Here is a 57671-nt window from a genome sequence, read left to right as displayed (position 1 = left end):
GGATGTACTTTTTGACCCATTCTGATTCTCCTTATTTGTTGCCAACAGTCACAGTGATGTGGCTTGTGCGTTTGAAGATGCGGTTACCGCGACCTTTTGCACGTGCTCTCATGCGCTTCATGATTGGACCTTCGTTTACAAAAGCCGCAGTCACTTTTAGCTCATCGATGTCAGCCCCTTCGTTGTGCTCAGCGTTAGCAATCGCTGAGTTCAAAACGGCTTTCATCAATTCAGCTGCTTTTTTATCACTGAAAGCAAGGATGTTAACAGCAGTCTCTACATCTTTACCGCGAATCATATCTGCTACCAAGCGAGCTTTTTGAGGAGAGATACGAGCAAATTTATGTGTTGCACTTACTTGCATGACAGTCTCCTATTAACGCTTCTTGGCTTTCTTATCCGCAGCATGGCCGCGGTAAGTACGAGTCATTGAAAATTCACCCAATTTATGGCCAACCATGTTCTCGGATACGAAAACCGGAATATGCTCTTTACCATTGTGAACGGCGATTGTTAGACCGATCATCTCAGGTAAAATCATAGAGCGACGTGACCATGTTTTAATTGGACGTTTATTACCAGATTCTTGCGCCTCAACCACTTTTTTGTACAAGTGGTGATCTACAAAAGGTCCTTTTTTAACTGAACGTGGCATCAGTGTCCTTCCTTATTATTTGTTACGACGACGTACGATCATTCCATCAGTACGCTTATTACTACGAGTCTTCTTACCTTTAGTCGGAACACCCCATGGCGTCACAGGATGACGACCACCAGAAGTACGACCTTCACCACCACCGTGTGGGTGATCAACAGGGTTCATAGCAACACCACGAACTGTAGGACGAACACCGCGCCAACGCATTGCACCCGCTTTACCGATCTTACGCAAGCTGTGCTCTGAGTTACCTACTTCGCCGATTGTCGCTTTACACTCAGCCAAAATCTTACGCATTTCGCCTGAACGCAGCTTGACCAGTACATAAGCACCGTCACGACCAGCGATTTGAACTGAAGCACCAGCAGAACGTGCAATTTGTGCACCTTTACCTGGACGCATTTCTACAGCGTGAACAACCGTACCTACAGGAATGTTACGCAGCGGCAAACAGTTACCTACTTTGATCGACACATGATCACCAGACTCAACGACATCACCCGCTACCAATTTTTTAGGCGCAATGATGTAAGCACGCTCGCCGTCAGCATATTTCAGCAAGGCAATGTGTGCAGTACGGTTAGGGTCATACTCCAAACGTTCAACAGTAGCTGGAATGCCTACTTTATTGCGTTTGAAATCGATCAAACGGTAGTGTTGCTTGTGACCGCCACCTTGATGACGAACAGTAATGCGACCTTTGTTGTTACGGCCACCGTTTTTTGATTTCTTTTCTAGCAAGGCTGCGTGAGGCTTACCTTTGTGCAAGCTTGGCTCAACGATGCTGACAACGAAACGGCGTCCTGGAGAAGTAGGCTTAGCCTTTTTAATAATTGCCATCTTTAGACTCCTTACTCAGCGCTTACAAAATCAATTTCTTGACCAGCAGCCAAACGTACGATTGCTTTACGCACGCCATTACGCTTACCTTTACGGCCTTTGAAAACTTTGTTCTTACCTTTGATGTTGATCATGTTCACTGACTGAACCTTAACATCAAACAAACTTTCAACCGCTTGTTTCACTTCTGTCTTTGTTGCAGAAGGAACAACCTTAAACACATACTGACCAACAGTATCCGCAAGAATCGCTGATTTTTCAGAAACGTGTGGTGCAAGCAATACTTTTAAAATTCTTTCTTGATTCATGCTAATTGCTCCTCTAGTCGCTTAACAGCACCTTGAGTCATCACAACATTTTCGAAACCAACCAGGCTTACCGGATCAATACTTGCAACATCGCATACATCTGCGCTGTACAAGTTACGGCAAGACAAATACAAGTATTCGTCAAATGATTCCGTGATAATCAACGCGTCTTTGATGTTCAAAGTAGCCATCTTAGCGTTGAACTCTTTAGTCTTAGGTGCGTCTACCTTGAAATCGTCAACTACGATCAAACGACCAGAACGATTCAACTCAGCGATAATAGAACGCATTGCACCGCGGTACATTTTGCGGTTAACTTTTTGGCTGAAGTCACGGTTATGACCAGGGAAAGCACGACCACCGCCAACCCATACCGGGCTGCGAGTTGTACCGGCACGCGCACGGCCAGTCCCTTTTTGACGCCATGGCTTAGCACCGCCGCCGCTTACTGCAGCACGGTTCTTTTGACCTTTGGTACCAGAACGACCAGCATTCATATACGCTGTAACTACCTGGTGAACCAAAGATTCATTAAAATCCACACCGAAAAGAGCATCAGAAACTGCAACAGTTCCGTTTTCTTTACCAGTGGCTAATTCAATTAATTTCAATTCCATCATGTCCACCTTACTTAACAGCTTTACGAATGATGACAGTACTGTTTTTAGCACCCGGAACTGCACCACGGATCAACAATAGACCGTTTTCAGCATCCACTTTCACCAAATCCAAGTTCTGTGTAGTTTGACGAACGTTACCCATATGGCCAGACATTTTCTTACCTTTGAAAACGCGACCTGGAGTTTGGTTCTGACCGATAGAACCGTTCGCACGGTGAGACAGAGAGTTACCGTGAGTCATGTCTTGCGTACGGAAGTTATGACGCTTAACACCACCTTGGAAACCTTTACCTTTAGTCGTTCCAGTCACATCTACTACAGCGATTTCATTGAAACGTTCAACAGTCAGTTCAGAACCAACTTCTAGACCTTCCAACTCGTCTGCAGAATCAACACGGAATTCCCACAAACCACGACCAGCTTCAACACCTGCTTTCGCAAAGTGACCTGCGTCAGGCTTGCTGATACGACCGGCATGAACTGAACCGGTTGTTACTTGAATCGCAACATAACCGTCATTTTCAAGAGTTTTTAACTGTGTTACACGGTTAGGAGCAACCTCAACCACAGTTACAGGTGTTGAAACACCGTCTTCATTGAAAACGCGAGTCATACCGATCTTTTTACCAATGAGACCAATACTCATATCAATACCTCATTATTATACTTGTCAGTCATTACGATTGATGACCAACCACACTTTACGCTTAACGTAATTCCAATTGAACGTCTACACCAGCAGCCAAATCTAGCTTCATCAATGCATCAACTGTTTTATCAGTTGGATCAACGATATCTAGCAGACGCTTGTGCGTACGCAATTCATACTGATCACGCGCATCTTTATTGACGTGCGGGGAGATCAGTACAGTAAAACGCTCTTTACGAGTAGGCATTGGGATTGGACCACGCACTTGCGCGCCTGTTCTCTTTGCTGTCTCAGTAATTTCGCGTGCAGACTGATCGATCAAACGATGATCAAACGCCTTCAAGCGAATACGAATATTTTGAGTCGCCATGTATGATTTCTCTTCTTGTAGAAAAAAGAAAAGCAGCGATTTTTTCAAATCACTGCTATTTAAGGTTGCGGATTATAAACAATACAAAATTATTTTACAACAACTTTGTCTTTTTTATTAATCACTTAGTTTTGAACAGGCCGGGTATCCGGCCTATGCATTACTCGATGATTTTCGCAACAACACCCGCACCAACAGTACGTCCACCTTCGCGGATCGCGAAACGTAGACCTTCTGACATGGCGATTGGGTTGATCAACTCTACAGTCATCTGTACGTTGTCACCTGGCATTACCATCTCGATACCTTCTGGCAACTGGCAAGCACCCGTTACGTCAGTAGTACGGAAGTAGAACTGTGGACGGTAACCGTTGAAGAATGGCGTGTGACGACCACCTTCATCTTTTGACAATACGTATACTTCAGCTTCGAATTTAGTGTGAGGCTTAACAGTACCTTTGTGAGCCAATACTTGACCACGTTCAACGTCTTCACGCTTAGTACCACGTAGCAGAACACCTACGTTGTCGCCCGCTTCACCTTGATCCAACAGCTTACGGAACATTTCTACACCAGTAACTGTTGTTTCTTGTGTATCACGGATACCGATGATCTGTACAGTTTCACCAACTTTGATTACACCTGTTTCGATACGACCCGTTACAACCGTACCACGACCTTGGATCGAGAATACGTCTTCTACTGGCATCAGGAATGGCTTGTCAGTTTCACGCATTGGTGTTGGGATGTAAGTGTCCAACGCTTCGATCAAACGACCGATAGCTGGTTCACCGATTTCAGACTGGTCGCCTTCGATCGCTTTCAGTGCAGAACCTTTGATAACTGGCGTGTCATCACCTGGGAAGTCGTAGTCAGATAGAAGTTCGCGAACTTCCATTTCTACCAGTTCCATCAACTCTTCGTCGTCAACCATGTCGGCTTTGTTCAGGAATACTACGATGTATGGTACACCTACCTGACGTGATAGCAGGATGTGCTCACGCGTCTGAGGCATTGGGCCATCAGCAGCTGAACATACTAGGATCGCGCCGTCCATCTGTGCCGCACCCGTGATCATGTTTTTAACATAGTCAGCGTGGCCTGGGCAGTCTACGTGTGCGTAGTGACGTGTTTCTGATTCGTACTCTACGTGTGCTGTAGAGATAGTGATACCACGCTCACGCTCTTCTGGGGCGTTGTCGATCTGGTCGTAAGCTTTAACTTCACCACCAAATTTCTTACCTTGTACAATTGTCAATGCCGCAGTCAGAGTTGTTTTGCCATGGTCAACGTGACCGATAGTTCCAACGTTTACGTGCGGTTTCGTTCTTTCAAACTTAGCTTTTGCCATTGTTTAAACACCTTTATTAAAAAAGCCTTCACCGAAGTGAAAGCTTTATTTGTCAAAATTAAGAACCTTTTTTCGCCTTGGCGATAATTTCTTCTTGGATGTTGTTAGGCGCATCCGCGTATTTTTCAAATGTCATACTATAGCTTGCACGACCTTGAGTCAATGAACGCAACTGTGTCGCATAACCAAACATCTCGGATAAAGGCACCAATGCTTTCAACAACTTAGCACCTTGGATGTCATCCATGCTCTGTACCAAACCACGACGACGGTTCAAGTCACCCATTACGTCACCCATGTAGTCTTCAGGTGTAGTAACTTCAACACTCATGATTGGCTCAAGAACAACTGGGCTAGCTTTTACTACACCGTTCTTGATACCCATAGAGGCTGCAACACGGAACGCCATTTCGTTCGAGTCAACATCATGGTATGAACCGTCAGTCAGGGTAACCTTAACGTCAACCATTGGGTAACCGGCGATAACACCGTTTTCCAACTGTTCTTTAGCACCCTTCTCAACCGCTGGAATGTACTCACGAGGAACCACACCACCAACGATCGCGTTAACGAATTCATAACCTGCACCAGGCTCTGAAGGTTCGATCTTCAGTACAACGTGACCGTATTGACCACGACCACCAGACTGACGAACAAACTTACCTTCGGCTTCAACCGCAGACTTGATCGTTTCACGGTAAGAAACCTGAGGCGCACCGACGTTAGCTTCAACGTTAAACTCACGCTTCATACGGTCAACCAGGATTTCCAAGTGAAGCTCACCCATACCAGACATAATTGTCTGACCGGTTTCTTCATCCGTATTAACACGGAATGATGGATCTTCTGCAGCCAATTTCTGCAGAGCGATACCCATCTTCTCTTGGTCGCTCTTAGTCTTAGGCTCAACCGCGATAGAGATTACCGGCTCAGGGAATTCCATACGCTCAAGAATAACTACATTGTTAGGATCACACAGCGTGTCGCCCGTTGTAGTATCTTTCAAACCGATCGCTGCAGCGATATCGCCGGCGCGAACTTCAGTCAATTCTTCACGGTTGTTAGCGTGCATCTGTACGATACGGCCGATACGCTCACGCTTACCTTTAACAGAGTTCAATACACCGCTACCAGAGTTAATAACACCTGAGTAAACACGGAAGAACGTCAAAGAACCAACGTAAGGGTCAGTCATCAGCTTGAACGCCAATGCAGAGAATGGTGCATCATCACTTGGAGGTACTGCTGAAGGGGTACCGTCTTCCAATTCACACGGAGTATCAGGAATTTCTACAGGAGAAGGCAGGTAGTCAACTACCGCATCCAACATAGCCTGCACACCTTTGTTTTTAAAGGCAGAACCACACATCATCGGAACGATTTCGCCGGCGATCGTACGCGCGCGCAGAGCCGCTTTGATTTCCGCTTCAGACAGCTCATCGCCACCCAAATACTTATCCATCAACTCTTCTGATGACTCCGCCGCCGCTTCGATCATGTTAGTGCGGTACTCTTCAGCCTTAGCAACCAAATCTGCCGGGATATCTTCATAAGTGAACGTCATACCCTGATCAGCTTCGTTCCAGTTGATTGCTTTCATTTTCAACAAATCAACCACGCCGGTAAAGGTGTCTTCAGCCCCGATCGGGATTTGAATTGGTACAGGGTTTGCACCAAGACGTGAACGCATTTGCTCTTCTACGTTATAGAAGTTTGCACCTGAACGGTCCATCTTGTTTACGAATGCAATACGAGGTACTTCATATTTGTTAGCCTGACGCCATACAGTTTCTGACTGAGGCTGAACCCCACCAACTGCACAATAAACCATACAAGCACCGTCCAATACACGCATTGAACGCTCTACTTCGATAGTGAAGTCAACGTGGCCTGGGGTATCGATAATGTTGATACGGTGTTGAGCAAATGAACGGTCCATCCCGCTCCAGAAACAGGTAGTTGCTGCTGATGTGATTGTGATACCGCGCTCTTGTTCCTGCGCCATCCAGTCCATGGTTGCACCACCATCATGCACCTCACCAATCTTGTGAGAAACACCTGTATAGAACAAAACACGCTCAGTGGTCGTGGTTTTACCAGCATCGATGTGAGCAGAAATACCGATATTACGGTAACGCTCAATAGGAGTTGTACGTGCCACTTTAATTAACCTTTAATTAAATGCCAAAACAATAAAGGCCCGTAACCGGGCCCCAAATCTGATTACCAACGGAAGTGCGAGAAAGCCTTGTTGGCTTCGGCCATTCGATGGGTATCTTCTTTTTTCTTGATTGCAGAACCGCGATTCTCCAGTGCGTCTGACAACTCACCGGCCAATCTTAGCATCATGCCTTTTTCGCTACGCTTTCTGGCGGCATCAACCAACCAACGCATAGCCAAAGCCATTTTACGCTCTGGTCTTACTTCAACAGGTACTTGGTAAGTGGCACCACCTACACGGCGTGACTTAACTTCAACCATTGGTCCAACGTTATCAAGCGCATCTCTTAGGATAGCAACTGGGTCGCCACCTTTTTTACGCTCAACAACTACATCCAAAGCACCATAAACAATTTTTTCGGCAACGGCTTTTTTACCGCTTACCATCAACATGTTGACAAATTTAGTCAACGTAACATCACCAAACTTAGGATCAGGCAAAACCTGACGCTTTGGTATTTCTCTTCTTCTAGCCATTCTGAACTCTTCCGGTATAAATTAACACTAAAACTGCCAAGCGTATGTTAAGACTTTATTACTTAGCCTTAGGACGCTTCGCACCGTACTTAGAACGACCTTGTTTACGATTCGCAACACCTGCGCAGTCTAGAGCACCGCGCACTGTGTGGTAACGTACACCAGGCAAGTCTTTTACACGACCACCACGGATAAGGATAACCGAGTGTTCTTGCAGGTTATGGCCTTCACCACCGATATAGGTTGAAACCTCATAACCGTTCGTTAAACGTACACGCGCAACTTTACGCAGAGCAGAGTTTGGCTTCTTAGGGGTTGTTGTATAAACACGCGTACAAACACCACGACGTTGAGGACAAGCCTGCAACGCAGCAACGTTAGATATCTTACGCTTATCTTTACGCGGCTTACGCACCAACTGGTTAATAGTCGCCATTGATTTTCTCCAATTTGAGATTAACTCTTACATAAAAACAAATCTGCGGCCGATTAGGCCGCAGATAAGGTCTGGAATTTTAGATTTCTTAATCTAATAAGTCAAGCATAAATGCTTGAATTTATTATTTGATTTAGATCTCTTCTTGCATATCTTCTTGCAGAGCACCCTCTTCAAGAATCATTTCGCTATCCATCAGTTCATTGATTTCACTCAGGTCTTCTTCGGCTTCATCAACACGCATAAACGCTTTCAACTCATTCATGCTTGCCTCAGTCGCAGCCTTGCGAGCCTTATGATAAGCAAAACCAGTACCGGCAGGAATCAAACGACCCACAATGACGTTCTCTTTCAAACCGATCAACTTGTCGCGCTTACCGCTCACTGCGGCTTCTGTCAACACTCGAGTCGTCTCTTGGAAGGACGCTGCCGAGATAAATGACTCTGTCGCCAAAGACGCTTTGGTGATACCCAACAACACACGCTCATAGCTGGCTTCAACCTTGCCTTCAGCGCGCGCCTTCTCGTTCAACTCGATCACGCGAGAGTACTCAGTCTGCTCACCTTTGATCAGGCCAGTATCACCTGGGCTCTTAACCTCGACTTTACGCAGCATCTGACGAACAATCGTTTCGATGTGCTTGTCGTTGATCTTAACGCCTTGCAGACGGTAAACATCCTGAACTTCATCAACGATGTATTCAGCCAGCTTTTCGATACCCAACAGACGCAAGATATCGTGAGGGTTTGGATTCCCTTCAACAATCACATCACCGCGCTCGACTCGCTCACCCTCGAATACGGCAACACTACGCCATTTCGGAATCAACGTTTCGTATTGCTCACCACTGTCCTGGGTAATGATCAGGCGCTGTTTGCCTTTGGTTTCTTTACCGAAACCAACTACACCCGAAACCTCCGCCATAATGGCCGGCTCTTTCGGCTGACGCGCTTCGAACAAGTCAGCAACACGTGGCAGACCACCGGTGATATCTTTAGTTTTCGAGCTTGCTTGCGGGATACGTGCCAAAACATCACCCGCACCTACGGTCGTATTCCCCTGCACGACAACAATACTGTTCTCTGGCAGATAGTAGATAGCAGGTGTTTGTGTGCCTGGGAAGCAAACCGACTCACCGGCAGCATCGACAAGCATGACATAAGGCCTGATCTCTTTGGCAGAAGCAGCACGCTCTTTGGCGTTTTTAACCACGTGCGTGGTCAGACCGGTCAATTCATCAACAATCTCCTCAACCGTCCCCTCAAAGTTACCGAATTGGACGTTACCGCCCACTTCCGTAATAACAGGGTGCGTATGTGGATCCCATTGAGCCAGAATATCGCCAGCTTTTACTGCACCACCATCTGCTACTGACAATACAGCACCGTAAGTGATCTTATAACGTTCTTTCTCACGTCCAGACTCGTCGGCAATCGACACCTCACCAGAACGTGATGTCACCACGATTTGCTTATCTGAGTTAGTAATCGTTTTCAGGTTGAACCACTTGGCCGTACCGGTGTGGCGAACTTCGATCTGACTCTGCGCAGATGAACCGGACGCCGTACCACCGATGTGGAACGTACGCATGGTCAACTGAGTTCCCGGCTCACCGATGGATTGAGCAGCCATAACACCGACCGCTTCACCCATGTTAACCAGGTGACCACGCGCCAAATCGCGACCATAACATTGCTGACAGATACCGAAGCGTGTTTCACACGTCATCGGAGAACGTACATAGACGTGATCAACACCGTTTTCATCAATCAGGTTAACCCACTTCTCGTCCAACAATGTGCCCTTAGGAATCAGCAAGCTTCCATCGGTAGCCATGACATCCTTGTTGTTGATACGACCTAGTACACGGTCACGCAACGTTTCAACCACATCGCCACCCTCAACATGGGCAGTCATCAGAATACCGGTATCCGTACCGCAATCAGGCTCGGTAACCACCACATCCTGAGCAACGTCAACCAAACGACGCGTCAAATAACCGGAGTTTGCGGTTTTCAATGCCGTATCCGCCAAACCTTTACGCGCACCGTGCGTCGAGATGAAGTACTGTAGTACGTTCAAACCTTCACGGAAGTTAGCGGTAATCGGTGTTTCGATGATCGATCCGTCCGGCTTGGCCATCAGACCACGCATACCACCCAACTGACGCATCTGCGCGACGCTACCACGAGCGCCCGAGTCGGCCATCATGTAGACGGAGTTAAACGAGGTTTGCTGAACTTCCTTGCCTTCGCGATCCACCACCTTCTCATACTGAAGCTCTTCCATCATCGACTTAGTCACCAACTCGTTGGTATGTGACCAAATATCGACGACTTTGTTGTAGCGTTCGCCGTCTGTTACCAGACCTTGTGCAAACTGTCCTTGGATTTCAGCCACCTGATTTTCAGCACGCGCAATGATTTCCGCTTTGGCTTCTGGAATCAACATGTCATCCGAACAGAAGGACAAGCCTGCCAGCGTTGACCATTTGAAACCGGCATACATCAGCTGGTCGGCAAAAATAACCGTCTCTTTTGGCCCCAACACACGGTAGCAAGTGTTCAACACCGAGCTGATATTCTTTTTCGTCATATTGACGTTCAACAAATCAAAGCTCAAACCTTTCGGCAGAATTCGGCATAGCAACGCGCGACCCGCAGTGGTGTCAACAATACGTGAACTGACCGATTCCACACCATTTTCATCAATGACCGTTTCTTCGACTTTCAACTTGATTTTAGTATGCAGATGCACCACTTTCGCTTGCAACGCACGTTCCACTTCCTGCCAGTTGGAGAAAGCCTTACCTTCACCCATGGCATTAATACGCTCGCGGGTGATGTAATACAATCCCAATACAACGTCCTGCGAAGGAACGATGATCGGATCACCGTTTGCAGGTGACAACAGGTTGTTCGTTGACATCATCAAGGTACGCGCTTCCAACTGAGCTTCCAAAGACAGCGGTACGTGAACCGCCATCTGGTCACCGTCGAAGTCGGCGTTAAATGCCGAACACACCAATGGGTGCAAGTTGATCGCTTTACCTTCAATCAGTACCGGTTCAAACGCTTGAATACCCAGACGGTGAAGTGTTGGCGCACGGTTCAGCAGAACTGGGTGCTCACGGATAACCTCATCCAGTACGTCCCAAACTTCCGGCAGTCCCTGCTCAACCATTTTCTTAGCCGCTTTAATGGTAGGCGACAGCCCGCGCTTTTGCAGCTTGCTGAAAATGAAAGGCTTGAACAGTTCCAACGCCATCTTCTTAGGCAGACCGCACTGATGCAAACGCAGTGTCGGGCCAACCACGATAACCGAACGGCCGGAGTAGTCAACACGCTTACCTAGCAGGTTCTGACGGAAACGACCTTGTTTACCTTTGATCATATCCGCCAGTGACTTCAGCTGACGCTTGTTGGTACCCGTTACGGCACGACCGCGACGACCGTTATCCAATAACGAATCCACAGCCTCCTGCAACATACGTTTTTCGTTACGCACGATGATGTCCGGAGCCATCAAATCCAACAGACGCTTCAAACGGTTGTTACGGTTGATTACGCGGCGGTACAGATCATTCAAATCAGATGTCGCGAAACGGCCACCATCCAGCGGAACCAGCGGACGCAACTCAGGCGGCAATACAGGCAGCACGTCCAAAATCATCCATTCCGGACGGTTGCCGGAAGAGATAAACGATTCAATCAGTTTCAAACGCTTGGTGATTTTCTTCTGCTTGGTTTCAGAATTGGTACTTTCCAACTCTTCGCGCAAACGAACCGCCTCAGTTTGCAGGTCAATCGCCTGCAACATCTTCTTGATGGCATCCGCACCCATTTGCGCTTCAAACTCGTCGCCGTACTCGTCCAGCGCGTCCAAATACTCTTCTTCAGACAGCAACTGCCAAGGTTCAAGTGGAGTCAGACCAGGATCAACGACCATAAACGCTTCAAAATACAATACCGCTTCAATTTCTTTCAGCGTCATGTCCAACATCAAACCGATACGGGATGGCAGTGACTTCAAGAACCAGATATGGGCAACCGAAGTCGCCAGGTCGATATGACCCATGCGCTCGCGACGTACTTTAGATTGCGTGACTTCTACGCCACACTTCTCACAGATTACGCCGCGGTGCTTCAAGCGCTTGTACTTACCGCACAAGCACTCATAATCGCGAATAGGTCCGAAGATCTTGGCACAGAACAAACCGTCACGCTCAGGCTTGAACGTGCGGTAGTTAATGGTTTCCGGCTTTTTAACTTCGCCATAGGACCAAGAACGAATTTTCTCCGGTGAAGCAAGCGATACCTTGATCGCATCAAAGTCACTTGATACGTTTTGTTTTTTCAGAAAACCGAGTAAATCTTTCATTAGTCTTGCTCCAACTCAATATCAATACCTAGGGCGCGAATCTCTTTACGCAATACGCTGAACGACTCAGGCATGCCCGGCTCCATATATTCATTACCATCCACGATGTTTTTATACATGCGCGTACGGCCATTCAGGTCGTCCGACTTAACAGTCAACATTTCTTGCAGCGTGAAGGCAGCACCGTATGCTTCCAGTGCCCACACCTCCATCTCACCGAAACGCTGGCCACCGAACTGCGCTTTACCGCCCAACGGCTGCTGCGTAACCAGACTGTATGGACCGGTTGAACGCGCGTGCATCTTGTCGTCGACCAAGTGGTTCAGTTTCAGATAGTACATGTAGCCCACCGTCACAGGACGATCGAACTCCTGACCGGTCAAACCGTCAAACAGCTTCATCTGGCCTGATTCCGGCATGTCTGCCAAGCGTAGCAACGCCTTGATCTGGCCTTCTGACGCCCCGTCGAATACCGGAGAAGCCAAAGGAACCCCTTTCTTCAGGTTGTTCGCCAGTTCAACAATCTCTTTGTCGGTAAACGCTTTGAAGTCTACGCCCTGACCCTGAGTGTCGTTGTAAATCTTATCCAGGAAGCTACGAATCTCTTTGATGTCAGCCTGCTGTTGCAGCATGGCATCAATTTTCTTACCAAGCCCCTCGGCAGCCAGACCCAAATGAACCTCTAGGATCTGACCGACGTTCATACGCGAAGGTACACCCAGCGGGTTCAAACAAATGTCAACAGGCCGGCCTGTTTCATCGTACGGCATGTCCTCAACCGGGCAGATACGCGAGATAACACCTTTGTTACCGTGACGACCAGCCATCTTGTCACCAGGCTGGATACGGCGCTTGATCGCAACGTAAACCTTAACCATTTTAGAAACGCCCGGCGCCAAATCGTCGCCCTGGCTGAGTTTCTTGCGCTTCTCTTCGTAAGCATCGTTCAACTCAGCACGCTTCTGCTTCAATTGCGCTTCCATCATTTCCAGCTGACGAACCACATCGGCATCATCAACATTCAAAGAGAACCACTTATCCTGCGCAATGCCTGCCAGGAATTCAGCGGTAATCTTGGTCCCATCAACCAGCTTTTTGCCATCCAGCATGGATGCGATACGATCCAGCATATCTTCACGCAGGATCTTGTATTGCTCGTCAATATCCTTACGGATCGAAGTCAGTTCTTCTTCCTGAATCGCCAAAGCACGGGCATCTTTTTGGACGCCTTCACGCGTGAAGACCTGTACATCAATTACCGTACCCTCTACACCTTTACCAACGCGCAAAGAGGTATCCTTAACATCAGAAGCCTTTTCACCGAAAATCGCGCGCAGCAGTTTTTCTTCCGGTGTCAGCTGGGTTTCGCCTTTAGGCGTGACCTTACCGACCAGGATATCGCCCTGCTTGACTTCCGCACCGACGTAAACGATACCGCACTCGTCCAAACGAGCCAGCGCAGCTTCACCTACGTTAGGAATATCCGCCGTAATCTCTTCCGGTCCCAATTTGGTATCACGCGCCAAACAGGTCAATTCTTCGATGTGAATGGTGGTATAGCGATCTTCCTGAACAACGCGCTCGGAAATCAAAATCGAGTCTTCGAAGTTATAACCATTCCAAGGCATGAAGGCGATACGCATGTTCTGACCCAAAGCCAATTCACCCAAATCGGTTGAAGGACCGTCAGCCAATACGTCACCGCGCGCCACCAAATCACCTGATTTGACGACAGGCTTCTGATTAATACAGGTATTCTGGTTAGAACGCTGATACTTAACCAGGTTGTAGATATCCACACCGGTTTCACCGGTTTTGATCTCATCTGCATTCACACGCACCACAATACGCGCCGCATCGGCAGAAACAACCTCACCGCCACGCTCGGCGACCACGGTTACACCCGAATCGATCGCCACAGTACGCTCGATCCCTGTGCCCACCAATGGCTTTTCAGCACGCAGCGTAGGAACAGCCTGACGTTGCATGTTAGAACCCATCAGGGCACGGTTAGCATCATCGTGCTCCAGGAACGGAATCAGTGATGCCGCAACAGATACGATCTGTTGTGGCGACACATCCATATAGTCAACGTCTTTAGATGAAGACAGGGTAAATTCATTCTGATGACGTGCAGAAACCAGGCTTTCTACAAAGCGGTTATCCGCGTCCAACTTAGCCGAAGCCTGTGCGATCACATACTGTGCTTCATCGATAGCAGAAACATATTCCACTTCATCAGTCACCTGCCCATCTACCACTTTACGGTAAGGGGTTTCCAGGAAGCCATATTCATTGGTCTTCGCATAAATCGCCAGCGTGTTGATCAAACCGATGTTTGGACCCTCTGGCGTTTCGATTGGACATACACGACCATAGTGCGTCGGGTGAACGTCACGCACCTCGAAGCCCGCGCGCTCACGCGTCAGACCGCCTGGCCCCAATGCAGAAACACGGCGCTTATGGGTGACTTCCGATAGCGGGTTGACTTGATCCATGAATTGTGACAACTGCGAAGAGCCAAAAAACTCTTTGATCGCAGCGGAAACAGGCTTGGCATTAATCAAATCCTGAGGCATCAGACCATCAGACTCAGCCTGATTCAGACGCTCTTTAACCGCACGTTCCACACGCACCAAACCAACGCGGAAAGCGTTCTCAGCCATTTCACCGACAGCACGGATACGACGGTTGCCCAGCGTATCAATATCATCCACCATGCTCAAACCGTTACGGATATTGATCAACTCGCGGATAACTTCGATGATATCTTCTTTCTCAAGAACACCTGAACCTTGGTTTTCTTTACGGCCCAAGCGGCGGTTCAACTTCATGCGGCCTACCGCAGAAAGGTCATAGCGGCTTTCGTCGAAGAACAAGCTTTCGAACAACGCTTCAGAAGACTCTTTCGTTGGTGGTTCGCCTGGACGCATCATGCGGTAAATTTCAATCTGCGCTTCCAGTTGTGAAGTTGTAGTATCCAGATTCAGCGTATCGGAGATGTAAGGTCCATTCTCAAGTTCATCAATGAAAAGTACCTTGATTTGCTGCTTGTTGATCAGAGAGATTTTCTCGATCAAATCCATTGTTAGCACATCATTAGCCTGTGCAACCAGTTCGCCGGTTGAAGAGTCCATGATGCCGGAAGCCAGGACTTTTCCAAGCAAGTACTCATTTGGCACCATAACGGTTTTAATACCGGCATCGGTGATCTGCTTAACGGTACGAGCAGTAATCTTCTTACCTGTTTCTACAATGGCTTTGCCATCATGCACGATATCAAACGCTGCCGTTTGGCCTTTCAACTGCTCAACATTCAAAGCCAGTTCAAACTTGCCTTTGTTGACAGTGATGACGTTATGCTCAAAAAAGGCATTCAAAATTTCTTCATTGCTGTAACCCATGGCGCGCAGCAATACGGAAACCGGCAACTTACGACGGCGGTCGATACGCGTGAACAGGCAATCATTGTGATCGAATTCAAAATCCAACCATGAACCACGGTATGGAATGATGCGAGCATTGAACAGCAGCTTACCGGATGAGTGTGATTTACCTTTGTCATCATCAAAGATAACACCAGGAGAACGGTGCAGCTGCGTGACGATAACACGCTCGGTACCATTAATAACAAAGGTACCGTTTTCCGTCATCAACGGAATATCACCCAAATAGACTTCTTGCTCTTTGACATCCTTAACAGGACGCTTGCCAACCGGTGCATCCTTATCATAGATAACCAAGCGCATTTTGACGCGTAGCGGGGCTGCATAAGTCACACCGCGCTGTTTACATTCCTTAACATCAAATTCCGGCTGTCCCATGTGATAGCTGACGTATTCCAAGTCAGCAGTGCCTGCAACACCACGGATAGGAAAAACCGATGCGAACGCGGCATGCAAACCCAAATTGTCACGCTCTAATGGTTTTTTTTCCATTTGCAGGAAATCACGGAAAGAACCTTTTTGCAGAGACAGCAAATAGGGTACTTCAAGAATAGAAGAACGGGTCGCAAAATTTTTACGGACACGTTTCTTTTCAGTCAAAGAATAAGTCATCGTTTACCTCGACGCTAAAATTGCCAGGAGATTAAATGGCCACTTCGCCATTAGGAATGCATAAAACTGTAGTAGCGCAGTGCATCTTATCCACAATTTACTAACACAATTTTACACACTGTTAAAACGCGAAAAGGCCGGCACTATAAAAGCACCAGCCATCGCTTTGCTGTCAAGACAGCGCGTAATCAAGCAATTACTTGATTTCGACTTCTGCACCAGCTTCTTTAAGTTCTTTAGCCAAAGCTTCTGCTTCTTCTTTAGAAACACCTTCTTTAAGAACGAAAGGAACGCCTTCAACAGCATCTTTAGCTTCTTTCAGACCTAGGCCAGTTGCACCACGTACTGCTTTGATCGCAGCAACTTTGTTAGCACCAGCAGAAGTCAGAACAACGTTGAACTCAGTTTGTTCTTCAGCAGCTTCAGCAGCGGCAGCAGGACCTGCAGCAACCATTGCAGCAGCAGAAACACCGAACTTCTCTTCCATAGCAGAAACAAGTTCAACAACTTCCATTACCGACATATTGGCAACGGCTTCTAAAATATCTTCTTTAGTAACAGACATTTGATATCTCCTAAAATTTAAATTGGGTTGTGCTTAAGCGGTAGCTTAAGCAGCTGCAGCTTCTTTTTGCTCTTTAACAGCGTTAAGAGCACGAGCCAATTTCGCAACAGGCTCTTTCATTACAAATAGAAGCTTAGCAACAGCTTCATCGTATGTAGGCAATGCAGCCACAGCATCCAGGCGAGAAGCGTCTAGTACGCCTTCACCGATAGATAGTGACTTAACAACTAGTGCTTTGTTGTCTTTCGCAAAATCTTTGAAAACGCGCGCAGCATTACCTAGCTCTTCGCCAGAAAATGCAAACACAAGCGGACCAACAAAGGTGTTAGCCATGTCTTCAAATTTTGTGCCAGCAACTGCACGACGCGCCAGCGTGTTTTTAACAACACGAACTTGAACGTTAGCAGCGCGTGCTTTAGCACGAAGTTGGGTCATTTGCTCTACAGTCAAACCACGATATTCAGCTGCAACCATTGAACCCGCACCCGCTACAAGAGCAGAGACTTCTTCAACGACAAGCTTTTTATCTTCGATATTGAGTGCCATATAACCTCCAAACAGCCCGATGCAAGCACCAGACCCTTCCATCTACGTAGGCTTAAACCTATTAAGAGCGCAACTTATACACTCACCTACGGTCTGCGATGGGCACACTTTAAAGAAAATCGTTTTCTTTTAAGGAGACCCAAATCGCATTATTGTTCAGCAAATGCTGAACAAAAATTACAGCGTAGACTGATCAACTACCAGGCCTGGACCCATTGTAGAAGAAATCGTCACTTTCTTGATGTATGTACCTTTTGCAGTAGCTGGCTTAGCTTTACGCAGGTCTTCCATCAGTGCATTCAAGTTTTCTTTCAACTTGTCAGCATCAAATGCAACCGTACCGATTGAAGCGTGAATGATACCCGCTTTATCCGCACGGAAACGAACCTGACCGGCTTTGGCGTTTTTGATCGCACCAACTACATCAGGTGTAACAGTACCTGTTTTAGGGTTAGGCATCAGACCACGTGGACCCAAAACCTGACCTAGCATACCCACAACGCGCATCGCATCAGGAGAAGCGATAACTACGTCGAAGTCCATCATGCCACCTTTGATTTGCGCAGCAAGATCATCCATACCAACAAAGTCAGCACCTGCAGCTTTAGCAGCAGCCTGGTTTGCTTCACCAGTGAACACGGCTACACGAACATCTTTACCGGTACCATTAGGCATTACCGTTGCACCACGCACAACCTGATCAGATTTACGAGGATCGATACCCAAACGAACAGAAACATCAACAGATTCAACGAACTTAGATGTCGCCAATTCTTTTACCAGGTTAAAACCTTCAATGATGTCGTAAGAAGCATTACGGTTAACGCGCTCTGCAAAAACTTTTTGTTTTTTAGTCAATTTTGCCATCGTATTAACCCTCGATTACCAGACCCATGCTGCGAGCAGTACCAGAAATAATCTTAACTGCCGCTTCCAAATCATTCGCGTTCAAATCAGCCATCTTAGTGTTGGCAATTTCTTCAACCTGAGCACGAGTCACTTTACCTACTTTATTCAAGTTAGGTACAGCACTACCACTCTTGATACCTGCTGCTTTTTTCAGCAATACTGAAGCAGGAGGAGTTTTTGTGATGAACGTGAAGCTCTTATCTGAATAAACCGTGATAACAACAGGAATTGGCAGACCTTTCTCAAGGCTCTGTGTTTGCGCGTTAAACGCTTTACAGAATTCCATGATGTTAACACCTTGTTGACCCAATGCAGGACCAACCGGTGGGCTTGGGTTAGCTGAACCAGCAGCAACTTGCAATTTAACGTAGGCTTGAATCTTCTTAGCCATTTTTTACTCCTTATGGGTCAACGCCGCGAGGCTCCCCAGTGGTGAACAACGGTACTAATTAGCTCTTTTCTACCTGATTGAACTCAAGTTCAACCGGTGTAGAACGACCAAAAATCAATACCGATACTTGTAACTTGTTTTTATCGTAATCGACACCCTCGACAACAGCTTCAAAGTCCTTGAAAGGACCATCGACTACGCGAACCATTTCGCCTGGCTCATAAATAACTTTTGGACGAGGCTTGTCTACACCCGCTTCCACGCGCTGCAGAATGCGATCCACTTCTTTTTGGGAGATTGGAGCAGGACGATCACTCGTACCACCAATGAAACCCATTACCTGCGGTACACTTTTGACCAGGTGCCAAGTCTCTTCACTCAACTCCATCTGAACCAAAACGTAACCCGGAAAGAATTTACGCTCACTGGTGCGCTTCTTGCCGTCACGAATCTCAACAACCTCTTCCGACGGAACCAGCACCTCACCAAAATGATCTGCCAATCCAGCGCGCTCGGCATACTCCAGCAACGCCTTTTGGACCTTCTTTTCATAGCCAGAATAGGCATGAACCACATACCATCTCTTTGCCATCTTAACCACCTTGTCCCGTTAACAACTTGACTGCCCACAAAAAGAACATGTCAATCAGCCAGAAAAAAATCCCCATAATGATGACCATGACAAAAACAATCAATGTCATCTGAACAGTTTCCTGACGAGTTGGCCAAACAACCTGGCGCACTTCTCTTTTTGCATGGCTTAGGTAGCTAAACCAGCCACGGCCAATTTTCGTCTGATACACAATAAATGCTGAAACGGCCACACCGGCAATCACACCCAACACACGCACAACTGCATGCGCCTGGTCGTATACGTAATACCCAACCAGCGAGCCTACCAATACAGCAATAGCTAGCAACAATTTAGCTGTATCAAGCGAATTTGAAGCGTTTAGATCTTGCGTTTGCTTACTCATAACCTACTAGCTAAATTAAAAAAACGACCCGCATTCAACAATTCAAATGCGAGTCGCTATGAATATGGCAGGGGTAGAGGGATTCGAACCCCCAACACCCGGATTTGGAATCCGGTGCTCTACCAATTGGAGCTATACCCCTGGACTAAGTCGCAAAAAAAGGGGATTATACACCCCCTTTTTTTACTTTGCAATGTTGTTACTCGATGATTTTCGCAACAACACCCGCACCAACAGTACGCCCACCTTCGCGGATCGCGAAACGTAGACCTTCTGACATGGCGATTGGGTTGATCAACTCTACAGTCATCTGTACGTTGTCACCTGGCATTACCATCTCGATACCTTCTGGCAACTGGCAAGCACCCGTTACGTCAGTAGTACGGAAGTAGAACTGTGGACGGTAACCGTTGAAGAATGGCGTGTGACGACCACCTTCATCTTTTGACAATACGTATACTTCAGCTTCGAATTTAGTGTGAGGCTTAACAGTACCTTTGTGAGCCAATACTTGACCACGTTCAACGTCTTCACGCTTAGTACCACGTAGCAGAACACCTACGTTGTCGCCCGCTTCACCTTGATCCAACAGCTTACGGAACATTTCTACACCAGTAACTGTTGTTTCTTGTGTATCACGGATACCGATGATCTGTACAGTTTCACCAACTTTGATTACACCTGTTTCGATACGACCCGTTACAACCGTACCACGACCTTGGATCGAGAATACGTCTTCTACTGGCATCAGGAATGGCTTGTCAGTTTCACGCATTGGTGTTGGGATGTAAGTGTCCAACGCTTCGATCAAACGACCGATAGCTGGTTCACCGATTTCAGACTGGTCGCCTTCGATCGCCTTCAGTGCAGAACCTTTGATAACTGGCGTGTCGTCACCTGGGAAGTCGTAGTCAGATAGAAGTTCGCGAACTTCCATTTCTACCAGTTCCATCAACTCTTCGTCGTCAACCATGTCGGCTTTGTTCAGGAATACTACGATGTATGGTACACCTACCTGACGTGATAGCAGGATGTGCTCACGCGTCTGAGGCATTGGGCCATCAGCAGCTGAACATACTAGGATCGCGCCGTCCATCTGTGCCGCACCCGTGATCATGTTTTTAACATAGTCAGCGTGGCCTGGGCAGTCTACGTGTGCGTAGTGACGTGTTTCTGATTCGTACTCTACGTGTGCTGTAGAGATAGTGATACCACGCTCACGCTCTTCTGGGGCGTTGTCGATCTGGTCGTAAGCTTTAACTTCACCACCAAATTTCTTACCTTGTACAATTGTCAATGCCGCAGTCAGAGTTGTTTTACCATGGTCAACGTGACCGATAGTTCCAACGTTTACGTGCGGTTTCGTTCTTTCAAACTTAGCTTTTGCCATGATGCAAACTCCGTTAAAGCAGCGCCTGACTCACACGCAGACCCATGCCCGATCATTAAAAATGGAGCTTCCAACCAGAATCGAACTGGTGACCTCATCCTTACCATGGATGCGCTCTACCTACTGAGCTATGGAAGCAATTTACAGTAAAAAAAGGCCCTCTCATTAACCTTTCGGTCAACAAAGAGAGCCTTTCTTTTTATTGGAGCGGGTAGGGGGAATCGAACCCCCCTCATCGGCTTGGAAGGCCGAGGTAATAGCCAATATACGATACCCGCAGAATATGGTGGAGGGTGGTGGATTCGAACCACCGAAGGCTGAGCCAGCAGATTTACAGTCTGCCCCCTTTGGCCGCTCGGGAAACCCTCCGAATTGTGAGTGCGTATTTTAAAGATAATTTACTCACTGTCAACACTATTTTTCTGCAAAACCGCATTATTTTTCACTTTTACGGTCTTGCAACGGCGCGATTCCATGCCAGCTGCATCAATTTGTTTTACAATTCAACTTCATGCACAACCCTATAACTCGCCACACCCATGCACACCGAGCTTGATTTATCCTCCTTCACGACCGTCTATCAGGATGCCGACATGGTCGCCATCCACAAACCTGCCGGCCTGCTGGTCCACCGTTCGCCGATCGACCGCCATGAAACCCAATTTGCCGTGCAAATGACGCGCGACCGCATCGGTCAGGATGTTTATCCGATACACCGACTCGACAAAGCCACTTCCGGACTCCTGCTGTTTGCTCTATCCCCGGAAATCGCGCGCAATCTGGGCGCACAATTCAGCGAACACACCATTCATAAGACCTATGTCGCTTTGTGCCGAGGTTGGGCAGCTGCATCGGGCACGATTGATCACGCGCTTCTTTACAAGAAAGACCGCATCGCGGATAAGCACAAACAAGAGCCTACTGAACCACAAAGCGCCGTTACACACTTTGAAACACTCGCTACCACCACCTTAGACCAACCCATCGGCCGTTACGCGCAGCAGCGCTACAGCCTACTCAAGCTCAGCCCTGAAACCGGTCGTAAACATCAGCTGCGGCGTCACCTCAACCATATCAGCCATCCCATTATTGGCGATGTAAAATACGGCGACCGCCATCACAACCACCTGTTTCATGAATGGCTGGGACAACACCGCCTCTATTTGGCGGCGACCTCCCTGTGCTTTATCCACCCCGCCACTCAACAGCCCATCACCATTGATGCGCCGCTTGAAAACAGCTTTTGCAGGGCACTGGACGCACTCAACATACTCGATGCCGTGCCTCAGACATAGCGACCGGCATAATTTGCTATGCTATTACGGCTCTTACGTTAACCCATAGGCACTTGCGTTTCATGACACACCACACCGCTTCAGACTGGCCCGCTCTGCTGGATTTCGATCAACAACACCTCTGGCATCCCTATGCCAAAATGCCGGCAGCCGTTCCGGCGATCGGCGTAACCTCAACGCTTGGCAGCCGCATCCGCCTTGCCGATGGGCGCGAGGTGATTGACGGCATGTCCTCCTGGTGGGCGGCGATACACGGCTACAATCACCCTTCCATCCTTCAAGCTATGCACAAACAGCTCGACACCATGCCGCACATCATGTTTGGCGGCCTGACCCATGAGCCGGCGATTGAACTTGCCAAACGCCTGGTCCAACTCAGCCCGGACGGGCTCGAGAAGGTCTTTCTAGCGGATTCCGGCTCGGTTTCGATGGAAGTGGCCATTAAAATCGCGCTGCAATACTGGATCAGTTTAAACCGACCTGAAAAACACCGTTTGCTCACCGTGCGCAACGGTTATCACGGCGACACCTTTGCCACCATGGCCGTCTCCGATCCGGAAAACGGCATGCATTCGCTGTTTAGCCACACTCTCAAACAACACCTGTTTGCACCCGCGCCACACATGGGCTTCGACTTTAATGGTGACGATAGCGACATTGCCGCCATGGAAAACCTGCTAAAGCAGCATCACCCTGAAATTGCAGCCATCACCATTGAACCCATAGTTCAAGGCGCCGGCGGCATGCGATTCTATCGACCTGACTATTTAAAACAGTTGCGCATGCTGTGCGACCGTTATGAAGTTCTATTGATTGTCGATGAAATCGCCACCGGTTTCGGGCGTACCGGACAACTGTTCGCCTGCAACTGGGCAGGCATTTCTCCCGACATTATGTGTGTGGGTAAAGCACTCACCGGCGGCACCATGACCTTGGCGGCGACACTTTGCACCGCCAATATCAGTGACGTTATCAGCGCCGGCAGCCCCGGCCTGCTCATGCACGGCCCCACCTTCATGGGCAACCCGCTGGCCTGTGCCGCCGCCAATGCCAGCATCGACCTGTTGCTTTCAAGCCCCTGGCAGTCGCAAGTCCAAGCCATTGAAGGCCATTTGAAAACAACGCTCTCCCCTCTGCGCCAACTATCCGGCGTAGCCGACGTCAGAGTGTTAGGCGCGATTGGCGTAGTGGAACTGGTGCGCGGCGACTTAGGTCCGGCCATCCAAGCGGCCGCCTTGAACGAAAACGTCTGGCTCAGACCTTTCGGCAAACTGGTTTACACCATGCCGGCCTTCAACATTCCGCAGCATGAGCTTGAACAGCTCACCCAGGGCATGACAAACGCCATCACAACCGTACTCAACCCCTCTCAACCATAAAAATACCGGCAATAAAAAACCCGCTTTCGCGGGTTTTAAAAACTGAACAGGCCGGGTAACTAGGCAACTTAGGCTTCGATAATCTCAAAGTCGTGAGTCATCTGCACCGTCGCTTCGAGCATCTTCGAGACCGAACAGTATTTTTCAGCTGACAGATTCACCGCACGCTCCACTTTTTTAGGGTTCAGATCAGTACCAAACACCTTGAAATGCACATGAATCCTGGTGAACACCTTCGGTACCGAGTCGGCGCGTTCCGCCGTAATCTCAACCTGACAATCCTTCACCTGATCTGGCTGACTTTTATTCAGCATCATCACCACGTCAATGCTGGTACAACCGCCCAAGCCGAGCAGCACCATTTCCATAGGGCGAGCACCTTTGTTCTCACCACCTACTTCAGGTGCGGCATCCATCATAATCGAATGCCCGCTGTCAGTCTTGCCTTCAAAAGCCAGACCACCCTGCCATTTGACGATTGTTTTCACATTAACTCCTAATCAGTTTCACAGCTTGCCGGATTAAAGCGCTTGGGTTTCAGGGTCGAAAATATCTTCGACTACCACCACCTTCGGCTTTGGATAGTAGTTGAACTCGGTCGCAGACGCCAGAGTATAAGCCCCCATCTGCTTGCCGATCAAAATATCACCCACTTCCATTTCCGGCAGCTCGATATCTTCCGCCACCACGTCGATACTGTCACAAGTCGGGCCAGCCAACACGCTTGGATAGAACTCACCCATTGGATCAACCGGCTTCAAAGGCGCAATCGGATATTTCGCGTGGTCAAACATCTGACCGCTGAATCCGCCGTAAACGCCATCATCCAAGTAATACCAAGTACGCGCGCCGCGCTTCGCTTTACCAACGATTGAAACCACTTCGATCATCGACGGAGCAGAGATAAAACGGCCTGGCTCGGCAAAAACCTCAATACCTTCTGGCAATTCAGCCAAAGCTTCCATAACTGGCACGCAGAACTCAGCGATTGGCGTCACTTCTTCCTGATAAGAAACCGGGAAGCTTCCACCTATGTCCAGGAACTTCCACTTGACGTTGTTCATGACCTTCATCGCCGCAATGCTTGAGCGGATCGCATTGACCTGCGTCATCGGGGAAATCGACTGTGAACCCACATGGAAAGACAAACCCACCACATCAATACCGTTGGATTGCGCCATATCGACCAGAACCGGCAACTCTTCCAGCGTACAACCAAACTTACGAGAAAGATCAACCACGGCCTGCTTACTACGGAAGCTAACACGGATAATCAACTCTACTTGACCCGCATATTTGTAGAATTTCTTCATCTCTTCGATGTTATCGACTACAAAACGCTTGTTGCCGAATTCCAACGCCCGCTTGATCTCTTTGTCTTTTTTGATGGGATGCGTATGGATGCACTGGTCGCCGGTAATACCCAGAGATTCAACCAACTCAACTTCACCAATGGTTGCCAAGTCAAAATTACAACCCAGTGATTTCAAACGTTTGATCAACTCAGGATGAGAAAGCGATTTCAGTGCATAGAACAGCTTCACACCCGGTAAAGCAGCTTGCAGCGACTTGTACTGATAATCCACCTCTTCCAAGTCCAACACCATAAATGGCGTTTCGTGCTTGGCAACAAGCTCTTCAAGGCTGGCGCGGTCAAATTGCTCAAGAACGTCCGGATGGGACTCTTCAGCAAACTGTTCAACGATCGATTGTTTATCCATTTTTCAAGGCATCCAAAATATATTGCGGCAGAGCAAAGCTCCCATTGTGCAATGCAGGTGTATAAAAACGCGTCTTCAAGCCTGCTTGCTTGAAACGCGCCTCCAAAGTCGCCACATCCACCTGTTTTAGCGCCAAATTATCAGTTGCCCAGGCAAAAGTCATCATCCCACCAACATAGGTAGGCACCGCACCTGAATAAAACGAGGCTTCCTTAAATAAGGGCGATAAACGATTAAACGTGGTTTTTACTTCGTCAGTTTGCAAGAAACTGACGCCGTTTTGTGCAACAAAAACCCCATCGTGATTCAAACAGTTCTTAATTCCCTGATAGAAACGCGACGTGAACAACACTTCGCCCGGCCCCATCGGATCGGTCGAATCAGAAATAATAACGTCAAATTTGTCAGTACAATTATTGACGAACTCTACGCCATCATCAATAACAATATTCGCCTTAGGATGATCATACGCACCCGCGGAATGATTTGGCAAATATTGCACACATAAATCAATCACCTGCTGATCGATTTCAACCTGCGTGACCGACTCCACATTGGGGTGCTTCAACACCTCACGCAGAATACCACCGTCACCGCCGCCGATAATCAGCACTTTTTTAGCGTGTCCATGCGCCAGCATCGGCACATGCACCATCATTTCGTGATAAACAAACTCATCCTTCTCGGTGGTTTGCACCACGCCGTCCAATGCCATCACCGTGCCCCAGGTTGCATTCTTGAAAATCACAAGATGCTGGTGCTCGGTGTTGATTTCAAACAGCACCTCATCCATCACAAACTGCTGTCCCCAACTCGGGTAGAGCGTTTCCAAAAAGGATGAGTGCGCAGCTGACTTAGACATTGTCGGTTACCTCACCGCGCAGAATGGTTTCGACATTCACATCGGAAGGGGTGAAAGCTTCTTTCAACACTTCAATAGCCTTTTCAGGTTCTGAATCACCGCACATAAAGACATCGAAAGCCGCGTAATTACGCTCCGGCCAAGAGTGGACACTGATATGAGATTCCGCCAATACGGCCACGCCGGAAATTCCGCCATTCGGCGTAAAGTGGTGCAAATGAATGTGCAATAGCGTGGCTTTAGCTTTTGCCACGCCTTCACGCAGCGCCTTTTCCATCAGCTGTAAATCATCCAGCTTGGAGGCTCCCCAAAAATCGGCGATCAAATGCGTCCCGGCAAAGGTTTTACCATCACGGCAGATGAAGTGATCCAATGTTTGATCGTTAACTGCTTGGTCGTGTGTTGGCCAGGTTGAATCGATCAACGTGGTTTTTTCAATGACTTCAAAGTGCTCGTTTCCTGTAACCAGGATATTTTCTGAATTAGGCATTTGTGAGAGTACCTTACTAAAACACCCGCCGCTAAAAATGTAAGAATGGTCATGCGGATGAATGATTAACAAAAATTCGACAAGACAAGGCTAGCTTGCCGAACCCCAGCCACGCCAATCAGCGTGAGGTTTTAACCATTTTTCTTTTGGAAAAAAGGAGAAGCGTATTATTCTCCTTTTCACCAGATTTGCAAGTCTTTTTGTCGTAAATTCAAAATAATTTCATTTACGACAATTACATGACAAATCAACAGGTTACTGAAAAAGCTCAGTCAGCTTTTCGCCCGGCTCCGCTGCACGCATAAAGGCCTCGCCCACCAAAAAGCTGTTGACCTTATGCTCGCGCATAACCGCCACGTCGGCTGGTGTCAGAATACCGCTTTCGGTGACCACAATACGATCATCCGGAATCATCTCCAACATGCGCAGCGTCGTTTCCAATGACACCTCAAACGTATGCAGGTCGCGATTATTGATACCGATCATCGGCAGCGGCAACTTCAGGGCGCGCTCCAACTCTGCCTCGTTATGCACTTCAATCAGCACGTCCATACCGAGTTGCAGCGCGGTTTGCGTCAGTTCATACATCTGCGCATCGCCAATCGCCGCGGCAATCAGCAAAATACAGTCCGCCCCAATGGCGCGCGCTTCGTACACCTGATAGTCGTCCACAATGAAGTCCTTGCGGATAATCGGCAAATTCACCGCTTCTTTCACCGCCATCAGGTATTCGTTTGATCCCTGGAAAAAATCGCGGTCGGTCAACACCGACAAACAGGCGGCGCCATGCGCTTCATAACTTTTGGCAATCGCCACCGGATCAAACGGATCACGTAAAATGCCTTTGCTGGGCGAGGCCTTTTTGATCTCGGCGATCACCGCCGACTGACCCGCATCCAACTTAGCCTGCAACGCATCGGCAAAACCGCGGGTTGGCGTGGTGCTCATCATCAGGGCTTTCTGCTTCATCTCTCGCAACGGAATGCGCTCACAGCCCTCTTGAATCTCTTCAAGCTTGCGGAAAATAATCTTCTTTAAAATATCAGGCGTTTTGCTCATGCCGAACAATCCTTTTACTACCCGGCCTGTTGAGTTTTTTCAGGCCGATATTTTTAAATTAATTTTGTTGTGTAAACGACTGGGTTTTACGGATATAGACATTCAGCTTTTGCTGTGCCAGCCCTTCCGCAATCACTTTACGCGCCAACTCCACGCCGGCGTGATACGAACCGGCCAGCCCGCAGACATAAATCGCGGCACCGGCATTCAAACAGACGATATCGTGCGCCGCACCCGGATTACCGGCAAACACCGCACGGATAATATTGAGACTCTCCTGTGCCGAATCGACCGCCAGATCGCGCAGACTCACGTGATCCATATCGCAATCGTAAGGGTCGATCTGCCATTCGCTGATCACGCCATCTTTCAATTCGGCCACAACCGTTTTGCTGGCAATGGAGATTTCGTCGAGGCCGTCTTCGGCCGCCACGACCATCACATGTTTCGACCCTAAACGCTGCAACACCTCGGCAAACACGCGGGTCAAGGCGGGATTGAACACCCCGATGACCTGATAGGGCGCGCCGGCCGGATTGGTCAAAGGCCCCAGCATATTAAACAGGGTGCGCACCCCCATCTGTTTGCGCGCATTGATGACGTGCTTCATCGCGCTGTGATGCATGGGCGCAAACATAAAACCGACCCCCAAGGTATCGATGCACTCACCGACCTGCTCGGCAGTCAGATTCAAATTCGCACCGGCCGCTTCCAACACATCGGCACTGCCGGACTTGCTGGAAAACGAACGGTTACCGTGCTTGGCCACCGTGCCGCCGGCCGCCGCCACCACAAAGGCACTGGCAGTAGAGATATTAAAGGTATTGGCGCCATCGCCGCCGGTGCCGCAAGTATCGACCAAATGGGCGGTGCATTTGATGGGTACGGCTGTCGCCAATTCGCGCATCACTTTAACGGCCGCCGTCATTTCGGTGACACTTTCGCTTTTCATGCGCAAGGCGGCAAGAATCGCACCGATTTGCGCATCAGTCGCGGCACCACTCATCAACTGATGCATCACCGATTCCATCTCTTCAGCCTGTAAGTCCTGGCGATTCAGCAGTTTTTCCAACGCAAACTTTAATTCCATATCTTTTCCTCTGTAGCTTTAGGCAACATACAGCGCAATGGCTTATTTACGTTCCAAAAAATTCTGCAGCATTTTGTGACCCTGCTCGGTCAGAATCGATTCCGGGTGGAACTGCACCCCTTCGATCGGCAGAGTTTTGTGGCGCACGCCCATGATTTCGTCAAAATTACCGTTTTCGTCCTGCGTCCACGCCGTGACTTCCAGGCACTCCGGCAAGCTGGCCTGTTCAATCACCAGCGAGTGGTAACGGGTGGTTTGCACCGGATTAGGCAGATCGCTGAACACACCGATATTGTGATGGAAAACCGGCGAGGTCTTGCCGTGCATCACCTGCTTGGCGCGGATGATATTCCCGCCAAATGCCTGGCCGATGGCCTGATGCCCCAGACACACGCCCAAAATAGGAATCTTGCCGGCGAAATACTTGATCGCCTCTACCGAAATCCCGGCTTCGTTCGGCGTGCAAGGCCCCGGAGAGATCACCAGATAGTCGGGATTCAACGTCGCAATCGTTTCCAGGTCGATCTGGTCATTGCGATACACCTCGACCTGCTGCCCCAATTCACCGAAATACTGCACCAGGTTAAAGGTGAAGGAGTCGTAGTTATCAATCATTAATAACATAAAAAAGTCCTCGTTCGGTTGCCCGGATTATTTGTGCCCGGCGTCGGGGTTTTTGGTTTGCATGCCTTCGGTGACGAAACGTGCGGCACGGAAAATGGCGCGGCCTTTGTTCATGGTTTCGTCCCATTCGGATTGTGGCACCGAGTCGGCGACAATGCCGGCACCGGCCTGCACAAACAATTTCTTGTCCTTGATGACCGCGGTACGGATGGCAATGGCGGTATCCATATTGCCATGCCAGCCGAGATAACCGACCGCACCCGAATAGATGCCGCGCTTCACCGGTTCCAGCTCGTCGATAATTTCCATCGCGCGGATTTTAGGCGCACCCGATACGGTTCCGGCCGGGAAGGTGGCGCGCAACACATCCATCGCCGTCATCCCCGGCTTCACCTGCCCGTTGACGTTGGAGACGATATGCATCACATGCGAATAGCGCTCCACCACCATTTTCTCGGTCAACTGCACCGAACCGGTCTGCGCGATACGACCCACGTCATTGCGTCCCAGGTCGATCAACATCAAATGCTCGGCGACCTCTTTCGGGTCATTCAGCAGATCCTGCTCCAGCGCCAAATCTTTTTCCGGCGTCACGCCGCGGCGACGCGTGCCGGCAATCGGCCGCACCGTCACCTGATTATCTTCCAGACGCACCAGAATCTCCGGCGATGAACCGACGATCTGCAAATCGCCCATGTCCACAAAATACATATAAGGCGACGGATTCAGATAACGCAAGGCGCGATACAGATCCATCGGGTTTTCGGCAAAATCGACCGACATCTGCTGCGAGATCACCACCTGCATCGCATCGCCGGCAAGGATGTACTCTTTAATCTTGCCGACGGCAGCCTTGAAGTTTTCCTCGCCGAAACTGGAGACGAAATTCTCTTCGTCGAGAATCCGCTCGCTCGGCTGATCCACCGGCATCGGCAAGGGTTCGCTCAATTGCGCCTGCAACTTATCCAAACGCGCCTGCGCCTTGGCATAAGCGCCCTGCTGCGTCAGGTCGGCATGCACAATCACATGTACCTGACCGCTCAAGTTATCGAACACCACCAACTCTTCCGACACCAGTAACTCAATGTCCGGTGCGCCAATATCGTCGCGGCGAGGCCCGGTGTGACGCAAACGCGGCTCCACAAAACGGATCGTATCGTAACCGAAATAGCCCACCAAACCACCGCTAAAAGCAGGCAGGCCGGGTTGTTTCAATACCTTGAACTGCTTTTGGAAAGCCTCGATCCACGCCAAGGGGTCTTCCACCGTGACTTCCTGCACCTTCTGGGTGCCGTTCCATTCACTAATGGTGGTGCCGCAAATATGCAAACGGCGCTGGCAAGGCAAGCCGATAATCGAATAACGGCCCCACTTATCGCCGCCCTGCACCGATTCAAACAGATAAGAATACGGCGCCTTCGCCAATTTGTGATAAACGCTCAACGGCGTATCGAAATCAGACAGCACCGTGCGCATCAGCGGTGCACGGTTATAGCCTTGTTTTGCCAGGTTTTGAAAGTGGGCGTCACTCATGGGGACTTTCTGCCTTTGCTTATTCGCTTATCTTTTGCTTGTCTTGTCGCTTAGTTTGTTCACGGTTTAACTGCCGAAACAGCCATGCCCGCCGGATACCGCTGACAGCGCAACTCCACGGGCGAAAAATTTCCAGTAACAAGGCTTTGAGAAACTTCAAGCTATCCATTAACCCACAACCCTGTTACCGCAAACTTTTCGGATCTGGAAACTGACCAGGCCGGGTCAGTCTCCAAACAACATCTACCGGTTTAATTATGCCTTGGCTTCCAAATAATTTGGCAGCTCGGCAAACGAATCCATGACCACATCCGGCTCATAGTTGCGGATGTCTTCGCCGTGGTTGTAACCGTAGGTCATACAGAAAATATGGAATCCGGCGGCGCGCGCGGCTTTCACATCCGACTTGGAGTCGCCGATCATCAAGGCGTTTTCAGGCGCCACACCCAACTGCTCCGCCGCATACAGCAACGGCATCGGGTGAGGTTTCTTCTCGGCACAGGTGTCACCGCTGACAATCACTTCGAAGTAATCGTACAGGCCTTTGTCTTTCAGCAAAGGTACGGTAAACGCTTCCGCCTTGTTGGTCACACAGGCCACACGGTAACCATTGGCTTTCATCCACTCGATGCCTTCGACCACACCGTCGTATACGCGGCTGCGTTGCGAGGTGTTGTGTTTGTACAATTCCAAAAAGATCGGATAGGCTTTGTCCATCAGTGCCTGGTCAGGCATACCGTCCACGGCATTAATCAAAGCACGTTCGGTCAAGCGCTGCACGCCATTACCGACCCAGTCGCGCACCGCCGCTTCACCGCGAACCGGCATATCCAGCTGCTTCATCATCTCGTCAACGCAGTATGCCAGATCCGGCACGCTGTCAATCAAGGTTCCGTCCAAATCAATCAAAACAAAACCGGGCTTAAACTTTTCCATAGTCACTCTTTCCTTTGAATTCGCCCGCCCAAAATAACAAAAACGCCGAGGTCAGTTTACGGCCTCAGCGTTTGCATTGTGGGTGAAGCGGATCTAATTAAACTTTAGCCAACTCTTCACGCATCTGCTTGATGATTGTGTCATAGCGATGCGGATCGTTTGCATTGGCTTTACCAAAGATACCAGACCCCGAAACAAAGGTATCACAACCGGCAGCAGCGACTTCGGCAATGTTTTCAGCCTTAACGCCGCCGTCAATTTCCAAACGGATGTCGCGACCTGACGCATCGATAAGCTGGCGCGCTGCCTGCAGCTTTTTCAACGCTTGCGGAATGAACGACTGTCCGCCAAAACCTGGGTTGACCGACATAATCAGAATCATGTCAATTTTATCCATAACGTGCTCCAGGTAATGCAAAGGCGTATGCGGATTGAAAACCAGACCTGCTTTCGCACCCATTTCCTTGATTAGACCCAAAGAACGGTCGATGTGCTCAGACGCTTCAGGATGGAACGTCACATAATCCGCGCCGGCATTGATAAAGTCTGGAATCACACGATCCACCGGCTTCACCATCAGATGCACGTCGATCGGCGCCTTAACGCCTTCTCTGACCATAAAGTTTTTCAAGGATTCACATACCAATGGCCCGATTGTCAGGTTAGGAACGTAATGGTTATCCATTACATCAAAGTGAACCACGTCCGCACCCGCTGCAATCACGTCTTTCACATCTTTGCCCAATTGCGCGAAGTCTGCCGACAGAATCGAAGGAGCAATCCAGTTTTCTTGCTTAGCCATAAAGTGTTTTCCTTGTTAAATTTTTGCAAAATTAATTCGTGCATTTTAACAGTATCCATTAAAATGGGCAAAAAAAAGGATCAGGGCAACAAGGGCACTTTATATTGCCTCCATCACCTGCAATAAGCTGTAATTAATGGATACCCGTCATGTCAGAAAACACACATGAAGATCTAGCGATCAGCACCAAAACCGAGTCTAAAACGCTGGCTGAAACCCTGCTAAGCCGTCTGATCCATATGGCCGAATTTGTTGGCCTTGGCGTCATTGCGCTTGCTACGATTTACGCCGGTGCAAGCGAAGTCAGCTCCATGATTCAGGCCCAAAAGGTTTCTCTGGGCGACCTGCTCCTGCTATTTCTATACCTGGAAGTATTAGCCATGGTGGCCATTTACCTGGATTCGGGCAAATTACCGATACGCCTGCCGCTGTATATCGCCATCGTCGCCCTTGCCCGTTATCTGATACTGGATCTCAAAGCGCTCAACGAATGGCAGATGATCGCCATTGCCGTAACGATCACCCTCATCAGTATCGCCGTACTGATTCTGCGCTACGGAAGTTTGCGCTTTCCGTACCTTGACGGCCGCAGCGGACATAAGCGCTAAACCTGTTTTATAAAATTTTAGGAACTTGTGCATGCAACCACTTTATGAATCCAATTTAACCAGCCTGCCGCTTATCAGCAAAGGCAAAGTGCGTGACATTTACGATATTGACGACCAGCACCTGCTGATTGTCACCACCGACCGTATTTCCGCTTTTGATGTGGTACTACCAACCCCCATTCCTGGCAAGGGACGCATCCTGACGGATACCGCGCAATTTTGGATGAAAAAAACCCGCGACATCATCCCCAATCAACTGGTCACGGATATCAATCTATCCGACTACCTGACATCGGATGAACTAAAACAACTCGACGGGCGCGGCATGATCGTCCGCAAATTAAAGCCGCTACCGGTTGAAGCGATAGTGCGCGGCTACCTGGTAGGTTCCGGCTGGAAAGAGTACAAAAAATCGCAGAGTGTGTGCGGTATCCCGCTGCCTGCCGGCCTGGAAAAAGCGGAAAAACTGCCGCAACCGCTGTTTACCCCTTCCACCAAAGCGGCTGTGGGCGAACATGACGAGAACATCAGCTTTGAACAACTTTGTGAAATTATGGGCAAAGACAAGGCGGAAAAAGTGCGTGACTACAGCCTGCAGCTGTACACCTTTGCAGCCGATTTCGCACTGGAACGCGGCATTATCATCGCCGACACCAAATTCGAGTTCGGCGAGGACGAAAATGGCGTGATCCACTTGATTGACGAAGCCCTGACGCCTGACAGCTCGCGCTTCTGGCCAGCCGCCAAATATAAAGTCGGCAAAAACCCTGAAAGCTTCGACAAACAATATATCCGCGACTATCTGGAATCGCTCGACTGGAATAAGGAAGCCCCCGGTCCTGAACTGCCACAAGAGGTGGTTTTAAAGACCCTTGAAAAATATCAAGAGGCGCAAGCCCGTCTGACCGAGAACCTGTAATCCATGTCAGCAAGCTTCAAGCAAAAACCCACCGCTGATGGGTTTTTTATTACCGGCACCGACACCGATGTCGGCAAAACCTATGCGGCCGCCTGCATCGCCCTTACTCTAAGACAACACGGCATTCCCGTGAGCCCGAGAAAGCCGGTGGCTTCAGGCTGCATTCGACAAGACGATCAACGCCTGTTATGCGGCGACGCCCGCATTCTGCAACATGCCTGCGGCAGCAAGGAATCATTAGAAACGATTTGCCGCTATCAATTCTCTCCCCCTATTTCACCGCAACGCGCTATCCAACAAGCCGGCCTGTTCATTTCTACAGCCGACCTTGTGACCGCCTGCACACCGGCACCCGACCATTTTGCTCTGGTAGAGGGTGCGGGAGGCTTTTACTCGCCCTTAAGCAGCGATGGCCTCAATGCGGATCTCGCAGTTCAATTAAACTACCCCGTCATCCTTGTTGTGGGCAATAAACTAGGCTGCTTAAACCACGCCCTATTGACGCTGGAGGCGATCTATCGTCGCAGTCTTACAGCACACAGCGTGATCTTAAACGATGTTTCTGCCGATGCCGACAATGACAATTATTACGATTTGAAACGGCTTATAGCCCCCTACGAGTTGCCTTGCTATCATCTCCGTTACACAACGAATTCGTTACCCGTAGCGTTATCTGACTTTGTCGTCTGACAACTGTTTCAGCCACCTTATTAGGCGTCTTCTTCGCGTCGCATCTCTTGCAGCATACTGCGCACGCGCAACGTCATCAGCACCACCAATACACCGGCTAAAAACAGCAAGGCAGCCACCGGCCATAAAACCACCACCATCTCCCAACCCTGAGCAACAACCGTGCTCTGATCTTCAACCGTCACACTCAGGCTTAACGTCGCCAGCTGCGCATCCGCATAATAAAGTAGCAGCAACATCAGACCAATAATGACAATACACATATTTTCTCCAAATTGAAAAAGCAAACCCCTTAAAGCAAAAAACCCGGGACAAAGCCCGGGTTCTTCGTTGCCAGCAAAAGCGAATTAGTTAACTTTCTGATCCAAAGAACCAGCAGCATAACGCGCTTGCATCTCTTCAAGACCAACTGCTTTGATCTTAGATGCGTGACCAGCACAACCGAAAGCTTCGAAACGTGCTTTACAGATTTCCATCATAGCGTCTTCAGCCGCTTTGTAGAACTTACGTGGGTCGAAGTTAGACGTGTTTTCAGCCAAGTGCTTACGGATTGCACCAGTAGATGCCATACGCAGGTCAGTATCGATGTTAACTTTACGCACACCGTACTTGATGCCCTCAACGATCGCTTCAACAGGCACACCGTAAGTTTGACCCATATCACCACCGTAGTTGTTGATGATTTCCAACCACTCTTCTGGAACAGAAGAAGAACCGTGCATTACTAGGTGAGTAGTAGGAATGCGCTCGTGGATTTTACGGATCTGGTCGATTTTCAATACATCGTCAGATGGCTTAGAAGTGAATTTGTAAGCGCCGTGAGAAGTACCTACCGCAACCGCCAAGCAGTCAACGTTAGTGTCTTTTACGAACTGCGCCGCTTCTTCTGGATCAGTCAACAATGAAGAGTGGTCAAGCACGTCATCAGAACCGTGACCGTCTTCTTCACCCATCTTACCAGTTTCCAATGAACCCAGACATCCTAGTTCACCTTCAACAGACACACCGCCAGCGTGAGCGATTTTAACCACTTCAGCAGTGATGCCAGCGTTGTATTCATAAGAAGCTGGAGTCTTCATGTCAGCCATCAAAGAACCGTCCATCATTACTGATGTGAAACCAGACTGGATAGCACGCAAACATACACCAACGTCAGAACCGTGGTCCTGATGCATAACAACTGGAACGTTCGGGAACATTTCAACCGCAGCAGCGATCATATGACGCAACATTGGCTCACCAGCGTATTTACGCGCACCTGCAGAACCTTGCAGGATAACTGGAGAGTCACAAGCAGCCGCAGCACGCATGATTGCGCGAACTTGTTCCATGTTGTTTACGTTAAACGCAGGCATACCGAAGTTGTGTTCTGCTGCGTAGTCCATCAATTCACGAAGTGTAATCATCGCCATGTGCGAGACTCCTATAGTTGGTTTTTCAAAAATTAATCTTGTTATTCTAACAAGCTTTTAAAAGCTGTCAAAACAATAATTTTCCCCTAACCCGTCAGTTATTAAGGGACTTTAACAATTTCCATACGGTTGGTGCCGCCCATCAAACCGCGTGATTCACCACGCGTTAGAATGATCAGATCACCCTCTTTGGCGATACCAAACGCTTTAATTTTTTGCAGGATTGCATCCTGGATTTCTTCATCATTCAAACCGGTATAATCAACCGATGAAGGATAAACGCCACGGAACAACGTGACCTTACGGCGGGTTTCCAAATGTGGCGTCAAAGCAATAATCGGAATACCTGAGCTGATACGCGACATCAATAGCGTCGTGTTACCCGACTCGGTCAACGCAGCGATACACTTCACGCCGAAATGGTTGGCCGAGTACATTGCCGCCATGGCAATGGTTTCATCCACCGCAGTGAAAGACTCGTCAATACGGTGCGTTGATTCACGCGTTGAGCGTTGTTTCTCTGCTTCAGCACAGATACGCCCCATGGTTTCAATAACCAGGCTTGGCGATTTACCGGTTGCCGTTTCACCCGACAACATAACCGCATCCGTACCGTCCATTACCGCGTTCGCCACGTCGAATACTTCGGCGCGTGTAGGAATGGCGTTTTCGATCATGGTTTCCATCATCTGCGTAGCGGTAATCGTCACACGGTTCAATTGGCGCGCACGCTTGATCATTTTCTTCTGCAATGCAGGCAACTGAGCATCACCGACTTCAACACCCAAGTCACCACGCGCAATCATGATGACATCAGAGGCCAGGATAATGCTATCCAGCGTTTCATCATCCGCCACCGCTTCGGCGCGTTCCACCTTGGAAACGATAGAGCAGTTCAGGCCGGCCTGACGTGCCAAAGTACGGCAATATTCAACATCTTCAGCCGAACGCGGGAAAGACAATGCCAAGTAGTCGGCATTCATGGCCGCAGCCGTGATAATGTCTTCTTTATCCTTATCCGTCAAAGCCGCTGCGGACAGACCGCCACCTTGCAGGTTGATACCTTTGTTGTTCGACAAAGTACCGCCAACGATAACCGTGGTATTAACGCGCTCGCCCTCAACATTATCCACCTGGAATACCAAGCGGCCGTCGTCCAACAACAGCATATCGCCCGGCTTAACATCGTACGGCAGGTTTTTGTAGGTCAGACCGACTTCATGCTGATTACCGTCGTTTTTGCCGACATTGTTGTCCAGCGCAAACTTGTCGCCTTTTTCCAAAAAGATTTTGTTTTCGGCAAAACGGGCAATACGAATTTTAGGCCCTTGCAAGTCAACCAATACACCGACTTCGTGATCGAACTTTTCTGCCAACTCACGTACGCGTTGCGCACGGGCAATATGCTCTTCAGGCGCGCCATGTGACATGTTGATACGTACCACGTCCACACCGGCTTGAATCATACGCTCCAACTCACCTTCACGGTCAGTTGCAGGCCCTAAAGTGGCAACAATTTTTGTTCTTCTTAAACCAGATGCCATAATCTTTTTTAAATCCTTATCTTTTGACGATCTTATTTACACATGAAAGATGTCTCGCAAAATAAACTGCCGGCTCATGACCGATCCCAAGCAAGCCAAGTATTTGGCTGCTGTTGCAAAGTTTACTTCCCGAGGCACCCTTAATGATTACTTCGCTGTGAACTCAACATGAATCCACGGTTAACCAGTATAAACAAGCATCGTGACAGTTAAATTAAACAGGCCTGGTTATAAACCCTTACAACCAGGCCAACAAATCGCTCGACGCAAATTAAACTCGCGTCAAACACTGCAATTATTTAGCTGCAGCTTGTTCCAACATTTCAACCGCTGGCAATTTTTTACCTTCCAGGAACTCCAGGAACGCACCGCCGCCAGTAGAGATGTAAGACACTTTGTCCGCGATGTCGTATTTGTCGATCGCAGCCAAAGTATCACCGCCACCTGCGATAGAGAACGCTTTAGACTCAGCGATCGCCATAGAGATAGTCTTAGTGCCTTCGCCGAACTGATCGAATTCGAATACACCAACTGGACCGTTCCAAACAACAGTACCGGCGTTCATAATGATGTCAGCCAAAGCTTTTGCAGAATCAGGACCGATATCGAAAATCATGTCGTCGTCAGCCACATCCGCTACAGATTTAGTTTCAGCCGCTGCAGACTCAGAGAACTCTTTACCGCAAACAACGTCAGTCGCCAACGGAATCGCCGCACCGCGACCTTCCATGATTTCGTTCAATTTGTTACAAGTCGGGATCAAATCCGCTTCATACAGAGACTTGCCAACTTTGTTACCCGCTGCTGCGATGAACGTGTTAGCGATACCGCCGCCCACAACCAACTGATCTACTTTCTCAGACAAAGATTCAAGCACAGTCAACTTAGTAGACACTTTAGAACCACCAACGATCGCCACCAAAGGACGTGCTGGGTTGTTCAACGCCTTACCTAGCGCTTCCAACTCGGCTGCCAACAATGGGCCTGCACACGCTACCGGAGCAAACGCACCCGCACCGTGAGTAGAAGCCTGCGCACGGTGAGCTGTACCGAAAGCATCCATTACATAAACGTCGCAAAGCGCTGCGTATTGCTTAGACAAAGTTTCGTCGTTTTTCTTCTCGCCTTTGTTGAAGCGAACGTTTTCAAGAAGAACCACTTCACCGTCTGCGATTTCAAAGTTACCGTCCAGGTAATCTTTTACCAAACGGACTTCTTTACCTAGCTTCTCTGACAAGTTAGCGGCAACCGGTGCCAATGAAGCAGCTTCATCGTAAACACCTTCTTCTGGACGACCCAAGTGAGACATCAACATAACTTTAGCGCCCGCGTCCGCTGCCATCTTAATGGTTGGCAAAGAAGCACGGATACGCGCATCAGAAGTAACCTTACCGTCTTTAACTGGCACGTTCAGGTCTTCACGAATCAGAACGCGCTTACCAGCCAAATCTAGATCAGACATCTTAATAACAGACATAATGAGTCCTCTTTCAAGTTGAATTCGATTTCCAGAACAGGAAATCTATGGATTTAATTAAATTTGCTTTTCAATACTTCTGAAAATACTGACAAGGAAATTTAATTTTAGAAGAGCAAGTTAAACCCCTACTCCTCTAAAATAAATTAACGTTTGATTCGCTTAGTAGTGAGGTGAATTCAAGGCAGACCGAAGGAGTTTACTTTTGTAAACGACTGGCAGGTCTAACAAAGAATTCACCCACTAATAAGATGAATCAACGATTAATTTGAGCCTACGTGCTCTACTACACGCATCATATTGCATGTATAACCGTATTCGTTGTCATACCAAGCAACCACTTTAACGAAAGTAGAATCCAGAGCGATACCTGCTTTAGCGTCAAAGATAGATGGGTGAGAGTCACCACGGAAGTCAGTAGAAACGTTAGCTTCTTCAGTGTAACCAAGAACACCAGCCAATTCGCCTTCAGACGCTTTCTTCATAGCTGCGCAGATGTCAGCGTAAGAAGCTTCTTTTTCCAACTCAACAGTCAAGTCAACAACAGACACGTCAGAAGTAGGAACACGGAAAGCCATACCAGTCAACTTGCCGTTCAATTCTGGAAGAACAACACCTACTGCTTTAGCCGCACCAGTTGAAGATGGGATGATGTTTTCCAGGATACCGCGACCACCGCGCCAGTCTTTAGAAGAAGGACCGTCAACCGTTTTCTGAGTAGCCGTTGCTGCGTGAACAGTTGACATCAAACCACGTTTGATACCGAAGTTGTCGTTCAATACTTTAGCAACTGGTGCCAAACCGTTAGTAGTACAAGAAGCCGCAGAAACGATTGCTTGACCAGCGTAAGAGTTGTGGTTAACACCGTATACAAACATTGGAGTGTGGTCTTTAGAAGGAGCTGATTGAACCACTTTCTTCGCACCCGCTTCGATGTGCGCCTGGCAAGACTCTTCAGTCAAGAAGAAACCAGTACATTCGATAACCAGATCGGCACCTACTTCATCCCATTTCAGGTCAGCTGGGTTACGCTCTGCAGTGATACGGATAGTTTTACCGTTAACGATCAGGTTACCGTCTTTAACAGAAACTTCACCGTCGAAACGACCGTGAACTGAGTCATACTTCAACATGTAAGCCAAGTATTCTGGATCCAACAAATCGTTGATCGCAACTACTTCGATGTTTTTGAAGTCTTTAGCCGCAGCGCGGAAAGCCATACGACCGATACGGCCGAAACCATTGATACCTACTTTAATAGTCATCGTTTTTACTCCTAAAAATAACCAGGTTCAGCCTGAACCGAACCTGATTGGATATTAAATTCGAATTGAATTTGAAAAAATGAAATTATTTACCTAGAACGCGGTTAGCGGTAGCGACAACGTTTTCAACCGTGAAGCCGAACTCTTTGAACAATGCGCCTGCCGGAGCAGATTCACCGAAAGACTTCATGCACACAACGTCACCGTCCAGACCAACATACTTGTACCAAGACTCCGCGACACCGGCTTCGATCGCAACGCGCTTAACGCCTGGAATCAATACAGAATCCTTGTAGGCTTGGTCTTGTGCGTCGAATGCGTTTGTACATGGCATAGAGACAACACGTACGTTTGCATCCATCGCTTCAGCGGCATTCATCGCCAATTCCACTTCAGAACCGGTAGCGATGAAGATGATGTCTGGCGTGCCAGCGCAATCTTTCAATACGTAACCACCCTTCTCGATGTTCTTAACTTGTTCTGCAGTACGCTCCATTGGCTTCAGGTTCTGACGTGAGAAGATCAACGCAGTCGGTGCATTGCCACGCAACATCGCCATCTTCCAAGAAACCGCCGATTCGATCGCATCGCAACCACGCCAGGTTTGGAAGTTAGGAATCACACGCATCGTCGCCAACTGTTCAACAGGCTGGTGCGTAGGACCGTCTTCACCCAGACCGATAGAGTCGTGCGTGAACACATAGATCGTGCCGATTTTCATCAAAGCAGACATACGCAACGCGTTACGCATGAATTCCATGAACATGAAGAAAGTACCGCCGTACACTTTGAAACCGCCGTGCAGAACCATACCGTTCATCATGTGAGCCATACCGAACTCACGCACACCCCATGACAGGTAGTTACCGTTAGCGTTGTCGTAGTTCACTTTGACAGTGCCAGACCAGTTAGTCAGGTTAGAACCCGTCAAGTCGGCAGAACCGCCGAACATTTCAGGCAACAATGGACCCATGGCTTCGATGGCGTTTTGAGACGCTTTACGAGAAGCGATGTTAGGCATCTGTTCTTGCGTGTGCGCAATGAACTTATCCATTTCCACTTCGAAGTTTGCAGGCAATTCGCCAGCCATACGACGCTCGAATTCAGCCGCCAATTCTGGGTGCTCGGCACGGTAAGCTGCGAAACGCGCTTCCCATTCCGCTTCGTCTTTAGCGCCTTGTGCTTTGTGATCCCAACCAGCGTAGATGTCTTCTGGAATTTCAAAAGGAGCGTGCGGCCAGTTCAGGAATTCACGCGCAGCAGCGATCTCTTTGTCGCCCAGCGGCGCGCCGTGGCAGTCGTGAGAACCGCACAGGTTCGGAGAACCGAAACCGATGATAGTACGCGTACAGATCAAAGATGGCTTGTCAGTCACAGACTTCGCTTCTTCGATGGCCTTGTTGACCGCTTCCGCATCGTGACCGTCTACATTGCGGATAACGTGCCAGTTGTAAGATTCGAAACGACCTGCAACGTCACGTTCCATCCAGTCACCGATGTGACCGTCGATAGAGATATCATTGTCATCCCAGAAAGCGATCAGCTTGCCCAGCCCCAAAGCGCCGGCCATTGCGCCCGCTTCGTGAGACAGACCTTCCATCAAACAGCCGTCGCCCATGAACACGTAAGTGTGGTGGTCAACGATGTTGTGGCCAGGACGGTTGAACTGTGCCGCCAGCGTACGCTCGGCAATCGCCATACCGACGGCGTTGGTGATACCTTGACCCAGCGGACCAGTCGTCGTTTCGATACCGTCGGCATAACCGTATTCAGGGTGGCCGGCAGTTTTAGAGTGCAATTGACGGAATTGTTTGATGTCTTCGATGCTCAAATCGAAACCAGTCAGGTGCAACAAAGAATAGATCAGCATAGAGCCGTGGCCGTTAGACAGTACGAAACGGTCGCGGTCTGCCCACTTGGCGTTAGCCGGGTTATATTTCATGTGGCTGTTCCACAGTACCTCGGCAATATCAGCCATCCCCATAGGCGCGCCTGGGTGACCTGAATTAGCCTTTTGAACCGCATCCATACTCAGAGCACGGATTGCGTTTGCAAGTTCTCTACGAGTTGCCATACAACTTCCTCAATTGGTAAATAAATTCGGTGACTGTGGAATAAAGAGAGCTTTCCACGAGATGGCTGCACGAATAAAAATGGTTAAAAATCGCCTGATTTTTGTTGGAAAACTTGCCAATAGCCAGCTATTAGCTGCGTGTTCCGCCTCAATCAGGCGATTTTTTCCTCATTTTTTTGTTTCGCGCCCCACTCGTGCAAAGCTCTCTAAAAATGCCCTTGAACGGCACTTCAAAAAATCCTGACACTATCCCACAAGATAAATTTGGACGATTATTCTCTCTTAAAACAACAAAATCATCAAGTTTTCTTATCTAATTATTAGATTTGCAATCCGGCCCCCAGGCCGGGCAAAGCCGTTGTAATAACAGGTTTTTCGACACTTAAGGCGGCAATTCCGACATCCACTGCCGCCGCTACCCGGCCTGTTGAGTTTTGCAAGGCCGCAAAAACCTCAGGCCGGTTGGCCTTTCCAACGCGCCCTAATGCGCCCCCAGCGCTGATGTTCATGCTCGTAAACCGACAATAACGCCGGGATCACCAGCAAAATCAGGAAGGTCGAAAACATCAGACCGAATGCGATCGCGGTGGCCATCGGAATCAAAAACTGCGCCTGCAACGAGGTTTCAAACAACAGCGGCGTCAATCCGCCTATGGTCGTCAAGGAGGTCAGCAACACGGCACGCACACGCTGCACCGCCGCCTCTTCCAACGCCTCATTGACCCCCAAGCCATCTTCGCGCAGGCGTTTGTAAAAACTCACCAGAATAATCGAATCGTTGACCACAATGCCCGACAGCCCGAAGAAACCGAACAGCGACAGAATGGTCATATCCAGCCCCATCCACCAGTGCCCCATAATGGCGCCGATCAGACCGAACGGGATCGCCGTCATCACCACCAGCGGCCAGCCGTAAGAACCGAACACCCAGGCGAGCACGATATAGATGATCGACAAACCGATCAACAAACCGATTTTCATATCGCCCATCGCCTCGGCCTGACGGGCGCGCTGCCCTTCGATACTGTAATTCAGACCGTATTGTTGCACGAGCTGCGGCAGGGTGCTTTGCTGCAGCTGCGCCAGAATCAAGTTGGCGTTATTGGCGCTTTTATCGACCTCGCCCACCACGGTCACCGCCAACTGACCGTCGACATGGCGCATCACGTCAAAGCCGCGCTGCGTGCGCCAGGTGGCAACCGAACTGAGCGCCACACGCTCGCCGCTCGGCGTCACCACCTGCATACGATTCAAGGTCGCCAAGGTGCCCTGTTCGTCGCGCGAATACTGCACGCGCACCTCGATCTCATCCTCTTCGTCGGTAAAAATCTGCACCAGACGGCCGGAGAAGGCATCCGCCAACTGCCGCCCCAAGGAAACATAGGTCAACCCCAGCGCCTTGCCTTGCGGCGTCAGTTCGTACACCAGCTGATCGCGGCCGAACGGCAGGTCATCGCGCACCCCGCTGACACCGGTGATCTGCGTCAACACCTGCTGCAAATCGAGCGCCGCCTGCTTCAACTGCATCGGTTCCGCGCCTTTCAGACGGATATCGATATCACTACCCGGCGGCCCCATGCGCGGCGCTTCCATCGTCAGCACATCCAGGCCCGGCACACTGCCCGCTTTTTCCTGCCACACGCGGATAAACTCGGCATTGCGGGTGTTGCGCTGATCAGGCTCCGTCAGCTCAATATTCACGCCACAGTAATTCGGGCCGCTCTGATTACTGGTTTCGTTGAAATGCACCACCGCGGTTTTGACGATCCCGGGTTCCAACTGCGCTTCGGTTTCGCGCAGGGCTTTATAGAGACGCTCCGCGTAAGCGGCTGTGACCTCGCTGGAGGTGCCCGATACAAAGCGCGCATCGGCATTGATTTTGGTCGATTCGGGCGACGGGAAGAACACAAACCCCAGGCGTCCGCCGGCCAACAGGCCGATGGCAAAGATCATCAATCCCAAAGCACCCGCCAGGGTGATGGCACGATTCGCCAACACCCAGCGGATCATCATGCGGAATTGATGGTGGCGCAGATGATCGATGGTGTGATCCAGGCGGTAGCGGACCGAACCGGGCTGTGCCGGTTGCAAACCATGGAAGGCGTGGCGCAAATGGCCTGGCAGAATCGTGAAACTTTCCAATAACGACGCAAAAATCACGGCGATAATCACCAGCGGAATGGCAAACAGAATATTGCCCATCTCGCCGCCGATCATCATCAACGGCAAAAACGCCGCCACGGTCGTCAGGGACGACGCCGTGACCGGCGCCAACATGCGGTGCGCCCCGCCCTCGGCGGCCTGTAGATGACCTTCACCCCGCTCATGGTGCGCCAACGCATCCTCGCCGACCACGATGGCGTCATCGACGATAATCCCCAGCGCCATAATCAGGCCGAACAGACTCACCATATTGATGCTGCCGCCGGCCAGATACATGATCATCAAAGTCGCCATGAAGGAGACTGGGATCCCCACCGCCACCCAGAAGGCGACTCGGCCGTTCATAAACAGATAGAGAATCAACACCACCAGAATCAAGCCGCTGATACCGTTATTCACCAGCAGCATAATACGTTGATAGACCAGCGACCAGGTTTCGTCATAAACCCGCAGCTCCACCCCCTGCGGCAGCTGCGGGCGTGTCTGCTGCAGCCAGGCATCCAGAATCTGCGCCGATTTCAACGTATCGCCGCTTTCGGCACGCATCAGCTGCAACTCCACCGCCGTTTTGCCGTCCACTTGCAGAGTGGGCGAATCCTTGAGCGGACGACGTTCGATCTTACCGACCTCACCCAACGCAATATGTTCCGAAGGGTTGGCCACCAGCGGCATCTGCGCAAATTCGGCTTCGCTGCGTTTCTGCTCCAAAGCGCGCAGATCACGCACGCTGTCGCGATCCCCCACCGAACCGGCCGGATAGTCGCGGCTCATGCCCACCACCTGATTGCCGATCTGCTCCAGCGACAAACCGTAATGTTCCAACGTGCGCTGCGGCACCTCGATCGCCATCTCTTCGGCAGGCAGTCCTTTGAAGTTGATCTTGTCGATCCCGCGATCCAGCAACTGGCGCTCGAAATCGCGCGACAGCTTGCGCAATTCGTCCAGACTGGCCTGGTCGCTCAACAGCAACAGGCGCGCTATCGGCTCATAACGGATCACCCGCTCGACAACTGGGCGCTCAGCATCCTGCGGCAAGTTCCTCAGCTCATTGATGCGCTGGTTGATCTGATCGATTGCCTCGATCATGTCGGTGCCTTCCTTGAACTTCAGCGAAATCGACGCCAAACCCAAGGCCGAGGTGGAGGTCATTTCATCCAGCCCGTCCAGATTGCGCAACACCCGCTCGATCGGATCGGTCACGCTGCTTTCCACATCCTCGGCGTTCGCCCCCGGCCAGACCACGCGCACCGAGGCGTAATCCAGATCAAAATTCGGGAAAAACTGCACATTGAGTTTCAGCAAGGCGACAATGCCCATCAGAATCATAATGATCATCAGCAGGTTAGGCGCGACCTTGTGGCGCGCAAACAAGCCGATCATGCCATGCGATTTGAACTTGTTTTCGTGCGGGCGATAATCCTCATCCAGCGTTCTGGAGACATTCAACCCGGCCTGTTCATTTTCGCCGGCGGCAGCGCGTTCATCGATGCTCACGGCGCCACCTCAGTCACTTTCAGGCCGCTCACCGCATTCGGCAGATGCGTCAGATTGATTTTGATGCCTTCGGCAATATCAGCCTTCACCAAGGCCCACAAAGCACCGTCCACCATTTTTTCGCCCAGCAACACCACCTGCTTGGCCTGCAAACGGCCGTCTGCAATCACATAAATGCGGTCATTGCCGTAAATGGCGCTGTAGGGCAGCGCCAACGCCCGTTCATATACCTTGCCCTGCAGATCCACCTGCAACAGATCGCCCGGTCTTAAATAACGCAAAGATTCGGGAATACCAAAAAACAGATCGACGCCGCTGGTCGACGCCAGACCGGCCAAACGCTCGGCCTTAAGAACCACCGGCCCGCCATCCGCTTGACGATAGACGGCCTCAATCGACTCGCCGGCCTGCAGGCGCTGATTCACTTCCTGAAAACTCGCCACCGGCAATTTGGCGCGCAACTCCAGACTCTGCAAACCGTAATACTCCAGCAGCACCGCACCGGCATTGACGCGATCGCCGACACTCACCTTGACGCTCGCGACACGACCGTCATAGGGCGCCACCACCTCGCCGCGCGCCACATTCAAACGCGCCTGCTGCAAGGCGGCCTGCGCCTTGTCCAACCGCGCCTGATTCTGCTGCGCCTTGAGTTCGTGCTCCTGCACCGCCAGTTCCGCGCCCACCACCGTGTACTCCTGACGGGTCAACGCCTCTTTGGCCTGTTCCAGCGCGGTCTGCGAGGTCAGTTTCTTTTTCAGCAACTCCTGTACACGCTGCACATCGGCGCGCTTAAACTCCAGCACCTTGCGCTCATGGTCGAGCTTTTCCTTGTTCGCCTGATAGGCCAAACGCTCCAGACGCAGCTGCGCCTGCATATCGGCCACCTCGGCCTTGGCCTGCTGCAACGGAATCTGCAGATCCTCGGCATCCAGACTCAGGAGCTTGTCGCCCGCCTTGAACGACTGGCCCTCTTTGACCCACACCTGACTGACCAAGGCGGCGATCGGCGCGGACGCGGCCACCAAGGACGCCGATTCCACCTCGCCATACAGACGCTGCGCTGCGGCCTGCGCTTCGAATCTGGCCGGCATCGACTCCACCAGCCAAACCTTTTCCTTGACCTCAACCGGCGGCTGCTTGGGCTTGGTTGACTTCATGTACACAAACGCCGCTATGGCGACGACAACAATCAACAGGGGTACGGCAACACGTTTTACTTTCGGCATCCACATGCGATTTTCCAGTATCCGTTAAAAAACAATTCCGCCATTCTAAATGAAATTTGCGCTGCATCACCAGCCTGACGCGCTGTAAAACCCTTAAAAAACCTTGACTGCGCGTCGCCAAGCCTTTATTCCCACACAGATTTTGGCGTTGTTTACCCATCAACTCTCTGATAAATTTTCATAAACCAAACTTATGCCCATATAAAACGGAGATGTAAAAATGCAAAAATTATTGATCGGACTGACCTTGAGTGCTCTGCCTTTCAGCCTAATGGCCAATAGTGAAGTGAACAACAAAGAGAACGAAGCGCGCGCCATCGCCAAACAGTTCGGCGGCCAGCTGCAGCCTGAACTGGGCAAAGCCATGAAAGCCGGCGGCCCGATGATGGCGATTGACGTCTGCTTTGAAAAAGCCCCGCAAATCGCCAAAGACCTGTCTGCCGCCAGCGGCTGGGACGTCAACCGCGTGAGCCTCAAACCGCGCGCGGAACGCGCCCAACCCGACGCTTGGGAACAGGCCACGCTGAACTGGTTTGAAGAACAGGCTGCCGCCGGCACAGACCCCAAAACCCTGGAAAAATTCGAAGTCGTCAAAATCGACGGCCAGGACACCTACCGCTATATGAAAGCGATTCCGACCGCCGAAGTCTGCCTGGCCTGCCACGGCACCAACGTGCAGCCGGCTTTGATGGAAAAAATCAAAGCGCGCTACCCGCACGATACCGCCACCGGTTACACGCTGGGGCAAATCCGCGGCGCTTTCAGCTTTAAACAGGCGCAATAAGTTCGGTTTTTAACACCCCAAAAACCGCGTTTCAAAAACTGAACAGGCCGGGTAGAGAACCTCTTTACCCGGCCTGTTCAGTTTTGCATGGCTTAAAAATCGCAGCTCTATCAAACACCGTTATCGACTGCATAAGCCTCAATAAAAGCCTCAATCAGCTCAATACGCTTGCGTTCGATTGCCGTGGCGATTTCCGCGCCCTTAAAGCCCTGCGCCAGAATTTCCTGATTATCCACCTGACCGGCCGCTTGCGCCAGCGCCAGCCAGAACGCTGCTTGCGGATAGGCGGCCTGTTCAAACCCGGTTCGACCGCGTGCATCCGCCTTGCAGGCCAACAACACCTGCTCCAACACCTCCGGCTGTTTGAAATAACCGCAGGATTGAATCACTTTCAGATAGGTCTTGGGTTTGAGATAAGGCTTGCCATCACTATCCAGCCCGGTGTGAATCACCCCATGCCACTGGGTCACTTTCAGCGCCAGCGCCTCGATTTTCTTGGGCACACGGTAAGACGCGCAAAACGCCTCCACCAGCGGCAAGCCCGCCGCTTCGTGACCGTGATGTTTGGGCCAGAGTTCGCGCGGCGTAACCCCTTTGCCCAAATCATGCACCAGGGCGGCAAAACGCACGCCGATATCGTCGCTCAACTCGGCCGCCGCATCCAACACCAACAAGGTATGCACCCACGCATCGCCTTCGGGATGATGCTTGGCGGGCTGCTCCACACCCTGCAAATCCGCCAGCCAGGGGAACAACACCCGCAAAGCGCCCACCTCGGCCAGCACCGCAAAAAACACGCTCGGTTGAGTTGTGGACAACGCCTTGACCACTTCCTGCCAGACCCGCTCCGGCGTTAAGGCATCCAGCTCGCCGCTGGCCGCCATCTGCCGCATCAGTTCGGCCGTATCCGCATGCAAGCGGAAGCCAAACGGCGCCAGCTTGGCGGCAAAACGCGCCACGCGCAACACCCGCAATGGGTCTTCGCTAAAGGCCGGCGATACATGGCGCAGCACGCGGTTTTGCAGATCAACCTGCCCGCCGTAAGGATCGATGATCTTACCGGCATCGTCACGCGCCATCGCATTGATGGTCAGGTCGCGGCGAATCAAGTCCTCTTCCAAGGTCACTTCCTGCGAAGCGCTGACCTCAAAACCGTGATAGCCCGTGCCGGATTTGCGCTCGGTGCGCGCCAGCGCATATTCTTCCTTGGTTTTGGGGTGCAGAAACACCGGAAAATCCTTGCCGACCTGCTCGAAGCCTGCCACCAGCATCGCCTCTGGCGTGGCGCCGACCACCACCCAGTCGCGGTCATAGACCTTAACGCCCAGCAAGGCGTCGCGCACCGCGCCGCCCACCAAATAGACCTGTCCTTGCATGTGTATTCCTAACTTGTCCTGCATAAACAAAAAAGCCGTCATAACAGACGGCTTTTTACGAACCCATCAAACTCAAACCAACTCTTCCGGGCTGCGCCCGGCTTCCTTGCGGAAGAAATGATAACGCTCGCGGATATGGTGCGGCACCACATAGGTGGAGATCGACCACTCCAGCGACGCCGGCGCAAAACCGAACTGGGTTTCAAAATCGTTGTCGCTGATCATGTCGTTCTGCAACATAACCACCTGGTTTTTAGACACAGAAGGCAGACCCAAGGTGCTCATCAGACGGGCATTCAGATTGCAAACCGGAAAAACCACCGCGTCTTTCTGCATCAGATCGCTAACCAGTTCCGCCAGCTCTTTCATGGTCAGACGCTCTTCACCCGCCACTTCGATTTTCTTGCCGAAGGTGGCCTCATTCTTGATCGAAGCGACCAACGCATTGGCAAAGTCGCGCACCCACAAAGGCTGCACCACCGTGTCGGCATTGGCCACCATCACCATACCGGCATAGTTCAACTGATTGGCAAAACGCTGCGTGGTATCGTCGTTCTGACCGATCAACAGACTGGTTCTGAAAATGGTGTTTTTGGCATTGGTCACCGTAAACATCAGCGCATCGGCTTCGCCGAGCTGGTGCAGATAGTGGTTGGCATCCTGATTGGACGACGCGCCCAGCTGCGACAGGCTCAACACGCGCTTCACGCCGGCATGCTCGGCGGCCATTTTGATCTTCTGATTCACATGCTGCAAGTCGTCCATCGCCACCATTTCGGTGCCGTTCATGCGGTCAGCGTTGAGGTTGACGACAATGCTCGCCCCTTTCAGGGCGGCTTCCAGCTGTTGCGCATTGTCATAGCTGCTCAATGTCGCCAATTTGGTATTGGCGTACAACGCAAACTCGCGATAACGCTCCGGACGGCGCACGCAAACCGTAATCTGGTAACCCGCTTTTGACAAAGCATTGACCACTTCACGCCCGATATAACCGGTTCCGCCAAAGACCGTCACTTTGTTTCCTAAGATCATGCCAACATCCATTTTTGTAATTCAAAACCCACTAAGGATAAATGATTGCCCAATTTGAGGTCAAGTCTTGCCGCCCCATTTGTTAGCGTTGCGCCCGGTTTTTGTTACAATAAACACCATATACCTTTCCAGAATACGTACAACTATTTAACTGAAGAACCCCTATGACCACTTTGAATGTATCGGTTTTCAAAAGCCCCAAAAAGCAAGAGCTTTATCTTTACGTACCGCAGGCCGACGGCCTGAACAAACTCCCCAAAGAGCTGCTGGTGATGTTCGGCGAACCCGCCCATGTCATCGATTTTGAACTCAGCGCCGAACGCGAACTGGCGCGCGAGGACAGCAAAAAGGTGCTGGAGTCGCTGCACGCCAAAGGCTACTTTATGCAGATGCCGCCCAACGAAATCGAAAAATTCGGCGACATGGCGCCGCCGCCGGAACATCTGGACAATATCTGCTAAGGTCACTGCGCCCCCTATCCGGCAGACCGGCAATTCCCGATAAAACGACTCAACCATTTACAAACCAAGCAGGTTGACTACAATACTAGGTTTAACGCTCGCTCTTTATTTCAAAATTTAAAAGGAAAGACTATGGCCTTTACGCTACCTGATTTACCTTACGATTACGATGCGCTGGAAGTGTCTATCGACGCACGCACCATGGAAATCCACCACACCAAACACCACCAAACCTACATCAACAACCTGAACAACGCGATTGCCGGCACCGAACACGAAGGCAAGTCGCTGGAAGAGTTGGTGAAAAACGCCGGCTCCATCTCTCCGGCCGTGCGTAACAACGGCGGCGGTCACTGGAACCACGCATTCTTCTGGGAAGTCATGACCGGCGACAGCATGGGAACGCCAAGCGGCGCTTTGGCTGACGACATCAACGCCACTTTCGGCGGTTTCGATGCGATGAAAGAGAAGTTCAATACGGCCGGCGCCACCCGCTTCGGTTCTGGCTGGGCGTGGTTGACAGTGTCTGCCGACGGCAAACTGGAAATCTCTTCAACCCCAAACCAGGACAACCCGTTGATGGACGTGGCTGACGTCAAAGGCACGCCAATCCTAGGTTTGGATGTGTGGGAACACGCTTACTACCTGCGCTACCAGAACCTGCGCCCAGCTTACATGCAAGCCTGGTGGGACGTGGTTAACTGGAACAAAGTGGCAGAACTTTACGCCGCTGCAAAAGCCTAAGTCGCCGACGCTTTGCCAAAAAAACCGGCCCATATGCGCCGGTTTTTTTATGCCCCCGCAACCTCTCCAACCTGCCTACCGCTCCAACCTACTGTTTTTAAAACGGTTTTTATCAGTTTTATTTAGTCTGCATCAAGACGTTTTATTTCCCAGCATTTTACTCAAGTATTAAACTGACTATGCAAGCAGCCATTCATTGCACTGCTTTTATCTGAAGTTGATAGGAGGTTTATCATGGGAACCGTTATCACGCACGCCAAGCATGATCACTTCACCAGCAATGGTGAACATATTATTTCAACCGAAGTATCCGCCAGCCGTATCGCACACTGGCTTAAACAAGGCTGGATCGACATGGCCAACGCGCCGGTCGCCTCACTGTTTTATGGTGCGGCCACCACGCTCTTTGTATTGTTAACCCTCGCGGCTTTCCGCGATTCGCCGTTTCTGATGTTCACTGTCGCAACCTCGTTTGTGATGATCGCTCCGTTTCTTGCCACCGGCCTCTACGCCATTGCACAAAACGTCGAAAAACACGAATATCCCGACCTTAACCGCTCGCTGCTCGCCTGGCGAAGCAATACCACCAACTTTGCCCTCTACGCCCTGGCATTGGGCATCATCATCGCCATCTGGTCGCGCATCACACCGCTGATTGCGGCCGTGGTCAAATCGCAATCCCTGCTGATTGTCGACCCGCAAATGGGCATTATGGGGTTTCTGCTGTCGGAAGCCGGCATTCAATTTCTGATTGTCTTCAGCCTGATCGGGGCCGTGCTCGGAGCATTTGTGTTTGCCATCAGTGTGGTGACCATTCCGCTGCTGTTGCAGGACGACAAAGTGGATGCGCTCAATGCCATGATTGTCAGTTTCCAGGTAACCATGGAAAACAAAGGCACCATGGCCCTGTGGGCATTGACCATCGGCGCCCTGTTCTCACTGGGAGTGCTCACTGCCGGCTTATTGATGATTGTGGTCATGCCGCTGCTGGGTTATGCCAGCTGGCACGCCTACAAGGAACTGGTGAGCGTGGAACCGCAGGCGAACTAAACCACCAACCAACCGCAGTGCCGCAGCCGCGGCGCTGCCTTGCCCGTGCTTCATCCCTAACCACGCCCTCTGCTATCCTATTGACGGACTTGCAACCCCAGCGGGGTTCACGCATACTGCAACGCATTCAGCAATGTTATAAACCCAACACCGTTTTAAGGAGACAGCATGGTCAGCTTAACCACCCCTGTTTGCGAATTTAACCAGCCCGCCATCGACTTCAATCTGCCCGGCATCGACGGCCAGCAATGGACACTGGAAAAGGCCAAAGGGCCGAACGGTCTGCTAGTGATGTTCATCTGCAACCACTGCCCCTATGTCAAAGCCATTCATAAGCGTCTGGTCGAAGACACCCGCATTTTGCGCGACGAATTCGGCATCAACAGCATCGCCATTATGTCCAACGACCCTAACGAATACGCAGAAGACTCCTTCGACAACATGAAAAAAGTCGCCGAGCAATGGCAGTTTCCGTTCCCGTATGTGATCGACGAGACTCAGGAAGTTGCCAAAGCCTACGGCGCGGTGTGCACACCCGACTTTTTCGGCTACAACGCCGAACTCAAACTGCAATACCGCGGCCGTCTCGACGAATCCCGCAAAGAGACCGCACCGGAAGGCGTGCGCCGCGATCTGCTCGAAGCCATGAAGCAAGTGGCGCAAACCGGCCAGGGCCCGCTGGAGCAGATTCCGAGCATGGGTTGTTCGATCAAATGGAAAACCGCCTGAGACCCAAGCCAAGACGATGAAAAAGATTCTGCTCGCTCCCGACAGCTTTAAAGGCTCCTTAAGCGCCATCCAGTTCTGCCAGATCGCCACCCAGGTCATCCAGGAATTAGCCCCCGACACCCAGGTGTTTGCGCGCCCCATGTCCGACGGCGGCGAAGGCTTTGTCGACAGCTTTGTCAGCGCCGGCTTGGCGGAAAAACACAGCGCCTGGGTTGCCAATCCGCTCGGCCGCAAAACCAAGGCGATCTTTGGCTGGCAGCCCGACAGCCGCACCGCGATTATCGAAATGGCGCAGGCCAGCGGCCTGCCCAAAATTCGCCATGAAGAGCGCAATCCCTTGCAGACCCACACCTATGGCACCGGCCAACTGATTCTCGAGGCACTGAAACTCCAGCCGCGGAAAATTATTATCGGTCTCGGCGGTTCCGCCACCAACGACGGCGGCGCCGGCGCACTACAAGCGTTGGGGATTCCACTACTGGATGCCAAAGACCAACCGATCAATCTCGGCGGGCAGAGCCTGCGGGACCTCGCCCGCATCGGCAAGATTCCGCCACACTTGCAGGACATCGAGTGGCAACTGGCCTGTGATGTCACCAATCCGCTGCTCGGTGAAAATGGCGCCACCACGGTTTTCGGGCCGCAAAAAGGCGTCAACGAACACAACTATGCGTTACTCGAAAACGGCCTGAGCAATCTGGCCGATAAAATTGAACAGGCCACCTCCCAAGACATCCGCGATCTGCCGGGCGCAGGGGCGGCGGGCGGCATGGCGGGCGGCTTTATCGGCCTGCTCGGCGCCAAGGTGACGCCCGGCTTCGAGGTTTTGGAGTCGGGTCTGCAGCTTAACCGCCTGCTGGCGGAAGAGCGTCCCGACTGGATTATCACCGGCGAAGGCCGCATCGACGAACAGACCCGTTTCGGCAAATTGCCGATGCGCCTCGCGCAACTCGGCCAACAGCACAGCATTCCCACGCTGGGGATTTGCGGCGCGCTCGGCTGCTCGCCGGCCGAACTGCCGGAATTTGCCGGCCTGTTCAGCATCATCAACGCACCGATGCACGAAATCGACGCGATGCAGCAGGCGCCGGCCTTGCTGTACGACACCCTCTATTCGGTCTGCAAGCTGCTGTTGCGCTGAAAAACCACGCCAACCCGGCCTGTTCAGTTTCCAACAGGCCGGGTTCTATCCCATAGCGCTGTCACAAAACCGTTATAAAACCCGCCTTTCCCCTGCCTTACTTCACAAACCTGTTACACAAGCTTCATAAAGCCTTAAAACTGCCTTTTTAACATAGCCCAAACAGACTTTAACGGCATTCAAAGGTAGCCCCATGAGCATCAGCCAGACCTCAATCGACACTGCAAGCAATACCAAACAACTGCTGGAAAGCGCCGTCAACAATACCCGCTGGTTCAGCCGCAAGGGGCTCATGGACCGCCTGTTTACCGCCTGGTTTGACCGACTGGTCTATCCGCAGATTTGGGAAGACCCGGAAGTCGACATCGCCGCGCTGCAACTCAATGCCGATTCGCATATCTTCACAATCTCATCCGGCGGCTGCAATGTGCTCAACTACCTGACCGAACAACCGGCCTCCATTACCGTGGTGGACCTCAACGAGGCGCATATCGCCCTGCTCAAACTCAAACTGGCGGCCATCCAGCACCTGCCGGACGAAGCGGCGTTTTTTGACTTCTTCGGCAAAGCCAATCTGCCCAAGAACCTGGATCGCTACCACGCCTACATTCAGCCCCATCTGGATGCCAAAACCCGCGAATACTGGGAAGGCCGCGAAGGCCTGAGCCGCAAGCCGCGCATTGCCATGTTCAGCGCAGGCTTTTACCGTTTCGGCCTGCTGGGCAATTTCATCGGCTTGATTCACTGGGTCAGTAAGCGTCTGGGCTACGACATCTCCCAGGTCATGCAGGCGCGCACGCCGGAAGAACAGCAGCGCCTGTTTGCACAGCACGTCGCGCCGGTGTTCGACACCCGCCTGCTGAAATTCCTTTGCAACCGTGCGGTGGTGCTCTACAGCCTGGGGATTCCGCCGGCGCAGTACGCCGAGATGCACAGCGAATCCCAGCAAACCGCGCAAGGCATGCATGAACTGCTCAAAGAACGTGCGCGCCGCCTGGCCTGCGACACCCCGCTCCAAGACAACTACTTTGCCTGGCAGGCCTATCAGCGCGAATACGACCTTGACCACCGCCGGGCCCTGCCGCGTTATCTGCAAGCCGAGCATTTCGACACGCTGCAACAGCATTCGCAGAAAGTGACGGTTCACCACGAATCCATGACCGAGCGCCTCAAGCAGATGCCGGCCAACAGTCTCAATGCCTATCTGTTCTTGGATGCGCAGGACTGGATGGACGAGCAACAGCTCACCGACCTATGGATTCAGGTCAACCGCACCGCCATGCCGAATGCTCGCGTGGTGTTCCGTACGGCCGGCACCACCTCGCCGTTGGAATTAAAACTGCCCAAGGAACTATTGCAACCTTGGCAGACGGATCCCGATGCCAACCGTGACTGGACGCGCCGCGACCGTTCGGCCATCTATGGCGGCGTCTTTGTCTACCAGCGCCGCTCGAGCGCAACGGAATAAACCGTGGACCGCCTGCTGCCGGAAAATCTCTGGTCCACCACCCACCGCTTCGTTATGGGACTGGAGGCGATGCAGCGTTCGAGCGAACAACGCGCCATCGCCAATGTGCAGACCGAACTGGACTGCATTGTGCTCGAAAATAAAAGCGTACCCATCACCCGCAACGAACGCGAATACGACAACAGCTATGTCTGTTCGCCCTACACCGCTTATGTGCGTTATGCACGCGACGAACTGGGATTGATTAAAAACGCCTTGCTGCGTCGCGCCTTGCGTGCGGTAATCGGCATGGCGGATATCGCCCTGCGCTGGGCACAGATCAACCAGACCGTTTCCTTGAACAACTGGCTGTTTTCCACCAACATCGTGCCCGATTGGCAGAACGATACCATTGACTATTTCACCAACAAACTGTCGCACGCCAATCCGCAGCACAGCATCAGCATCCGTTCGCTCAACCCCTACAGCAACGCCGACCTGATGGCGCGCCTGCAGCAAAAGGGTTGGCTGATGCTGCCCGCCCGTCAGGTCTATCTGTTTCCCAAACAAGGCGAAGCCCACGGCGACTGGTGGCGCAAAAACAATGTCAAAAACGACCAACGCCTGCTCAAAAACACCAGCTTGCAGCTGGTGACGCCGCAAGAGCACCGGGGCGAAGATTTCAAGGCGATTGAAAGCGTATTCAAACAGCTGTTTATCGACAAGCATTCCGCCTATAACCCGCAGTTCACGGCAGCCTATTTCGAGTTTCTGCACAGCCATCGGCTGGTCGAGTTCTTCAGCTTCCGCGACATCAGCGGGCGTATCGTCGCCAGCATCGGCCTGTTCACCCAGAACGAGCTGATCACCGCGCCGATTGTCGGTTACGACACCAGCCTGCCGCAATCGCTCGGCCTCTACCGGCTATTGATGGCGCAGCTGCTCAAAGTCACCCATGAACGCGGCCAAACGCTCAATTTGAGTTCCGGTGCGGGGCATTTCAAGCGCCAACGCGGCGGCGTACCGGTCATCGAATACACCGCACTCTATGTCAACCACCTGCCCTGGCAACAGCGTTGGCTGCAAAGCGGCTTC

54 protein-coding genes and 4 tRNA genes (2 of these 58 only partly in view) are annotated in these 57671 nt (G+C 50.7%); 13 read left to right on the top strand and 45 right to left on the bottom strand.

Annotation, left to right across the window (positions count from 1 at the left end):
• The 25 genes from rpsC to HZ297_RS05480 form a co-directional block, all read right to left on the bottom strand.
• Nucleotides 1-20, bottom strand: the beginning of a protein-coding gene (rpsC, locus tag HZ297_RS05600) for a 30S ribosomal protein S3 (RefSeq protein ID WP_178862010.1). It extends 661 nt beyond the left edge of the window; only the first 20 of its 681 coding nucleotides appear in the window; its start codon is at nucleotides 18-20; its stop codon lies beyond the left edge, outside the window.
• 11 nt (nucleotides 21-31) lie between these two features.
• The gene (rplV, locus tag HZ297_RS05595; RefSeq protein WP_178862009.1) at nucleotides 32-364 is read right to left on the bottom strand and encodes a 50S ribosomal protein L22; all 333 of its coding nucleotides are present in this window, start codon (nucleotides 362-364) and stop codon (nucleotides 32-34) included.
• Between the two features lie 12 nt (nucleotides 365-376).
• Nucleotides 377-655 (bottom strand): 30S ribosomal protein S19, encoded by a 279-nt coding sequence (gene rpsS, locus HZ297_RS05590; protein WP_178862008.1) that lies wholly within the window; start codon nucleotides 653-655, stop codon nucleotides 377-379.
• Between the two features lie 15 nt (nucleotides 656-670).
• Nucleotides 671-1498, bottom strand: a complete 828-nt coding sequence (gene rplB / locus HZ297_RS05585) for a 50S ribosomal protein L2 (RefSeq protein ID WP_178862007.1) — start codon at nucleotides 1496-1498, stop codon at nucleotides 671-673.
• 11 nt (nucleotides 1499-1509) lie between these two features.
• Complete coding sequence (gene rplW, locus HZ297_RS05580; RefSeq protein WP_178862006.1) at nucleotides 1510-1806, bottom strand: 50S ribosomal protein L23; 297 nt, start codon at nucleotides 1804-1806, stop codon at nucleotides 1510-1512.
• Nucleotides 1803-2423, bottom strand: a complete 621-nt coding sequence (gene rplD / locus HZ297_RS05575; RefSeq protein ID WP_178862005.1) for a 50S ribosomal protein L4 — start codon at nucleotides 2421-2423, stop codon at nucleotides 1803-1805. The genes rplW and rplD overlap by 4 nt, the downstream gene beginning before the upstream one ends.
• 10 nt (nucleotides 2424-2433) lie before the next feature.
• Complete coding sequence (gene rplC / locus HZ297_RS05570; protein ID WP_178862004.1) at nucleotides 2434-3072, bottom strand: 50S ribosomal protein L3; 639 nt, start codon at nucleotides 3070-3072, stop codon at nucleotides 2434-2436.
• 61 nt (nucleotides 3073-3133) lie between these two features.
• Complete coding sequence (rpsJ, locus tag HZ297_RS05565) at nucleotides 3134-3445, bottom strand: 30S ribosomal protein S10 (protein ID WP_028485243.1); 312 nt, start codon at nucleotides 3443-3445, stop codon at nucleotides 3134-3136.
• 160 nt (nucleotides 3446-3605) lie between these two features.
• Nucleotides 3606-4796 carry an elongation factor Tu gene (tuf, locus tag HZ297_RS05560; protein ID WP_178861992.1) on the bottom strand — a complete coding sequence of 397 codons (1191 nt, stop codon included), beginning with the start codon at nucleotides 4794-4796 and terminating at the stop codon, nucleotides 3606-3608.
• Nucleotides 4797-4854: 58 nt separating this feature from the next.
• A complete protein-coding gene (gene fusA, locus HZ297_RS05555) occupies nucleotides 4855-6957 on the bottom strand; it encodes an elongation factor G (protein ID WP_178862003.1) in 2103 nt (700 codons plus the stop codon).
• A 62-nt stretch (nucleotides 6958-7019) separates the two neighbouring features.
• On the bottom strand, nucleotides 7020-7493 hold the full coding sequence (gene rpsG / locus HZ297_RS05550) for a 30S ribosomal protein S7 (protein ID WP_178862002.1): 474 nt from the start codon (nucleotides 7491-7493) through the stop codon (nucleotides 7020-7022).
• A 58-nt stretch (nucleotides 7494-7551) separates the two neighbouring features.
• Nucleotides 7552-7929, bottom strand: coding sequence for a 30S ribosomal protein S12 (gene rpsL, locus HZ297_RS05545; protein ID WP_178862001.1), 378 nt, complete (start codon nucleotides 7927-7929; stop codon nucleotides 7552-7554).
• A 133-nt stretch (nucleotides 7930-8062) separates the two neighbouring features.
• Nucleotides 8063-12310, bottom strand: a complete 4248-nt coding sequence (gene rpoC / locus HZ297_RS05540; protein WP_178862000.1) for a DNA-directed RNA polymerase subunit beta' — start codon at nucleotides 12308-12310, stop codon at nucleotides 8063-8065.
• Complete coding sequence (rpoB, locus tag HZ297_RS05535; RefSeq protein ID WP_178861999.1) at nucleotides 12310-16368, bottom strand: DNA-directed RNA polymerase subunit beta; 4059 nt, start codon at nucleotides 16366-16368, stop codon at nucleotides 12310-12312. The genes rpoC and rpoB overlap by 1 nt, the downstream gene beginning before the upstream one ends.
• A gap of 196 nt (nucleotides 16369-16564) precedes the next feature.
• On the bottom strand, nucleotides 16565-16933 hold the full coding sequence (gene rplL / locus HZ297_RS05530) for a 50S ribosomal protein L7/L12 (RefSeq protein WP_178861998.1): 369 nt from the start codon (nucleotides 16931-16933) through the stop codon (nucleotides 16565-16567).
• A 45-nt stretch (nucleotides 16934-16978) separates the two neighbouring features.
• Nucleotides 16979-17479 carry a 50S ribosomal protein L10 gene (gene rplJ, locus HZ297_RS05525; RefSeq protein WP_178861997.1) on the bottom strand — a complete coding sequence of 167 codons (501 nt, stop codon included), beginning with the start codon at nucleotides 17477-17479 and terminating at the stop codon, nucleotides 16979-16981.
• Between the two features lie 177 nt (nucleotides 17480-17656).
• Nucleotides 17657-18346, bottom strand: coding sequence for a 50S ribosomal protein L1 (gene rplA / locus HZ297_RS05520; RefSeq protein WP_178861996.1), 690 nt, complete (start codon nucleotides 18344-18346; stop codon nucleotides 17657-17659).
• 4 nt (nucleotides 18347-18350) lie between these two features.
• Complete coding sequence (rplK, locus tag HZ297_RS05515; RefSeq protein WP_178861995.1) at nucleotides 18351-18779, bottom strand: 50S ribosomal protein L11; 429 nt, start codon at nucleotides 18777-18779, stop codon at nucleotides 18351-18353.
• 58 nt (nucleotides 18780-18837) lie between these two features.
• Entirely contained in the window at nucleotides 18838-19371 is a 534-nt protein-coding gene (gene nusG, locus HZ297_RS05510; protein WP_178861994.1) for a transcription termination/antitermination protein NusG, read from the bottom strand.
• A gap of 1 nt (nucleotide 19372) precedes the next feature.
• On the bottom strand, nucleotides 19373-19756 hold the full coding sequence (secE, locus tag HZ297_RS05505) for a preprotein translocase subunit SecE (RefSeq protein WP_178861993.1): 384 nt from the start codon (nucleotides 19754-19756) through the stop codon (nucleotides 19373-19375).
• Between the two features lie 65 nt (nucleotides 19757-19821).
• Nucleotides 19822-19898 (bottom strand) — tRNA-Trp (locus HZ297_RS05500).
• A gap of 57 nt (nucleotides 19899-19955) precedes the next feature.
• Nucleotides 19956-21146, bottom strand: coding sequence for an elongation factor Tu (gene tuf, locus HZ297_RS05495; RefSeq protein WP_178861992.1), 1191 nt, complete (start codon nucleotides 21144-21146; stop codon nucleotides 19956-19958).
• 62 nt (nucleotides 21147-21208) lie between these two features.
• Nucleotides 21209-21284: transfer RNA gene (locus HZ297_RS05490), tRNA-Thr, on the bottom strand.
• Nucleotides 21285-21349: 65 nt separating this feature from the next.
• Nucleotides 21350-21424, bottom strand: a tRNA-Gly gene (locus tag HZ297_RS05485).
• 6 nt (nucleotides 21425-21430) lie between these two features.
• A tRNA-Tyr gene (locus HZ297_RS05480) sits at nucleotides 21431-21515 on the bottom strand.
• 170 nt (nucleotides 21516-21685) lie between these two features.
• On the opposite strand from HZ297_RS05480, the gene HZ297_RS05475 reads away from it, so the two are divergent.
• Both HZ297_RS05475 and HZ297_RS05470 read left to right on the top strand, forming a co-directional pair.
• Nucleotides 21686-22441: a pseudouridine synthase gene (locus HZ297_RS05475; RefSeq protein WP_178861991.1), complete on the top strand. Its 756-nt coding sequence runs from the start codon at nucleotides 21686-21688 to the stop codon at nucleotides 22439-22441.
• 62 nt (nucleotides 22442-22503) lie between these two features.
• Nucleotides 22504-23820 (top strand): adenosylmethionine--8-amino-7-oxononanoate transaminase, encoded by a 1317-nt coding sequence (locus HZ297_RS05470; RefSeq protein WP_178861990.1) that lies wholly within the window; start codon nucleotides 22504-22506, stop codon nucleotides 23818-23820.
• A gap of 68 nt (nucleotides 23821-23888) precedes the next feature.
• On the opposite strand, the gene HZ297_RS05465 is transcribed toward HZ297_RS05470, so the two are convergent.
• From HZ297_RS05465 to rpe, 10 genes are all read right to left on the bottom strand, one after another.
• Nucleotides 23889-24308 (bottom strand): OsmC family protein, encoded by a 420-nt coding sequence (locus HZ297_RS05465; RefSeq protein ID WP_178861989.1) that lies wholly within the window; start codon nucleotides 24306-24308, stop codon nucleotides 23889-23891.
• Nucleotides 24309-24341: 33 nt separating this feature from the next.
• Nucleotides 24342-25541 (bottom strand): type III PLP-dependent enzyme, encoded by a 1200-nt coding sequence (locus HZ297_RS05460; protein ID WP_178861988.1) that lies wholly within the window; start codon nucleotides 25539-25541, stop codon nucleotides 24342-24344.
• Complete coding sequence (gene speE / locus HZ297_RS05455; RefSeq protein WP_178861987.1) at nucleotides 25534-26403, bottom strand: polyamine aminopropyltransferase; 870 nt, start codon at nucleotides 26401-26403, stop codon at nucleotides 25534-25536. Before speE ends, HZ297_RS05460 begins: the two co-directional genes overlap by 8 nt.
• Complete coding sequence (gene speD, locus HZ297_RS05450; protein ID WP_178861986.1) at nucleotides 26396-26893, bottom strand: adenosylmethionine decarboxylase; 498 nt, start codon at nucleotides 26891-26893, stop codon at nucleotides 26396-26398. Before speD ends, speE begins: the two co-directional genes overlap by 8 nt.
• A 255-nt stretch (nucleotides 26894-27148) precedes the next feature.
• Entirely contained in the window at nucleotides 27149-27952 is an 804-nt protein-coding gene (gene trpC / locus HZ297_RS05445) for an indole-3-glycerol phosphate synthase TrpC (RefSeq protein WP_178861985.1), read from the bottom strand.
• A 58-nt stretch (nucleotides 27953-28010) separates the two neighbouring features.
• Entirely contained in the window at nucleotides 28011-29042 is a 1032-nt protein-coding gene (gene trpD, locus HZ297_RS05440; RefSeq protein WP_178861984.1) for an anthranilate phosphoribosyltransferase, read from the bottom strand.
• A 42-nt stretch (nucleotides 29043-29084) separates the two neighbouring features.
• Complete coding sequence (locus HZ297_RS05435) at nucleotides 29085-29666, bottom strand: anthranilate synthase component II (protein ID WP_178861983.1); 582 nt, start codon at nucleotides 29664-29666, stop codon at nucleotides 29085-29087.
• Between the two features lie 27 nt (nucleotides 29667-29693).
• A complete protein-coding gene (gene trpE / locus HZ297_RS05430) occupies nucleotides 29694-31199 on the bottom strand; it encodes an anthranilate synthase component I (protein WP_178861982.1) in 1506 nt (501 codons plus the stop codon).
• Between the two features lie 255 nt (nucleotides 31200-31454).
• On the bottom strand, nucleotides 31455-32135 hold the full coding sequence (locus HZ297_RS05425; RefSeq protein ID WP_178861981.1) for a phosphoglycolate phosphatase: 681 nt from the start codon (nucleotides 32133-32135) through the stop codon (nucleotides 31455-31457).
• A gap of 97 nt (nucleotides 32136-32232) precedes the next feature.
• Nucleotides 32233-32937: a ribulose-phosphate 3-epimerase gene (gene rpe, locus HZ297_RS05420; protein ID WP_178861980.1), complete on the bottom strand. Its 705-nt coding sequence runs from the start codon at nucleotides 32935-32937 to the stop codon at nucleotides 32233-32235.
• 149 nt (nucleotides 32938-33086) lie between these two features.
• Between rpe and HZ297_RS05415 the strand changes: the two genes are divergently transcribed.
• From HZ297_RS05415 to bioD, 3 genes are read left to right on the top strand one after another with little or no spacing between them, the layout of a single operon-like run.
• A complete protein-coding gene (locus HZ297_RS05415) occupies nucleotides 33087-33545 on the top strand; it encodes a phosphate-starvation-inducible protein PsiE (protein WP_178861979.1) in 459 nt (152 codons plus the stop codon).
• A gap of 31 nt (nucleotides 33546-33576) precedes the next feature.
• Nucleotides 33577-34464, top strand: coding sequence for a phosphoribosylaminoimidazolesuccinocarboxamide synthase (locus HZ297_RS05410; RefSeq protein WP_178861978.1), 888 nt, complete (start codon nucleotides 33577-33579; stop codon nucleotides 34462-34464).
• A 3-nt stretch (nucleotides 34465-34467) separates the two neighbouring features.
• A complete protein-coding gene (gene bioD, locus HZ297_RS05405; protein ID WP_178861977.1) occupies nucleotides 34468-35154 on the top strand; it encodes a dethiobiotin synthase in 687 nt (228 codons plus the stop codon).
• Nucleotides 35155-35174: 20 nt separating this feature from the next.
• Here bioD and HZ297_RS05400 read toward each other — a convergent pair whose 3' ends face one another.
• The 8 genes from HZ297_RS05400 to HZ297_RS05365 all read right to left on the bottom strand — a co-directional run bounded on the left by HZ297_RS05400 (nucleotide 35175) and on the right by HZ297_RS05365 (nucleotide 47818).
• Nucleotides 35175-35417 (bottom strand): hypothetical protein, encoded by a 243-nt coding sequence (locus HZ297_RS05400; protein ID WP_178861976.1) that lies wholly within the window; start codon nucleotides 35415-35417, stop codon nucleotides 35175-35177.
• Nucleotides 35418-35501: 84 nt separating this feature from the next.
• Entirely contained in the window at nucleotides 35502-36566 is a 1065-nt protein-coding gene (fba, locus tag HZ297_RS05395; protein ID WP_178861975.1) for a class II fructose-bisphosphate aldolase, read from the bottom strand.
• Nucleotides 36567-36667: 101 nt separating this feature from the next.
• Entirely contained in the window at nucleotides 36668-38110 is a 1443-nt protein-coding gene (gene pyk, locus HZ297_RS05390) for a pyruvate kinase (RefSeq protein WP_178861974.1), read from the bottom strand.
• Between the two features lie 295 nt (nucleotides 38111-38405).
• A complete protein-coding gene (locus HZ297_RS05385) occupies nucleotides 38406-39587 on the bottom strand; it encodes a phosphoglycerate kinase (RefSeq protein WP_178861973.1) in 1182 nt (393 codons plus the stop codon).
• 263 nt (nucleotides 39588-39850) lie between these two features.
• On the bottom strand, nucleotides 39851-40852 hold the full coding sequence (gap, locus tag HZ297_RS05380; RefSeq protein ID WP_178861972.1) for a type I glyceraldehyde-3-phosphate dehydrogenase: 1002 nt from the start codon (nucleotides 40850-40852) through the stop codon (nucleotides 39851-39853).
• A gap of 85 nt (nucleotides 40853-40937) precedes the next feature.
• A complete protein-coding gene (gene tkt, locus HZ297_RS05375; protein ID WP_178861971.1) occupies nucleotides 40938-42926 on the bottom strand; it encodes a transketolase in 1989 nt (662 codons plus the stop codon).
• A gap of 453 nt (nucleotides 42927-43379) precedes the next feature.
• Nucleotides 43380-46469, bottom strand: a complete 3090-nt coding sequence (locus HZ297_RS05370; protein ID WP_178862051.1) for an efflux RND transporter permease subunit — start codon at nucleotides 46467-46469, stop codon at nucleotides 43380-43382.
• Nucleotides 46470-46579: 110 nt separating this feature from the next.
• Nucleotides 46580-47818: an efflux RND transporter periplasmic adaptor subunit gene (locus tag HZ297_RS05365; protein ID WP_178861970.1), complete on the bottom strand. Its 1239-nt coding sequence runs from the start codon at nucleotides 47816-47818 to the stop codon at nucleotides 46580-46582.
• Nucleotides 47819-48032: 214 nt separating this feature from the next.
• Here HZ297_RS05365 and HZ297_RS05360 point away from each other — a divergent pair, with 214 nt between their 5' ends.
• A complete protein-coding gene (locus HZ297_RS05360) occupies nucleotides 48033-48596 on the top strand; it encodes a Tll0287-like domain-containing protein (protein ID WP_178861969.1) in 564 nt (187 codons plus the stop codon).
• Nucleotides 48597-48706: 110 nt separating this feature from the next.
• Here the strand turns inward: HZ297_RS05360 and HZ297_RS05355 are convergent, their stop codons facing one another.
• Together HZ297_RS05355 and HZ297_RS05350 are read right to left on the bottom strand one after the other, a co-directional pair.
• Entirely contained in the window at nucleotides 48707-49972 is a 1266-nt protein-coding gene (locus HZ297_RS05355) for a multifunctional CCA addition/repair protein (protein ID WP_178861968.1), read from the bottom strand.
• Between the two features lie 72 nt (nucleotides 49973-50044).
• On the bottom strand, nucleotides 50045-51004 hold the full coding sequence (locus HZ297_RS05350) for an NAD(P)H-binding protein (protein WP_178861967.1): 960 nt from the start codon (nucleotides 51002-51004) through the stop codon (nucleotides 50045-50047).
• A 164-nt stretch (nucleotides 51005-51168) separates the two neighbouring features.
• Here HZ297_RS05350 and HZ297_RS05345 point away from each other — a divergent pair, with 164 nt between their 5' ends.
• The 7 genes from HZ297_RS05345 to HZ297_RS05315 all read left to right on the top strand — a co-directional run.
• Nucleotides 51169-51465, top strand: a complete 297-nt coding sequence (locus HZ297_RS05345) for a YcgL domain-containing protein (RefSeq protein ID WP_178861966.1) — start codon at nucleotides 51169-51171, stop codon at nucleotides 51463-51465.
• Nucleotides 51466-51597: 132 nt separating this feature from the next.
• On the top strand, nucleotides 51598-52209 hold the full coding sequence (locus HZ297_RS05340) for a superoxide dismutase (protein ID WP_178861965.1): 612 nt from the start codon (nucleotides 51598-51600) through the stop codon (nucleotides 52207-52209).
• 234 nt (nucleotides 52210-52443) lie between these two features.
• The gene (locus tag HZ297_RS05335) at nucleotides 52444-53259 is read left to right on the top strand and encodes a DUF2189 domain-containing protein (protein WP_178861964.1); all 816 of its coding nucleotides are present in this window, start codon (nucleotides 52444-52446) and stop codon (nucleotides 53257-53259) included.
• Between the two features lie 168 nt (nucleotides 53260-53427).
• Nucleotides 53428-53988 carry a thioredoxin family protein gene (locus tag HZ297_RS05330; protein ID WP_178861963.1) on the top strand — a complete coding sequence of 187 codons (561 nt, stop codon included), beginning with the start codon at nucleotides 53428-53430 and terminating at the stop codon, nucleotides 53986-53988.
• Between the two features lie 16 nt (nucleotides 53989-54004).
• On the top strand, nucleotides 54005-55129 hold the full coding sequence (locus tag HZ297_RS05325; protein WP_178861962.1) for a glycerate kinase: 1125 nt from the start codon (nucleotides 54005-54007) through the stop codon (nucleotides 55127-55129).
• Nucleotides 55130-55322: 193 nt separating this feature from the next.
• Nucleotides 55323-56597, top strand: coding sequence for a BtaA family protein (locus tag HZ297_RS05320; RefSeq protein ID WP_178861961.1), 1275 nt, complete (start codon nucleotides 55323-55325; stop codon nucleotides 56595-56597).
• A gap of 3 nt (nucleotides 56598-56600) precedes the next feature.
• A protein-coding gene (locus HZ297_RS05315) for a GNAT family N-acetyltransferase (RefSeq protein WP_343034766.1) crosses the window boundary here: on the top strand, nucleotides 56601-57671 show its 5' portion. The gene runs 54 nt beyond the window's last position; the window shows 1071 of its 1125 coding nt (coding positions 1-1071); the start codon lies at nucleotides 56601-56603; its stop codon lies beyond the right edge, outside the window.

Origin of the sequence: Thiomicrorhabdus cannonii, assembly GCF_013391695.1 — a bacterium.
GTDB lineage: Bacteria > Pseudomonadota > Gammaproteobacteria > Thiomicrospirales > Thiomicrospiraceae > Thiomicrorhabdus > Thiomicrorhabdus cannonii.
The sequence above is the reverse complement of the archived record's forward strand: the minus strand, read 5'-3'. Positions and strand labels throughout refer to the sequence as shown.

Coding starts and splice junctions, on each gene's coding strand:
- HZ297_RS05355 (WP_178861968.1), bottom strand. CDS start 49,972: ATGCAAGGACAGGTCTATTTGGTGGGCGGCGCGGTGCGCGACGCCTTG.
- fba (WP_178861975.1), bottom strand. CDS start 36,566: ATGGCGATGATTACACTTCGTGAATTGATGGACTACGCAGCAGAACAC.
- trpD (WP_178861984.1), bottom strand. CDS start 29,042: ATGGAATTAAAGTTTGCGTTGGAAAAACTGCTGAATCGCCAGGACTTA.
- HZ297_RS05400 (WP_178861976.1), bottom strand. CDS start 35,417: ATGTGTATTGTCATTATTGGTCTGATGTTGCTGCTACTTTATTATGCG.
- speD (WP_178861986.1), bottom strand. CDS start 26,893: ATGCCTAATTCAGAAAATATCCTGGTTACAGGAAACGAGCACTTTGAA.
- bioD (WP_178861977.1), top strand. CDS start 34,468: ATGTCAGCAAGCTTCAAGCAAAAACCCACCGCTGATGGGTTTTTTATT.
- speE (WP_178861987.1), bottom strand. CDS start 26,403: ATGTCTAAGTCAGCTGCGCACTCATCCTTTTTGGAAACGCTCTACCCG.
- HZ297_RS05320 (WP_178861961.1), top strand. CDS start 55,323: ATGAGCATCAGCCAGACCTCAATCGACACTGCAAGCAATACCAAACAA.
- nusG (WP_178861994.1), bottom strand. CDS start 19,371: ATGGCAAAGAGATGGTATGTGGTTCATGCCTATTCTGGCTATGAAAAG.
- HZ297_RS05335 (WP_178861964.1), top strand. CDS start 52,444: ATGGGAACCGTTATCACGCACGCCAAGCATGATCACTTCACCAGCAAT.
- HZ297_RS05475 (WP_178861991.1), top strand. CDS start 21,686: ATGCACACCGAGCTTGATTTATCCTCCTTCACGACCGTCTATCAGGAT.
- rplB (WP_178862007.1), bottom strand. CDS start 1,498: ATGGCAATTATTAAAAAGGCTAAGCCTACTTCTCCAGGACGCCGTTTC.
- gap (WP_178861972.1), bottom strand. CDS start 40,852: ATGACTATTAAAGTAGGTATCAATGGTTTCGGCCGTATCGGTCGTATG.
- tuf (WP_178861992.1), bottom strand. CDS start 21,146: ATGGCAAAAGCTAAGTTTGAAAGAACGAAACCGCACGTAAACGTTGGA.
- HZ297_RS05410 (WP_178861978.1), top strand. CDS start 33,577: ATGCAACCACTTTATGAATCCAATTTAACCAGCCTGCCGCTTATCAGC.
- HZ297_RS05435 (WP_178861983.1), bottom strand. CDS start 29,666: ATGTTATTAATGATTGATAACTACGACTCCTTCACCTTTAACCTGGTG.
- rplW (WP_178862006.1), bottom strand. CDS start 1,806: ATGAATCAAGAAAGAATTTTAAAAGTATTGCTTGCACCACACGTTTCT.
- rpoC (WP_178862000.1), bottom strand. CDS start 12,310: ATGAAAGATTTACTCGGTTTTCTGAAAAAACAAAACGTATCAAGTGAC.
- HZ297_RS05340 (WP_178861965.1), top strand. CDS start 51,598: ATGGCCTTTACGCTACCTGATTTACCTTACGATTACGATGCGCTGGAA.
- HZ297_RS05370 (WP_178862051.1), bottom strand. CDS start 46,469: ATGATCGGCTTGTTTGCGCGCCACAAGGTCGCGCCTAACCTGCTGATG.
- tuf (WP_178861992.1), bottom strand. CDS start 4,796: ATGGCAAAAGCTAAGTTTGAAAGAACGAAACCGCACGTAAACGTTGGA.
- trpE (WP_178861982.1), bottom strand. CDS start 31,199: ATGAGTGACGCCCACTTTCAAAACCTGGCAAAACAAGGCTATAACCGT.
- rpsS (WP_178862008.1), bottom strand. CDS start 655: ATGCCACGTTCAGTTAAAAAAGGACCTTTTGTAGATCACCACTTGTAC.
- rpsL (WP_178862001.1), bottom strand. CDS start 7,929: ATGGCGACTATTAACCAGTTGGTGCGTAAGCCGCGTAAAGATAAGCGT.
- rpsG (WP_178862002.1), bottom strand. CDS start 7,493: ATGGCTAGAAGAAGAGAAATACCAAAGCGTCAGGTTTTGCCTGATCCT.
- rplD (WP_178862005.1), bottom strand. CDS start 2,423: ATGGAATTGAAATTAATTGAATTAGCCACTGGTAAAGAAAACGGAACT.
- rplL (WP_178861998.1), bottom strand. CDS start 16,933: ATGTCTGTTACTAAAGAAGATATTTTAGAAGCCGTTGCCAATATGTCG.
- HZ297_RS05325 (WP_178861962.1), top strand. CDS start 54,005: ATGAAAAAGATTCTGCTCGCTCCCGACAGCTTTAAAGGCTCCTTAAGC.
- HZ297_RS05425 (WP_178861981.1), bottom strand. CDS start 32,135: ATGGAAAAGTTTAAGCCCGGTTTTGTTTTGATTGATTTGGACGGAACC.
- HZ297_RS05470 (WP_178861990.1), top strand. CDS start 22,504: ATGACACACCACACCGCTTCAGACTGGCCCGCTCTGCTGGATTTCGAT.
- pyk (WP_178861974.1), bottom strand. CDS start 38,110: ATGGCATCTGGTTTAAGAAGAACAAAAATTGTTGCCACTTTAGGGCCT.
- rplK (WP_178861995.1), bottom strand. CDS start 18,779: ATGGCTAAGAAGATTCAAGCCTACGTTAAATTGCAAGTTGCTGCTGGT.
- secE (WP_178861993.1), bottom strand. CDS start 19,756: ATGAGTAAGCAAACGCAAGATCTAAACGCTTCAAATTCGCTTGATACA.
- HZ297_RS05360 (WP_178861969.1), top strand. CDS start 48,033: ATGCAAAAATTATTGATCGGACTGACCTTGAGTGCTCTGCCTTTCAGC.
- rpsJ (WP_028485243.1), bottom strand. CDS start 3,445: ATGGCGACTCAAAATATTCGTATTCGCTTGAAGGCGTTTGATCATCGT.
- HZ297_RS05415 (WP_178861979.1), top strand. CDS start 33,087: ATGTCAGAAAACACACATGAAGATCTAGCGATCAGCACCAAAACCGAG.
- rpoB (WP_178861999.1), bottom strand. CDS start 16,368: ATGACTTATTCTTTGACTGAAAAGAAACGTGTCCGTAAAAATTTTGCG.
- HZ297_RS05350 (WP_178861967.1), bottom strand. CDS start 51,004: ATGATCTTAGGAAACAAAGTGACGGTCTTTGGCGGAACCGGTTATATC.
- trpC (WP_178861985.1), bottom strand. CDS start 27,952: ATGAGCAAAACGCCTGATATTTTAAAGAAGATTATTTTCCGCAAGCTT.
- rplA (WP_178861996.1), bottom strand. CDS start 18,346: ATGGCAAAATTGACTAAAAAACAAAAAGTTTTTGCAGAGCGCGTTAAC.
- HZ297_RS05330 (WP_178861963.1), top strand. CDS start 53,428: ATGGTCAGCTTAACCACCCCTGTTTGCGAATTTAACCAGCCCGCCATC.
- rplV (WP_178862009.1), bottom strand. CDS start 364: ATGCAAGTAAGTGCAACACATAAATTTGCTCGTATCTCTCCTCAAAAA.
- tkt (WP_178861971.1), bottom strand. CDS start 42,926: ATGGCAACTCGTAGAGAACTTGCAAACGCAATCCGTGCTCTGAGTATG.
- rpe (WP_178861980.1), bottom strand. CDS start 32,937: ATGGCTAAGCAAGAAAACTGGATTGCTCCTTCGATTCTGTCGGCAGAC.
- HZ297_RS05345 (WP_178861966.1), top strand. CDS start 51,169: ATGACCACTTTGAATGTATCGGTTTTCAAAAGCCCCAAAAAGCAAGAG.
- HZ297_RS05365 (WP_178861970.1), bottom strand. CDS start 47,818: ATGTGGATGCCGAAAGTAAAACGTGTTGCCGTACCCCTGTTGATTGTT.
- HZ297_RS05460 (WP_178861988.1), bottom strand. CDS start 25,541: ATGGATAAACAATCGATCGTTGAACAGTTTGCTGAAGAGTCCCATCCG.
- rplJ (WP_178861997.1), bottom strand. CDS start 17,479: ATGGCACTCAATATCGAAGATAAAAAGCTTGTCGTTGAAGAAGTCTCT.
- rplC (WP_178862004.1), bottom strand. CDS start 3,072: ATGAGTATTGGTCTCATTGGTAAAAAGATCGGTATGACTCGCGTTTTC.
- HZ297_RS05385 (WP_178861973.1), bottom strand. CDS start 39,587: ATGTCTGTTATTAAGATGTCTGATCTAGATTTGGCTGGTAAGCGCGTT.